The sequence below is a fragment of the Nocardioides sp. JS614 genome (assembly GCF_000015265.1).
GTDB lineage: Bacteria > Actinomycetota > Actinomycetes > Propionibacteriales > Nocardioidaceae > Nocardioides.
Genome location: NC_008699.1, coordinates 1,584,909 through 1,641,205 on the forward strand (window position 1 = coordinate 1,584,909; position 56,297 = coordinate 1,641,205).

Below are 56,297 nucleotides of genomic sequence, written 5' to 3' on the forward strand. Positions count from 1 at the left end.
TCGAGCTCGCCTCGGCGGTCAAGGCCGGCTACGACCGGAGCTGGATCGAGCCCAACGCGCGCACGGCCGTCCTCGAGGCCGTGCGGTACGGCGTCCGCCACGTGCTGGCGTTCGCGGACGTGGACCCCAAGGCGCGACTGGAGGGCGTGATCCCGCTGCTGGCGCTGCGCGAGGAGTTCCGCGGCGTCGTCGACCTCCAGGTCGTCGCCTTCCCGCAGGACGGACTCCTCCGCGACCCGGGTGCCGAGGAGCTGGTGCGCGAGGCCGTCGAGCTCGGCGCCGACGTGGTCGGCGGCATCCCCTGGATCGAGCACACCGACGCCGATGCCCGGGAGCACGTGCAGCGGATGTGCGCCCTCGCCGCGACCCACGACCGCCGGGTCGCGATGCTCGTCGACGACGCCGGCGACGCCGGCCTGCGCACCACCGAGATGCTCGCCGTCGCGATGATCGAGCACGGCCTGGTCGGCCGCGGCGTCGCCAACCACGCCCGGGCCGTCGGCCTCTACGCGCGCCCGTCCCTCGAGCGGCTCGCCGGGCTCGCCCGCCGCGCCGGTCTCGGCTTCGTCAGCGACCCGCACACCGGGCCGTTGCACCTGCCGGTCCGTGAGCTGACGGCGATGGGCGTCCCGGTCGCCCTCGGCCAGGACGACATCGAGGACGCCTACTACCCGTTCGGTCGGCACAACATGGGCGAGATCGCGTTCCTCGCGGCGCACGCCCTCGAGGCGGTCGACAGCGCCGGCATCGACCTGGTGTACGACGGCGTGACCACCACCGCGGCCCGGGTCCTCGGCGTGATCGGGCACCGGCTCGAGGTGGGCGGCAACGCGGACCTGGTCGTCCACCACCACCCGACGCTGCGCGAGGTCGTCGGCCACCACGCGGCCCCGGCGTACGTCCTCGCCTCGGGCCGGTTGGTCGCCAGCTCGAGCGCCACCACCACGTTCCACCTGGACAACCTGGACAACCTGGAAGGGAACCAGCCATGACCCGGAGCATCCGGATCGGCATCGACACCGGGGGCACGTTCACCGACGTTGTCGCGTTCGACGAGGACTCGGGGGAGCTGGTCACCACCAAGACCCCGTCCACCCCGAGCAACCCGGCGGACGGCTTCCTGGCCGGCATCGACAAGGTGCTCGCCGTGCTCGGCGCGAGCGGCGCCGACATCGACGCCGTCAGCCACGGCACCACCGTCGCCACCAACCAGCTGCTCGAGGGCAAGGTGGACCGCCTGGGCTTCATCACCACCGCCGGCTACGAGGCGATGCTCGAGATCGCTCGCCAGTCGGTGCCCGACGGCTACGGCAACTCCTACTTCTGGGTCAAGCCGGACCGGATCGTCCCGCGTGACCGGGTCAAGGGCGTCGGGGGCCGGCTCGACTTCACCGGGGCGGAGGTGCGGCCCTTCGACGAGGACGCCGCCCGCGCCGCGGCGCGGTGGTTCCGCGCCCAGGGGATCAACACCCTCGGCGTCTGCTTCCTGCACGCCTACGCCAACCCCGAGCACGAGGAGCGGATGCGGGCCGTGCTCGCCGAGGAGCACCCCGACGCGGTGGTCTCCCTGTCGAGCGAGGTGCTGCGCGAGTACCGCGAGTACGAGCGCGCGATGACCACGCTGGTCGACGCGGCCGTCAAGCCGCGGCTCTCGGCGTACGTCTCCAACATCAAGGCGCGCCTCGCGGGCTACGTCCCGGCGGGTGCTTCTGGCGGAGCCCCCCGTGTTGTCCCGTTCTACGTGATGAAGTCCAACGGCGGCGTGCTCTCGGCCGACGAGGTCGTGCACCAGCCGATCACCACCGTGCTCAGCGGCCCCGCCGCCGGCGCCCTCGGCGCCGCGCTGATCGCGAAGGTGGCCGGGTTCGACAAGGTCCTCACCTCCGACGGCGGCGGTACGTCGACCGACGTCAGCGTGGTGATCGACGGCGAGCCGACGCTGACCACCGAGGGCTCGGTGGGGGCGTTCCCGTCCAAGATCCCGATGATCGACGTGGTCACCGTGGGCGCCGGCGGCGGCTCGATCGCCTGGCTCTCGCCCGAGGGCACCCTCAAGGTCGGCCCGCAGTCGGCGGGCGCCGACCCGGGGCCGCTGTGCTACGGCAAGGGCGGAACCGAGGTGACGATCACCGACGCCCACGTGGTCCTCGGCCGGATCCCCCCGCACCTGCTCGGCGGCGAGATCCCCCTGGACGTCGACGCGGCACGCGCCGGCGTCGAGCAGCTCGCCGCGAAGCTCGGCCTCACGCCGGAGGCCTGCGCCACCGGCATCCTCGAGATCTCCGCCTGGAACCAGGCCAACGCGCTGCGCCAGGTGACCGTCAAGCGCGGCCTGGACGTCCGCGACTTCACGCTGACCACGTTCGGCGGCTCGGGCTCCCTGCTGCTGTGCCGGCTGATGGACGTCCTCGGGATCCCGACCGTGCTGGTCCCGCCCAACCCGGGCAACGTCTCGGCGTTCGGCCTGCTCACCGTCGACGTCAAGAACGACTACGTGCAGACCCACGTGACCCTCGACGACCACCTCGACCCGGCAGCGGTCACCGGCATCTACGACGAGCTCACCGCGCGCGCCGCCGAGGCGCTCGCGAAGGAGGGCTTCGAGCCGGCGGAGCACCAGTTCGTGCGCACGGCCGACCTGCGCTACTTCGGCCAGGCCTTCGAGGTGCGGGTACCGGTCGCCGCCGGCGCGCTCGACCCGCAGGCGGTGGCCGACGCGTTCCACGCCGAGCACAAGGCGCTCTACGGCTACGACTTCTCCGGCGACTCCAGCCAGCAGGTCGAGTGGGTCAACCTCCGGGTCTCCGGGATCGGCCCGATCAAGCGGCCGGCAATCACCCGCCACCCCGTCGAGTCGGGAGTTCTGGCGACCGACTCTCCCGACTCGACCGTCACCACTCCCGACTCGACGGTCCGGGCGGTGTGCTTCGACGCGGCCGAGGGGTACGTCGACACGCCGGTGCTCTGGCGTCCCGACCTCGCGCCGGGGACGGTCCTGGACGGACCCGCGATCATCGAGGAGTTCGGCTCCACGGTGCCGCTCCACCCGGGCTTCACGGCCCGCATCGACGAGTACCTCAACATCATCGTGACGAGGAGCCAGGCATGAGCGAGCGCAGCGAGCGAATCATCCAACTCAGCGCAGCGTGTGCCTCATGCGCGCACGGAGCGAAGCGAGTACGTGCATGAGCCGCCGCGCACCCACCCAGTTCCCGTTCGGCCACCTGACCGCCGACGCGGGCGCGAGCGCCGACCCCGTGCTGGTCGAGATCGTCCAGGGCTCCCTGGCGAGTGTGGAGATGGAGGTCGAGACCGCCATCGGCCGCACCAGCCGGAGCCCGATGATCCGCGACGCGCACGACTTCCGCGCCGGCATCCACGACCGGCTCCTGCGCAAGCTCACCGGCCGGTCCTACTCCGCGCTGGTGCACCCGGTCGCCCGCGACTTCCCGATCGAGGAGATGCGCGAGGGGGACGTCTTCTTCCACAACGACGTCTACCGCTCCGAGGGCGGGATCGGGCACCTGCCGGACCTGTGCGTGACGGTCCCCGTGTTCGCCAAGGACGCAGGGGCCTCCGGGGGGTCCACGGGGGGCGGAGCCCCCCGTGTGGTGGCGTTCGTGCAGGCCTTCGGCCACCACGACGACATCGGCGGCGCGGTCCCCGGCTCGATGCCCTCCCACGCGACCAGCGTGTTCGAGGAGGGGCTGATGGTCCCGCCGATCCGGCTCTGGGACGCCGGCGTCCCGAACCGCTCGGCGCTGGCGATCATGACCCGCAACTCCCGGATGCCCGAGTCCCTCGCGGCCGACCTGGACGCCGAGTGCTCGGCCTGCCTGATGGGTGCCCGCCGGCTCGGCGAGCTCTTCGACCGGTACGGCCTCGACGCGGTCGAGTCCTGCTTCGACGCGATCATCAACCGCACCACCGAGACCTACCGCCGCGAGATCCTCGGCAAGATCCCGGTCGGCTCCTGGGTCTGGGAGGACTACGCCGAGCACGACGGCGTCGACGAGCCGCAGCTGCACACCCAGCGGATCACGCTCACCCGGACGCCCGCGGACGACCCCGAGGGCGAGCGGCTGATCCTCGACTTCGACGGCACCTCGCCGCAGGCCAAGGGCCCGATCAACCACTGCGGCGACTACAGCGACGGCGTCTTCCTCAAGAAGTGGCTGGCGCCGATCCTGCGCAACCTCGCCGACACCCCCGAGCGGATGGCCGAGCTCGACGTCAACGAGGGCATCGTGCCGCTCATCGAGATGCGCTTCCCCGAGCCCGGCACCCTGCTCACGCCGGTGTTCCCGGCGCCCACCAACGCGCGCACCTTCGTGATCCTGCGGCTCCTGGGCGTGCTCGCCGGCGTGGTCGCCAAGGCCGTCGACGGCCGGATGCCGGCCGACCAGGAGACGATCCGCTACACCGGCGTGTACGGCGAGGACCTCGAGGGCCGTCCGTACCTCATGCGCGAGGTGCTCGGCGGCGGCTCCGGCGGCCGCTACTACGCGGACGGCGAGGACACCATCCACGTGGTGCCGGACTCCCGGAACCTGCCGACCGAGTTCACCGAGGCCCGGTTCCCGTTCCGGGTCGAGTCGCTCTCGCTCGCCGTGGACAGCGGCGGCGCCGGGCAGTACCGCGGCGGCCTGGGCTACGAGAAGCACCTGCGGATGCTCAAGGACGGCCACTTCATGTCGATCGCCGACCGCTCGATCCTCGCCTGCTGGGGCGTCAAGGGCGGCCGGGCCGGCCAGCCGTTCCAGGTCACCATCGACCCCGGCGGGCCCAACGAGCGTGAGGTCGACGCCCTCGCCGACGCCGAGCCGGTGGCCGCCGGCGAGGTGATCCGGATCCGGACCACCGGCGGCGGAGGCTGGGGCGACCCGTTGCGGCGCGACCCCGCCCTCGTGGTCCGCGACGTCGTGTGGCGCAAGGTCTCACCCGAGGCCGCGCTGGGCGACTACGGCGTGGTGCTGACCGGCTCCCTCGACGACGACTCGCTGGGGTACGACGAGGCCGCGACCGCCGCCGAGCGGGCCGCCCGGCCCGCGGCGAGCGAGGCGTTCTTCGACCGCGGGCCCGGCTACGCCACGCTGGCCGCGGGCGCGCCGTACGCCGCGGTCGACCTGGTCTGACCGGCGCCGACGAGCGCCCGCCGGTTCTCATCCCGGTGGCCTTGTCCGCCGCACCCTGCGGGCGCACCATGGAAGGGACGGCACCCCGAAGAGGTGAGGCCGATGGGCACGACCGATGTCCTCAGCAGATCACTGGACCACACGCACTCCCGGCTGGCCGAGCGGCTCGAGGCCGCGCGTGCCATGGCGGCTCCGCCGGGGGAGCCGCGTCGCGACCGGCAGCGCATCGACGCGTTCCTGGGCGAGACCAGCAAGCACCTGCACGCGGTGGACGCCGTGCTGGTGCCCGAGGCGCGCCGCGCGCTCGGGGACGGCGGGCCACGGGTGCACGACTACGTGCACGCCGTGAAGGAGCTCGAGGTGGTCCTCGCGCACGTCAAGGCCCACGAGTACGGCTCGGTGTACGAGAGCTCGTTCGCCTGGCCGGCGGTATGGGCCGACGTCGACGAGGCCCTGGCCGAGCAGGCCCGGCGCGAGCACGACCTCGGCGAGCGCCTCACCGACGCCCTCGGCGACGACGACCTGGGCCGACTGGCCGAGCGGCTCCGCAGCGCGGAGCAGGCGGCCCCGAGCAGACCGCATCCCTACACTCCCCACACCGGTCTGCTCGGGCTCGTCGCCCGCCGCGTGATGCACGTGGCGGACCGCTTCTGGGACGCGGTCGAGGGCCGGATGGTGCCCGAGCCGGAGCGGGCGCCCAAGCCGCCGCCCGGGCGGGTCGCGCAGTACTTCCTGGCCGACCCGCACTTCGATCCGCGCTTCGAGCAGGAGCGGCGCGCCGGGCGGCGAAGCCGCTAGGGCCATGCCCGACTAGGGTCCCGGGCATGACCCGGATCGCGCTGCTCGGTGGACACGGCAAGACCGGCCGGGCGGTGGCGGCGGCGCTGGCCGCGCGCGGCGCCGAGCCGGTGGCACTGGGCCGCGCCGACTGGCCCGACCTGACCGGGGCGGTCGCCGGGTGCGCCGCGGCCTACGTGGTCGCGCCCAACCTGCACCCCGACGAGCCGGGGTACGTCGCCGCGGCCCTGGACGCCCTGCACGCCGCCGGCGTGCCGCGGATCGGCTACCACTCCGTGGCCTCGCCGTACTGTCCGGAGCTGCCGCACCACCTCGGCAAGGCCGTCTCCGAGGACCTGGTCCGACGCTCCGGGCTCGCGTGGACGATCCTCCAGCCGGGCGCCTACCTGCAGAACCTCGACCTCTCCGGGCCGGTGCGGGTGCCGTACGACGTGCACGCCGTCTTCGGGTTCGCCGACCTGGCCGACGTGGGTGCGGCGGCCGCGACCGTGCTGCTCGAGGACGGCCACGCCGGCGCCACCTACGAGCTCGCCACGCGGGTCACCACGGTGGCCGAGCTGGCCGCCGAGGCGGGGGTCACCGCGGAGCGGGTCGAGGATCCGGGCACCCACCCGTGGCTGAGCGCGATGTTCGCGTACTACGACGCCCACGGCCTGCCGGTGGGCACCCTGCCGCTGCGGGCACTGCTCGGACGCGTCTGAGTGTGCCCCGCAGCCTGGGTGGGTCGTGTGCCTGAGCACGCGCCATAGCGCGTTCTCAGGCACACGACCCGGGAGCCGTCAGGAGAACAGGCTGTCCCCGCCGCTCTTCTGGGTGGGCAGCTTCGGCACCAACCAGCCGAGGAAGGCGTCCTGGCTGCGGGTCTGGAGGTAGATCCGGCCGGGACCGGTGAGGTCGCAGACCAGGCCCTCGCCGGAGAAGAACGTCGACTTCCAGTTGCCGACCTTGCGCACGTTGTACTGGACGCCGTCGGTCCAGGCGACCATGTGGCCGGTGTCGACCGTGTAGGTCTGGCCGGCCTGCAGGTCGATCGCGTGGATCGCGCCGTAGCTGGACAGCACCAGCTCGCCCTGGCCCTCGATGCGCAGCATGAACAGGCCCTCGCTGGAGAAGAACGTCTTGCCGCCGCCCCATTTGGTGTCGACCTGGATGTTCGACGAGGCGGCCAGGAACGACCCGGACTGCACGTAGAGCACGCCGTTGAGCGGCCACGCGACGACGTCGCCGGGCAGCGCGGGCGCGACGTACAGCTCGGCGCCGTCGACCTGTGCGGTGAAGGTGTTCATGAAGAAGGACTCGCCGCCGAGGACCGAGCGCTTGAGGCCCTTCAGCACCCCGCCCTGCGTCGAGGTCTCCATCGCGATGCCGGGCGACATCGCGAGCATCGCGCCGGACTCGGCGCGGACGGCCTCGCCGGCGGCGAGGGTGAGCTTGGCGGTCGCGTAGGCGGGGCTGTACATGACTTCGGATTGCATCGGTCTACTTCCTCTACGGTCCCGAGCCGGGTCGACATCTCGGGTCGAGAGTAGTGGCCGTCGCGCCGCTGTGAACCGCGTTCGCCAGGCACGCGGCAGGATGGTCGCATGCGCCCTCCGCTCGCCGAGACGCTCGACCTCCAGCCGCATCCCGAGGGCGGCTGGTACCGCCAGACCTGGTCCGCCCCGGAGACCGTGACCCTCCCGGACGGCCGGGTGCGGCCGACGGCGACGCTGATCTACTTCCTGCTGCCGGCGGGGGAGTCGTCCGCGTGGCACCGGGTCGCGTCCGACGAGCTGTGGCTCGCGCACCGGGGCGCGGTGGCCCTCGAGCTCGGCGGCGTCGGGCCGGCGCCGGTGCTGGAGTCGACGGCGGTGGTCGACGTCGAGCGCCCGCAGGCCCTGGTGCCCGCCGGGACCTGGCAGCGGACCGTCCCCGCGGAGGCGGACGCGCTCGTCAGCTGCCTGGTCTCCCCGGGCTTCGACTTCGACGACTTCGAGCTGGCGTGACCGCGGCGCCGACCCCGGTCACGCTGATCACCGGCGGCACCCGCGGGATCGGCGCGGCCACGGCGCTCCGGCTCGCCAGGGACGGCCACGACCTGGTGCTCGGCTACGCCCGCGACGTCCGCGCCGCCGAGGAGGCGCGCCTCGCGGCCGAGGACGCGGGGGCCCGCTGCGTCGTGGTGCGCGCCGACCTCACCGCGCCGGACGGCGTCGCGGAGCTGTTCGCCCGGGCCGCCCAGCACGGCCGGCTGACCGGCGTCGTCAACAATGCCGGCGCCACCCTGCACCTCGGCCCGCTGGCCGAGACCCCGGTGGAGGTCGTGCAGGCGACCGTCGACCTCAACCTCACCGCCGCTCTCCTCGTGGCGCGCGCCGCCGTCCGCGCGCTGGGAACGTCGTACGGCGGTGCCGGCGGCGTGCTCGTCAACGTCAGCTCGGGTGCGGCGACGCTCGGCGCGCCCGGCGAGTACGTGCAGTACGCCGCGGCCAAGGCCGGGGTCGACGCGCTGACCGTCGGGCTGGCGCAGGAGGTCGCGGGCGAGGGGATCCGCGTCGTCGGGGTGGCGCCGGGCATCGTGCGGACCCGGATCCACGCCGACGCGGGCGAGCCCGATCGGGTCGACCGGGTCGGGCGGCTGGTGCCGCTCGGTCGCGCCGGCGAGCCGGGGGAGGTGGCCGACGCGGTCGCCTGGCTGATGAGCGCAGAGGCGACGTACGTCACCGGCACGACGCTGCGGGTGGCCGGCGGCCGCTGACCGCCGGAGCCGTGCGCCGAGAACCCTTGTCGTTTGGTCACCAACGACACGTCTCGGGCCGGTCTTGTTGTCGTTTGGTCACCAACCGAGTGAGCTTGCGGCCGTCGCGGCCGTCGCGGCCGCGGCGGCGGATGAGTCAGGGTCGATCAGGCCGGCCCGGATCGCGTAGCGGGTCAGCTGGGTGCGATCGCGCATGCCGAGCTTGGCCAGGATGTTGGCCCGGTGCCGCTCGACGGTCTTGATGCTGATCGTGAGCGCGGTGGCGATGTCCTTCGACGAGCTGCCCTCCGCGATCAGCTTGAGGACCTCGTCCTCGCGCTCGGTCAGGACGGTCTCGGGCACCCGCTGGCGCTCGCCTTCGTCGCGTTCGCCGTCGCCGGCGTGGTCGGCGCCAGCGGGCTGATGGCGATCTACGTCGCCGGCCTGACCCTCGGCAACACCCGGCTGCCGCACCGGTCCGCGACCGCGAGCTTCGTCGAGGGCCTGGCCTGGCTCTCGCAGATCGGGCTGTTCGTGATGCTCGGGCTCCTGGTCAGTCCGGGCCGGCTCCTGGACGCGCGGCCCTACGCGCTCGTCCAGGGCCCCACGCTGCCCTGGGTGACGCGGCGCCTCGGCGCCACCGTCGACAACCAGCCCCAGCCGGTCGCCATCGAGTCCGCTCCGCTGGAGAAGCTCGACGCGACGCTGCTCCAGCTCACCGTCGGGCCGGGGTCGAGGCTCGCCGGCGTGGAGGTCTCCGAGCTCCGGCTCCCGCAGCCGGCGGCCGTCTCCCTGGTCCTGCGCGGGGACCAGATCTTCGCGCCGACCGGCCACCGTGCTGCGCGTCGGCGACCACGTCCTGCTCGCCGTCGGCCGGGCGGAGCACGCCGCGGTCGAGCGCCGCCTGCACGACGTCAGTGACCGCGGCCGGCTCGCGGGCTGGTACTCCCGTCTCCCGGAGGGCTCCGCCTCGTGACCAGCCCCGTGACCGGCGAAGGCGAGGCACCCGGTCGGCTTCTGGCGGTTCACCCGCTCCGGCCCGGTGGTGACCGCCGTGACGCCGGGCGTGGGCCCGGTCCGACGTGTGGATGCGGTCCTGCGCGCTGATGTGAGCCCGGTCGGCTGGCAACTGTTGCCAGCGATCGGGGCCGGTCCTCGTCGCCGCCCACGGTGCCCGACGCCGACCGGGTCACTAGGTTCGACGCCATGAGGGTCCTGCTCGCACTCGGTGGCAACGCCATGACGAACGCCGACGGCCGGGCCCGTCCCGAGGACCAGATCGCGGCCGCGAGGGTCGCCATGGACGCGGTCGCCGACCTGCTCGGGGCCGACGTCGAGGTCGTCATCACCCACGGCAACGGGCCCCAGGTCGGCAACCTGCTGGTCAAGAACGAGCTCGCCGCGGGCGTGGTCCCGCCGGTCCCGCTGGACTGGTGTGGTGCGCAGACCCAGGCGACGCTCGGGTTCGTGCTCATGAACGCGCTGGAGGCCGCGCTCGCGGAGCGAGGGGTCGAGCGGCGTACGGCGACGCTGGTGACCCGCGCGCTCGTCGACGCGGACGACGCCGGCTTCACGAACCCGACCAAGCCGATCGGCCGGTTCCTGCCCGCCGACGAGGCCGCCGTGCTCATCGAGCACGGCGAGACCTGGGAGGACCGCGGCGCGAAGGGCTGGCGGCGCGTGGTCGCCTCGCCCGAGCCGATCGAGATCCTCGACGCTCCGGCGGTCGCGGCGCTGGTCGCGGCCGGGTTCGTCGTGGTCGCCAACGGCGGCGGCGGCATCCCCACGGTGCGGGAGCCCGACGGCACGCTGCGCGGCGTCGAGGCCGTGATCGACAAGGACCTGGGCGCGGCCCTGCTCGCCGGCACCGTGGCCGCGGACGTGCTGGTGATCGGCACCGACGTACCCAACGCGGTGCTGCGGTACGGCGCCCCCGACGCCGAGCCGCTCGGCAGGGTGACCGTGTCCGAGCTGCGGGCCCACGCCGCCGCGGGGCACTTCGCCAGCGGCTCGATGGGGCCGAAGGTGGACGCCGCCTGCCGGTTCGTCGAGGCCGGCGGCTCCCGGGCCGTGATCACCGACCTGACCCACATCACCCAGGCCATCACCGGCGACGCGGGAACCGTCGTCGTACCCAACTAGTGCCGGACCAACCCAGGAGGACACACCACATGCCCGACGCCATCGAGGTACGCAAGGTCCCGATCCACTCCGTCGCCGATGCGAGCGAGCTCGCGAAGCTCATCGACGACGGCGTGATGCAGGCCGAGCGGGTGATCGCGATCATCGGCAAGACCGAGGGCAACGGCGGGGTGAACGACTACACCCGGATCATCGCCGACCGCGCCTTCCGCGAGGTGCTCGTCGAGAAGGGCGCCCCGGCCGAGCAGGTCAAGCAGGTCCCGATCGTGTGGTCCGGCGGCACCGACGGCGTGATCAGCCCGCACGCGACGATCTTCGCGACCGTTCCGCCGGAAGACCTGACCGGCGCCCTGGCGCCCTCCGACGAGCAGCGGCTGACCGTCGGCTTCGCGATGAGCGAGCGGCTGGCCCCCGAGGACATCGGGCGCACCGCGATGATCACCAAGGTCGCGGACGCGGTGAAGGTCGCGATGGAGCGGGCCGGCATCAGCGACCCGGCCGACGTCCACTACGTGCAGACCAAGACCCCGCTGCTCACCATCCACACCATCCGCGACGCCAAGTCGCGCGGCAAGACCGTGTGGACCGAGCACACCCACGAGTCGATGGACCTCTCCAACGGCTGCACGGCGCTCGGCATCGCGGTGGCGCTCGGCGAGATCGAGATGCCGAGCGATGAGGACGTCATGCACGACCGCTCGCTGTACTCCTCGGTGGCCTCGTGCTCCTCGGGCGTCGAGCTCGACCAGGCCCAGGTGGTCGTGGTCGGCAACGCCCCCGGCGTGGGCGGCCGCTACCGGATCGGCCACTCGGTGATGAAGGACGCGCTGGACCAGGACGGCATCTGGGAGGCCATCAAGGACGCCGGGCTCGACCTGCCCGAGCGGCCCCGCACCTCCGACCTCGACGGCCGGCTGGTCAACGTGTTCCTCAAGTGCGAGGCCTCCCAGGACGGCCTGGTCCGCGGCCGCCGCAACGCGATGCTCGACGACTCCGACGTGCACTGGCACCGCCAGATCAAGTCGTGCGTCGGCGGCGTCACCGCGGCCGTCACCGGCGACCCGGCCGTGTTCGTCTCCGTGTCCGCGGCCCACCAGGGCCCCGACGGCGGCGGCCCGGTCGCCGCGATCGTCGACCTGGGCTGAGGCCTCTGGCGGGCGGGTCGGTTTCCCCGGTTCACCGGGGAAACCGGAACTGTTGGCCCGAAGTTTCGGCCCAACAGTTCCAGAATTGCCCCCGAGGTCGCCGGCACGGCGGTCGAGTGGCGACTCGCCGTACGACGGCGCCGGCTGGGGCCCGCCCGCCCGCATTCAGCTCACGAGTCGAGCCACTCCCGGATCGAGGCGTCGTGCTGGCCCAGCGTGGGCGGCGCCAGGTGGGTGGACCGGCCACCGGACCACGGGTCGTCGTCGAAGCGGATCGGCGACCCGGGCAGCTTCAGCTCGCCCTGGGTGGCGTGCTCGACGGCGAGCAGCAGGCCCTGCGACAGGGTCTGCTCCCAGGAGTACACGTCGTCCATCGAGCGCACCTTGCCCGACGGCACGCCGGCGTCGGCGAGCGCCGCCAGCCAGTGCTCGGCGGGCTCGGTGGCGAACAGGTCCTCGATCCGCGCGGTCAGCGCGTCGCGGTTGGCGACCCGCTCGGGGTTGGTGGCGAAGCCCGGCTCCGCGGCGTCCCAGCCGAACGCCGTGCACAGCGCGCGCCACAGGTTCTCCGACCCGCACGCGATCTGCACGGGCGCGGTCGCGGTCGCGAACATGCCGTACGGCGCGATCGAGGGGTGGTGGTCACCGGCCAGCCCGGGCACCTCGCCGGCGACCGTCCACCGGGTGCCCTGGAACGCGTGCACGCCGACCATCCCGGCGAGCAGCGAGGTCCGGACCACCCGGCCGCGGCCGGTGCGGGTGCGCTCGTGCAGGGCGGCCAGCACGCCGAAGGCGCCGTTCATGCCGGCGATCAGGTCCGCGATCGGGACGCCCACCTTGGTGGGCTGGGTGGTGCCGGTGATCGACATCAGCCCGCCCTCGCCCTGCGCGATCTGGTCGTAGCCCGCCCGCGTGGCCTCCGGCCCGTCGTGCCCGAAGCCGGTGATGCTCAGCACCACCAGCCCGGGGTTGAGCTCGTGCAGCCGCGAGACCGGGAAGCCCAGGCGGTCCAGCACGCCGACGCGGTAGTTCTCCATCAGCACGTCGGCCCGCTCGACCAGCCGCGCCAGCACGTCCTTGTCGTCCTCGGACTTCAGGTCGAGGACGATCGACTCCTTGTTGCGGTTCGCCGAGAGGAAGTACGTCGACTCGCGCTCGTCGTCCGCGCCGACGAACGGCGGACCCCAGCCGCGGGTGTCGTCGCCGGCGGGCGGCTCGATCTTGATCACCCGCGCGCCCATGTCGCCGAGCATCATCGCGGCGTGCGGGCCCGCGAGGGCGCGGGTCAGGTCGAGCACGACCAGGTCGGAGAGGGGGCCTTCAGTCATGGCAGGACGCTATCGACCGCCCGTGGGAACGCCTACGGCCAGAGGTGACAACCGGCCCCGGGCCGGGCCAGTCACGATTGCCACATCCACTCCATCTCGCTTACGACGAGGTCGCGGGTGACCTGGCCGGCCAGCAGCTGCACGGCGTGCAGCGAGAGGTCGACACCGGCGGAGACACCGGCCGAGGTGAGGATCGTCTCGGTGCTGCGCACGAACCGCTGGCCGCGCACGACCTGGGTGGTGGGGGAGAGCGCCGCGAGCTCGTCGTACGCATCGTGGTGCGTGGTCGCCGGCCGCCGCTCCAGCAGCCCCGCCGCGCCGAGCAGCAGCGCCCCGGTGCACACCGACAGCAGCAGCTCGACCTCGGCCGCGCGCTCGCGCACCCACGCGAGCAGCCGCTCGTCATGCAGGAGCGGCCGGGTGCCCGCGCCGCCGGGCACCACGAGCAGGTCGGGCGGCGGCGCGTCGTCGAGGGAGTACGCCGGCAGGACGGTGAACCCGCCCCGCCCGACGGCCGGGGCGCCGGTCAGGCCGACCGAGAACACCGAGAACGGCGCGCCCTCGCCCAGCTCGCCGGCGACGTTGAACACCTCGTACGGGCCGGCGTAGTCGAGCACCTCCATGTCGTCGAAGGCCAGGATCGCCACGGTTCGCTGACTCACCGGCCCATTGTCGGGCCGTTGACGGACGCTGTCGGCGGCGGATGGTCGAATGGCCACATGCCGACCACCGCGACGACGTACCGCCTCCAGCGGCCGGAGGCGACGGTGCGCGTTCCCGAGCTCGACGAGCACCAGCGCCGGGTGGTCGACCATCCCGGCGGGCCGCTGCTGGTGCTGGCCGGCCCCGGCACCGGCAAGACCACGACCCTGGTCGAGGCGATCGTCGACCGCATCGAGTCCCGCGGTGCCAAGCCCGACGAGGTCCTGGCGCTGACGTTCTCCCGCAAGGCCGCCGAGCAGCTGCGCGACCGGGTCACCGCCCGGCTGGGACGCACCATGTCGACCACGATGAGCTCGACCTTCCACTCCTTCGCCTACGCGCTGATCCGGCGCTACTCCCCGGCCGAGCTCTACGAGGCGCCGTTGCGGCTGCTGTCGGCCCCCGAGCAGGACGTCGTGCTCCGCGAGCTCCTCACCGACCATCCCGAGTCGGTCGTCTGGCCGGACTCGCTGGCCCGCGCCCTCGGCACCCGCGGCTTCGCCCGCGAGGTCCACTCCGTGCTGTCCCGCGCGCGCGAGAAGGGCCTCGACGGGGTCGCCCTGCAGGCGCTCGGCGAGGCCGAGGGCCTGCCGGAGTACGTCGCCGCGGGGCTCTTCCTCGACCAGTACCTCACCAACCTCGACTCCCAGGGCGCCACCGACTACGCCGACCTGATCCGCCGCGCGACCATCGAGGCCGAGACCCACCGCGACGAGCTCCGAGCACGGATCGGTGCGGTGTTCGTCGACGAGTACCAGGACACCGACCCCGGCCAGGTCGCGCTGCTCCGCGCGCTGGCGGGCGACGGTCGCGACCTCGTCGTCGTGGGTGACCCGCACCAGTCGATCTACGGGTTCCGGGGCGCGGAGGTGCGCGGCATCCTCGAGTTCCCCACTGCGTTCCCCCGCACCGACGGCGCGCCGGCCGACGTGGTCGCGCTGCGCACCACCCGCCGGTTCGGGCCCCGGCTGCTGATCGCCTCGCAGCGGGTCGCGGGGCGGTTGGCGCTGCCGGGCAGCATCCCCGAGGAGGCGCGCTCGGCGTTCCTCGCGCCCGAGGCGCAGCCCAACCCGCTCGGCGACGGGCGGGTGCTGGTCCGCACCTTCGACACCGAGCGTGCCGAGGCCGAGCACCTCGCCGACCTGCTCCGCCGGGCCCACCTGGAGGACGACGTCCCGTGGGACCAGATGGCGGTGCTGGTCCGCTCGGGCCGTACGTCGATCCCGCCGCTGCGCCGAGCGCTCGGCGCCGCCGGGGTGCCGGTCGAGGTGGCCAGCGACGAGGTGCCGCTGGTCCGCGACCCGGCGGTGCTGCCGCTGCTCGACGCCCTGCGTGCCGTGGTCGACCTCGACACTCGGCCGGACGAGGGCGAGGTGGAGCACGTCGCCCCGGAGAACGGGTGGAGTCTCGACCCCGCGCGCGCCGAGGGCTTGCTGCTCGGCCCGCTCGGCGGGCTCGACGCGGGTGACCTGCGCCGCCTCGCGCGCCGGCTGCGGACCCGCGAGAAGGAGCAGGGCAAGGCCGAGGCCCGCACCCCGCGCACCTCCCGCGACCTGGTCCGCCGGGTGGTCGTCGAGCCGGGCTTCCTCGACGGGCTGGACGGCCCCGAGGTGGTCCGCGCCCGGGCGCTCGCCCAGCTCCTGCTCGACGCCCGCGAGGCGCTGCGCGTCGGCGCCTCGGCCGAGGAGCTGCTCTGGACGCTGTGGTCCCGCACCGGCTGGCCGGCCCGGCTGCGCCGGTCGGTCGACCTCGGCGGTGGGGCGGCCCGCCGGGCCCACCGTGACCTCGACTCGGTGTGCGCGCTGTTCGACGTCGCCGCCCGCGCGGACGAGCAGCGCGACCACGTCGGGGTCCGAGCCTTCCTCGCGACGCTCGTGCAGCAGCAGATCCCGGCCGACACGCTCGCCGAACGGGGCGCCCGCGGCGCCGCCGTACGCCTCCTGACCGCCCACCGCGCCAAGGGCCTGGAGTGGCGACTGGTCGTCGTCGCCCACGTCCAGCAGGACGGCTGGCCGGACCTGCGGCGCCGCTCGACGCTGCTGCAGGCCGACCGGATCGGTGAGCACGGCGTGGTGCCGCCGGTGTCGACCCGCGAGCTGCTGATGGAGGAGCGGCGGCTCTTCTACGTCGCCTGCACCCGCGCCCGGCAGCGGCTGGTCGTCACCGCGGTCGCGTCGCCCGACGACGAGGGCGAGCAGCCGTCCCGGTTCCTCGACGAGCTCGGGGTGGGCGTCGAGCGCGTCGTCGGCCGGCCGCCGCGGCCGCTCTCGCTCCCCGGGCTGGTCGCCGAGCTGCGCCGTACGCTCGCCGACCCCGAGACCTCCGAGCCGCTCCGCGAGGCCGCCGCCCGCCGGCTCGCGCGGTTGGCGCCCGAGGTCCGGATCGCCGATCCGTCGAGCTGGTGGGGCACCCGCGCCGCCACCCGCTCGGTCGAGCCGATCCGCGACCCCGGCCAGCCGGTGCCGGTCTCGGCGAGCGTGCTCGAGGCGGTCGCGGTCTGCCCGACCCAGTGGTTCCTCGAGCGCGAGGCCGGCGGCAGCGCGCGCGCCCACCAGTCCGCGAACCTCGGCGAGCTGCTCCACGCACTCGCCCAGCGGGTCGCGGCCGGTGAGCTCGAGCCCGCGGTCGAGGTCCTCATGGAGCACGTCGACGCGGTGTGGGACCGGCTCGACTTCCGCACGCCCTGGTCGAGGGCGCGCGAGCACGACCGGGTCCGCGCGGCGATCGGCCGGTTCCTCCAGTGGCACCTCGCCAACCCGCGCGAGCTGATCGCCACCGAGGCGCCGTTCACCACCGTCGTGGCGCTCGAGGGCGGCGAGCAGGTCAAGATCAGCGGCTACGCCGACCGGGTCGAGCTCGACGCGGACGGCCACGTCGTCGTGGTCGACCTCAAGTCCGGGCGCACCAAGCCCAGCAACAGGGCGGTCGAGGGCCACGTCCAGCTCGGCCTCTACCAGTACGCCGTCGACCACGGCGCCCTCGCCGACCTCGCACCCGGCGCCCATGCCGGCGGCGCGGAGCTCGTCCAGCTCGGCCTGACCGACGGCGGCGAGGCCGCTGTCGTCCAGGCGCAGGACGCCCAGCCCGAGGACGGCCCGGCGCGCGACGACCTCCGCCGGCGGCTCGACCATGCCGCCGCCCTGCTGCGCGCCGAGACGTTCCCGGCGGTCGCCGGCCAGCACTGCCGCGACTGCAGCTTCGTCGCGATCTGCCCGATCAAGAGTGCCGGGTCGGTGACCGCCCAATGAGCCGCCGGATCAGCACGCCCGAGGAGCTCGCGGCCGTGATGCGCACGCCGTACGCCCCCAGCGACCAGCAGTGGGCCGCGATCTCCGCCCCGCTCGCGCCGGCCGTCGTCATCGCCGGCGCCGGGTCCGGCAAGACCACGTTGATGGCCGCGCGCGTCGTCTACCTCGTCGTCACCGGGCAGGTGCGCCCCGACGAGGTGCTCGGCCTGACGTTCACGACCAAGGCCGCGAGCGAGCTGCGCCAGCGGATCCGCCAGGCACTGAAGGCCGCCGGCGCCCTGGAGGAACCGGAAGAGGCCCCTGGTGACGGGCAGAGCGACGTCCTCGAGCCGACGGTCGCGACCTACAACGCGTACGCCGCGGGCCTGCTGACCGACCACGGCCTGCGGATCGGCCACGAGCCGGACACGCGCGTCATCACCGACGCCGCCCGCTACCAGCTGGGAGCTCGCGCGGTCGACCGCTACACCGGCGACGTGCGCTACCTCTCCGACCACCCCGAGACGGTGATCCAGAACCTCCTCGCCCTCGACAGCGCGATGAGCGAGCACCTCGTCGGCCCCGACGCCGTGCGCGAGATCGACACCGAGGCGTGCCGGGGCTTCGAGGCCGCGCTCGCCGAGGAGGTCGCCGGCAAGAACCGCGTCACCTACCGCGAGGCGATCGAGAAGGCCATCTCGGCGATCGACCGGCGGGGCGAGCTGCTCGGCCTGGTCGAGGCGTACCGACGGCTCAAGCGCGACCTCGGTCTGATGGACTTCTCCGACCAGATCGAGCTCGGCGCCCGGCTGGCCAGCGAGCAGCCGGACGTGGGGGAGCTCGAGCGGTCCCGGTTCAAGGTGGTGCTGCTCGACGAGTACCAGGACACCTCGGTCGCCCAGGCCGTGATGCTGTCCCGGCTCTTCTCCGGCGGCCATCCGGTGACCGCGGTCGGCGACCCGAACCAGGCGATCTACGGCTGGCGTGGCGCCTCGGTCTCGAACATCCTCAACTTCGCCGACACCTTCCCGGCCGCGGGCTCACGAGCCGTCCCGACGTACCCCCTCACGGTCAACCGGCGCTCGGACGCCCGCATCCTCGAGGTCGCCAACCGGCTGGCCGCGCCGCTGTACGAGAAGTACGGCCAGGTCGAGCCCCTGGTCGCCAAGCCCGAGGCCGAGACCGGCACGGTCACCACGCAGGTGTTCGAGACGCACGCCGACGAGCTGGCCTGGCTGGTCGGCGCGGTGAAGGAGGCCCACGAGGGGCTGCCCGCCGACGGGGGCTGGGCGCAGATCGGCGTGCTGACCCGCGACAACGCACACGCCGAGGACGTCTTCGACGCGCTGACCAGCGCCGGCGTCCCCGTCGAGATCGTCGGCCTCTCCGGCCTGCTCCGGCTGCCCGAGGTCGCCGAGATCGTCGCCACCCTGACCCTGCTGCACGACGTCACGGCGAACGCCGCGCTGCTCACCCTGCTCACCGGGCCGCGCTGGGCGATCGGCCCGCGCGACCTGCGGCTGCTCGGCCGGCGCGCGCTCGAGATCGCCGGCCGGCATGGTCGCGGTGCCGACGCCGCGTCGATCACCGACCAGCTCCTCGAGATCGCCGACGGCATCGACCCCGCCGAGCTCCCGTCGCTGGACGACGCGCTCGCCGACCCGGGGGAGCACGCCTACTCGCCCGAGGCGCTGGAGCGCTTCGGGCTGCTGTCCGCCGAGCTCCGCATGCTGCGCACGTACGTCGGGGAACCCCTGCTCGACATCGTCCGCCGGATCATCGACACCAGCGGCACCGACGTCGAGCTCGGCTCGGCGGTCAGCCCGGCGGCCGCGGCCCGCCGCGACAACCTCGACCTGTTCGTGAAGGCGGTCGCCGAGTTCCAGGCCGTCGACGGGGACGTGACGCTGCCCGCGCTGCTCGCCTACCTGACCGCCGAGGACGACCAGGGCAACGGCCTCGACGTCGCGACCCCGACCGAGGCCGACTCGGTCAAGCTGCTCACCGTGCACCGGGCCAAGGGCCTGGAGTGGGACTCGGTCTTCCTCGTCGGCGTCTGCGAGACCCGGTTCCCGTCCAACCGGTCCCGCACGCTGTGGACCTCCTCGCCGGCGATCCTGCCGGCACCGCTGCGAGGCGACGCCGGCGACCTGCCGCAGCTGGCCGGTCACGACAAGGCCGCGCTCGACGCCTACCGCGCCGCCACCCGCGACCACGACGCCGAGGAGGAGCTCCGGCTCGGGTACGTCGCCTTCACCCGGGCCGCCCGCCGGCTGTCGGTCACGTCGTACCTCTGGAGCCCGCGGGCCACGCCGTTCGGCCCGTCCGCCTACCAGCAGGTGGTCCGCGACCAGCTCCACGACTGGGCGGAGCCGCCCACCTGGCTGGCCAGGCCCGAGAAGGGTGACCCGAACCCCTACGACGCCGTCGATCCGTCGCGGCCGTGGCCGGCGACCGGCACCGGCCGCGAGGCGGCGCTGCGGATCGAGGCGGCCCGCCGGGTCCGCGAGGTCGACGCTGCGGCCGTCGACGCGGGCCTCGACATGATCGAGACCGCGCGGGTGGCCGAGTGGGACGCCGAGCTCGAGCGGCTGCTCGCCGAGGCCCGGCGCGACCGCAGCACCGACCTCGCCGTCCCGCTGCCCCCCAGCCTGTCCGCCACCGCCCTCGCTCGGCTCCGCGAGGACCCCGAGACGTTCGCCCGCGAGCTGGCCCGGCCGATGCCCCGGCCGCCGTCGTCTGCGGCGCGGTTCGGCACCCGCTTCCACGCCTGGGTGGAGGCACGGTTCGGCCAGCAGGACCTGTTCGACTACGGCGACCTGCCCGGCCGGGCCGACGCCGGCATCGACGACGACTCCGACCTCAAGGAGCTGATCGCGACCTTCGAGGCCGGCCCCTTCGCGACCCGGACGCCGCACCAGGTGGAGGCGCCGTTCGCGCTCGTGCTCCGTCATCCGGGTGGGCCCGGCCAGGTGGTGCGCGGTCGGATCGACGCGGTGTACGCCGAGTCGACGCCCGAGGGCGACGGGTTCCTCGTCGTGGACTGGAAGACCAACCGCGCCGCGACCGCCGACCCGCTCCAGCTCGCGCTGTACCGACTCGCCTGGGCCGAGCTCCACGACCTGCCGCTCGAGCGGGTCCGCGCGGCGTTCTACTACGTCCGCACCGGCGAGGTGGTCGAGCCGCCGGACCTGCCGGACCGGGCTGCGCTGGAAGCGCTGCTGGACGGCACCTCCTGACCCTGCGCGGCCGGATCTCCACAGGTGACGGTGCGGCGGTTTCGCTGTGCGTCCGGAGGGGGAATGATCGTCGCCGTGACCCGGTCTCGGACGGTCGTCGCCGCTCTGTGTGTCGTGTCGGTGCTCGCGCTCGGCGCCTGCTCCGGCGACGACCCCCAGCCCAGGTTCGCCCCGCCGTCCTCCTCGGCACCCACCTCGCCGTCCACCACCGCGGTGTCGGGGCCGGTGGAGCCGACCATGCCGGCCGCCGCGCGGGGGAGCGACGCGGCCGCGGCTGAGGCGTTCGTGCGGTTCTACTGGGAGATGGTCAACTACGCCGAACAAACCGGCGACCTGGTTGGACTGAAGCGCATTGCGAGGTCTGAATGCGCCGCCTGCACGCGAGGCATTGGCTACCTCCAAGATGTGTTTGCGGCGGATGGCGAGATCACTGGTGGGATCCAGACCGTCTCTCACGCCAGGACCACGTTCGCTGCCGACAATGGAGTGCACGAGGCAACGGTTGAGTTCAAACTCACCAGCACTCGTCAGCGGGTTGACTACCCAGGCCCCGCCAAGGACAAGATCTTCGAGCCTGGAACCGTCCGGCTGCGGGCAGTCCTAGTGCTGTCGACCGACGACGAATGGCGCATGGTCTATTGGGGTGAGCGTTGATGCGCGCTCCCGTCTATATGCTCGTCATCTGGCTCGTGGTCCTGCCTTGGGCGTCGCACGCGGACAGTCACCATGTGACGCCCAATCAGACGGGTTTCACCCTTACCGGCATGGATGAGTCGGAGCCGAGCCTTACTTCCGGTGGCGGACCGACTCCGGCCGGCGCCATACCCGGAGCTTGGCACCATGAGACGCAATGTGCGGTCGGTCTCGGTGGCTTGGACACGTGCGCTGAGCCGGCTAGATGTCACGACGGCACACTCATGACCTACACCTGGTTCGAAACGCCAGACGGCACTCGTTCGAGCTACGAGAGCAGTTGTCCCGAAGATGCCGCGGTCGCCGCGTCGCCGGCGGTGACGCCGGGGTTGGTGTTGCGCGCCTTCCGGCGGGTCCCGTTGCCGGCCTCGGAGCTGGTGGTGCAGCCGCCGGGTGGGCGGACGCTGGTGAACTTCGAGACGAACTTCTACACCGAGCGCGGTGAGCTGACCCGGGTGGTGCGGTTGTTGGGGCGCCGGGTGGAGCTGCGGATCTGGCCCGAGGCGTTCACCTGGCAGTACGGGGACGGGGTCAGTGAGCGGACCAGGGGTGCGGGGTCGCCGTACCCGGACCTGGAGATCACCCACCGCTACCTGCGGCGGGGTCGGGTGGTGGTGCGGGTGGACACGACGTATGCGGCCGACTTCCGGGTCGGTGCCGGCGGGTGGCGGCACGTGGACGGGACGGTGACGATCCCCGGTGCGGCCGAGGGGCTGCGGGTCGTGACGGCACGGCCGGTGCTGGTCGGCGGCTGAGTGGAGTCGGTGACGTGCCTGGTACGTCACAGACTCCAGCTTGTCGGGCGCGTGCGGTCAGGCGGTCGAGACGTCCCCGGCGACCCGCGCGCGATCCAGCCAGGCGGCGACGCCGCGGGCGGCGGCCCGGCCGGCGCGGTTGGCGCCGATCGTGCTCGCCGACGGCCCGTAGCCGACCAGCTGGACCCGCGCGTCGGCGAGCGCCGTCGTACCGGCGTGGTCGAGCTGGATCCCGCCGTGGGTCGAGCGCAGCCGCAGCGGCGCGAGGTGCCCGATCGCCGCCCGGAAGCCGGTCGCCCAGACGATCGCGTCGGCGGCCCACAGGGTGCCGTCGGGCATCCGGACGCCGTCCGGCTCGATCCGGACGAACATCGGGTGCCGCTCGTAGGCGCCGAGCCGCTCCGCCTCGCGCTCCTGCTCCCGCAGCACCAGACCCGTCACCCCGACGACGCTGGTCGGTGGCAGGCCGCGCCGCACCCGGTCCTCGACCAGTGCGACGGCCTCGCGGCCGCGGTCCGGGGTGAAGTCGTCGGTGCGCCAGACCGGCTCGCGCCGGGTGACCCAGAGCGTGTCGGAGGCCACCGGTGCGACCTCGCCCAGCAGCTGGACGGCCGAGGCTCCACCACCCACGACGACCACCCGCCGGCCCCGGAAGTGCGCCGGACCGGGGTAGCCCCGCGTGTGCAGCTGCTCGCCACGGAAGTCGCCGATGCCCGGGTAGTACGGCAGGTGCGGCTGGGTCCAGGTGCCCGTGGCGTTGACGATCGTGCGGGCGGTCCGGCTGCGGTCCCCGGCGTGCACCACGAGCAGGTCGCCCACGGACTCCACCCGGTCGACCCGCACGGGCCGCAGGATCGGCAACCGGTGCTCGCGCTCATAGGCGTCGAAGTACGCCGGCACCACGGCGTTGGCCCGGCCGGCCCCGTCGGCAGGGGCGTCCGAGTCGGGCAGGGCCGCCACCCCGTGCACGTCGGCCATCGTCAGCGAGTCCCAGCGGTGCTGCCAGGCACCGCCCGGCGCCGGGGCCGCGTCGAGGACCACGTGGTCGATCCCGCGGCGGGTGAGGTGGTACGACGCGGACAGGCCGGCCTGGCCCGCACCGATCACCACCGCGTCGAGGATCTCCATGTCCTCTGAACGCACCGACCCGGCTGGTTAGTCCTGGGGCGCCACGGCCTGGGCGAGCCCGGCGGCGAGCGCGATCTCCACCATCGTCCCGAACGTCTGCTCGCGCTCCTGCGCGGACGTCTCCTCGCCGGTGACGACGTGGTCGCTGACCGTGCAGATCGTGAGTGCCCGCCGGCCGTGCTTGGCGGCCAGCGTGTAGAGCGCGCTCGCCTCCATCTCGACCGCCAGTACGCCGAAGTCGACCATGCGTGCGGCCAGCTCGGGCCTGGCGGGGTAGAACGAGTCGCTGCTGAAGATCAGCCCGACGTGCACCCCCTCGGCGAGCTGCTTCGCCGTGGCCGCGTCGTGGGCGGCGCGGAGCAGGCCGAAGTCGGCGACCGGCGCGTAGTCCAGCCCCTCGAACCGGATCCGGTTCATCGAGGAGTCGGTGCAGGCGCCCGAGGCGATCACGATGTCGCGTACGGCGAGCCGCTCGCTCAGCGCGCCGCACGAGCCGACCCGGATGATCGACTGCACGTCGTACTCCCGGAACAGCTCGTTGGCGTAGATCGCCAGCGACGGCTGGCCCATCCCGGAGCCCTGCACCGAGACGCGCTGACCCTGCCAGCTGCCGGTGTAGCCGTACATGCCGCGCACCTCGGTGTAGCAGCGCGCGTCGTCCAGGAACGTGTCTGCGATCCACCGGGCGCGCAGCGGGTCTCCGGGCATGAGGACGAGGGGGGCGATGTCGCCCGGCCGGGCGCCGATGTGGGTGCTCACGTAGGGCAAGGCTAGGGCTAACCTCGCCCGGGTGACGTATCCGCACCAGCAGCTCGCGGCCAACCCCCACGACCGCACCGCGCTGCACCGCGGCGACGACGAGTGGCTCGACCAGCGGTGGGCCGACCCCGAGTCGCGGGTGCTCGTCGTCTCCGGCACCCGGATCCGGCCCCGCGACGGCCAGGTCGAGTGGGTCTCGCCCGCGGAGGCGCCGGAGGGCCTTCGCGTGCTGCTGGGCGAGCGCGACGGGCGGGCGTGGTTCGCGGTGGTGACCGATGCGGCGCTCTCGAAGACCGGCGAACCGGGCGAGTGGACGCCACTGCGAGGCCTGCTGCCCCGGCTGGTCGAGGGCGCGGTCGACGACGCGGTCACCGGCGCCCCGCTGGTGTTCCACGCCCTCGGCCTGGCCGAGTGGCTCTTCGTGACCCGGTTCTGCCCGCGCTGCGGTGAGCCGCTGCGACCCCGGTCCTCGGGCCACGAGCTGGTCTGCGACAACGGGCACACCCAGTTCCCGCGCACCGACCCGGCCGTGATCATGCTCGTGACGTCGGGCGAGCCCGGGGTCGAGGACGAGCGCTGCCTCCTCGGCCGGCAGGCGGTCTGGCCCGAGGGGCGCTACTCGACCCTCGCCGGCTTCTGCGAGCCGGGCGAGACGCTCGAGGACGCCGTACGCCGGGAGGTCCTCGAGGAGGTCGGCATCCGGGTGGGCGATGTGGAGTACTTCGGCAACCAGCCCTGGCCGCTGCCCGCCAGCCTGATGCTGGGCTTCGTGGGCCGGGCGCTGACCACCGAGGTGCGCGTGGACGAGCACGAGATCGAGGACGCCCGCTGGTTCACCCGCGCCGAGATGAGGGCGCTGGCCGAGGCCGGCACCCTGGTCCTCCCCGGCGGCGTCTCGATCAGCCGGTCCCTGGTCGAGCACTGGTACGGCGGCCCGCTCCCCGGCCACTGGTAGCCGCGTCTCGCGGGATCGGACTCGTGGTCGGTCGTCCGACGACGTGGTTACGGTCGGCGCGGACGCCGAAGACCCCAACCCGCCGCCGGCGGGTCGATCACACGGAGAGCGCGGCGAGCTTCTCCTTGACCTGGGCCACGGACGGGTTGGTCTGGGCGGTGCCGTCGGGGTAGACGAGGGTGGGGACGGTCTGGTTGCCGTTGTTGGCGGACTCGACGATCTTGGCCGCCTCGGGGCTCTGCTCGATGTCGACGATCTCGTAGGCGATGTCCTCACGGTCGAGCTGGCTCTTGAGCCGGTGGCAGTAGCCGCACCACGGGGTCGTGTACATCGTGAAGGAGCTCATCTGGGACTGTCGCCTCCGGCGTCTAGGGTTTGACTGCACCCGGTCCAACGCCCCGTCCCTAGGAGATGTTCCCCCGAATGGCCACGCCCGCCGACCTGCTGACCGCGCTCGATCCCGAGCAGCGCCAGGTCGCGGAGGCACTGCGCGGGCCGGTCCGGGTGCTCGCCGGCGCGGGCACCGGCAAGACCCGCGCGATCACGCACCGGATCGCGTACGGCGTGGCCTCCGGGGTCTACGCGCCCACCGAGGTGCTCGCGGTCACGTTCACCACGCGAGCGGCCGGCGAGATGCGCAGTCGGCTGCGCGCCCTGGGCGCCGGCCCGGTCCAGGCCCGCACCTTCCACTCGGCCGCGCTGCGCCAGCTGCGCTACTTCTGGCCGACCTCCTATGGCACCGAGCTGCCCACGCTCATCGAGTCCAAGATCGGCCTGCTGGCCACGGCCGCCCGGCGCCAGCGGCTCAACGCCGACCAGGCGCTGCTGCGTGACCTGGCCTCGGAGGTCGAGTGGGCCAAGGTCAGCAACGTCCACCCGGACGAGTACCCCATCGTCGCCGCCCAGCGGGGCCGCAGCGTCTCGGGCCACGACCCCGACACCGTCGCCCGGGTCTTCGGGAGCTACGAGGAGGTCAAGCGCGGCCAGGGCCGGATGGACATGGAGGACGTCCTGCTGCTGACCGCCGGGCTGCTCGCCGAGGACGAGCGGGTCGCGGCCCAGGTGCGCCGCCAGTACAAGTGGTTCGTCGTCGACGAGTTCCAGGACGTCTCGCCGATCCAGTCCGCGCTCCTCGACCTGTGGCTCGGCGGCCGCGACGAGCTGTGCGTGGTCGGCGACCCGGCGCAGACCATCTACTCCTTCGCCGGGGCGAACGCCGCCTACCTGCGCGACTTCCCGACCCGCCACCCCGGCACGACCTCCATCGAGCTGGTCCGCAACTACCGCTCCACCCCCGAGGTCGTCGGGGCCGCCAACGCGCTGCTCGGCGGGTCCGCGAGCGCCGGCGTCCAGCTCCGGGCACAGCGGCCCTCGGGGCCGCCGGTCACCTACACGCCGCGGCCCGACGAGGTCGCCGAGGCCGAGTCGGTCGCCGCGCAGGTGCTCCGGCTGCGCGATGCCGGCCGCTCGCTCGGTGAGGTGGCCGTGCTGTTCCGCATCAACGCCCAGTCCGAGGCGTTCGAGGAGGCCCTGGCCGCGCGCGGCCTCCCGTACGTCGTGCGCGGCGCCGCTCGGTTCTTCGACCGGCCGGAGGTCCGCGAGGCGGTCACCCGGCTGCGTGGCGCGGCCCGATCCGGCGAGGCCGCCCGAGCCGCCGAGAGCGGCGACGGCGACTGGGTCGACGTGGTGCGGGCGATCCTGGCCGGCATGGGCTGGAGCCCGGAGGCACCCACGACCCGCGGCCAGACCCGCGACCGGTGGGAGTCCTGGCAGGCACTGGTGGACCAGGCCGCCCAGTTCGCCGCCGAGTCGGCACGCGACGGCGAGGCCGCCGACCTCGACGCGTTCGTCGACCACCTCGACCGGCGCGCCGCCGAGCAGCACGCCCCGGTCGCCGACGGGGTCACCCTCGCGACCTTCCACGCCGCCAAGGGCCTGGAGTGGGACTCGGTGTTCCTCTGTGGCCTCCAGGACGGCACCCTGCCCATAACCTACGCCGACACCCCGGCCGCGGTCGAGGAGGAGCGCCGGCTCCTCTACGTCGGCATCACCCGGGCCCGCGTCGACCTCACGCTGTCCTGGGCGCTCTCGCGCAACCCCGGCGGCCGCGCCTCCCGCAAGCCCTCGCGCTTCCTCGAGCCGCTGCTGCCTGACGACGCGCGCGCCACGCGCGAGCGGCCGCGCGGCCGCAAGGTCGCCAACTGTCGCGAGTGCGGGCGTCCGCTCGCCACCGGCCAGGAGCTCAAGCGCGGCCGCTGCGCGGACTGCCCGGCGTCGTACGACGAGGAGCTCTTCGAGCGACTGCGCGAGTGGCGCCGCGAGCGCGCCGGGGAGGAGAGCGTCCCCGCGTTCGTGGTCTTCACCGACGCCACCCTCCAGCTGATCGCCGAGCACAAGCCGCGCACACCGGAAGCGCTGCTGCGGATCAACGGGATCGGCCGGTCCAAGCTCGAGCGGTACGGCGACGAGGTGCTCACGGTCGTCGGCTGAGGTGCCCCGCCGAGACGCCTGCCGAGACGTCGGTCGAGGCGTCGAAGGCCCCCTCGGCGGCAACTCCTCCAGAAATTTCGCGAAATACCCACTAAATGGTTTGCCCATTACAGCGGGGAGACGATACGTTTCCTCAGAACCAACCGCACGCGCACACGGTCCTGGCAAGATCGGCGCCCGACGCACCGAAGGAGGTGGCCTCGTGAACAGCATCAAGCTCCGGAAGACGGCTCAGACCCCGTCGCCCTTCGGCATGCCCATTTCCGGCCACGCCTTCGGCGTGACCACGCGTGCCACCGATCGCTGCGCCGCCGCCACGCTCGTCGTGCGCGACCGCGAGGCCGTCATCGGCAGCACCACGGGCACCGCTGAGGACGCGGGTCTCACCCAGTCCTACTTCCCGGGAACCCCTGCCTGGAGACCACCGACCTGTTGACACCCAACAGCCATCGGCAGCCTCCAGGCCGCGGACCCGAACCCCGGGATCCGCGGCCTTCTTGTTTCTCAAGACGGAACAAGAGTCCGGCCAGCACCGCACACCCAACGCGATCAGGTCAGAAGAAGGAGGTGAAACATGACCATCAGTGAACTCGTCCGCACCGATGGGGCTGCCGAGGTGACCCTGGGCCAGCTGCACGACCAGGCCCTCCAGGTCGACGACGAGCTGCTCCCGTGCCGGGCCAACAACCCCGAGCTCTGGTTCGCCGAGTCGCCCAGCGACGTGGAGCACGCCAAGACGCTGTGCCAGGACTGCCCGGTCCGGGCCATGTGCCTTGACGGCGCGCTCGAACGCCGCGAGCCCTGGGGAGTCTGGGGAGGCCAGCTCTTCCTCCAGGGAGTGGTGATCCCCCGCAAGCGGCCCCGGGGCCGGCCTCGCAAGAACGAGGTCGCGGCCTGACCCACGCCGACCGACGCACCACCGCTGCACCCGCAGCACCGATCGTCCATCTTCGACAACGACGTCAAAGGAAACCGACATGATCCACAGCCACGACCTCCTGGCACGAGCGCACGTAGCCGCTCGCTTGGGTGAGGCGCAGCAGTGCCGACCGGGCCGCCAGCTGACCCGCGTGGTCCACTCGGGCCGCAGGGCCGAGCAGCTCGCTCAGCAGGCCCGTCTCGCCATCGCCCGCACGCTCTGAGCGTGCTGCCACCGAACACGAAAGCCCGACTTTCCCATGAAGAACACCCAGACCACTGACCCGAACGGAACCATCGAGATGAATCTCCTCCACGAAAACCTGGCCAGAGCGCAAATGTCCGAGCGCCTGGGAGAGGCGCGGCAGCTCCGGCGCGGCCACCAGCTGGCCCGTGCCCGTCGGCTCAGCCGCAAGGCCGAGCAGGCAGCGCAGCAGGCTCGGCTGGCCCTCGCCCGCGCGCTGTAGTACCAGTCCGGACTCACCCCTTCCCTGATCGCGGGTGCTGAGAAGAGAGCCGGGTACGACGACCGTCGTACCCGGCTCTCGCCATGTCCGGGGCTACCCTGGCGGGGTGATGACCTGCGACTTCTGCGGGCGTCAGGAGGCCGACGAGGCCAAGACGCTGACCTGGAGCACCGCGGTCGAGAACGGCCGCAGGCGGGTGTACTGCGAGGAGTGCTCCCGGGCCAACCTGCGCGCCATGGAGGGCAAGCTCGACAGCGAGTACTGGTGAGGCGGCAACGACCTGCGCGGTGCCGCGCTCGGCTCACCCCACCAGCCCCTGCGCCCAGGAGCAACCGCAGTGCGGGTGCCGGCTCCAGGCGTGCCGCACGGGCTCGAGGTCGAGCCCCACGGTGACCGTCGCCGACCAGGTCGTCGGCGAGCCCCCCGCGAGGTAGCAGAGCACGTCGCGCACCGCCCAGGCCGCGGCGATCGTCCGCAACGCCGGGTCGTCCGGACCGCCCGGCCGCCCGCCGAGCTGCTCGACGACGACCGCCCGCCGCGGGTCGTGCTCGCCGCGGTGGGCGTCGACACAGCGCAGGCACGCCGTCGCCCCCGGCACCACGAACGGACCGATGGTGTAGCCGAGCGCGGACCCGGTGACCACCAGGTGCGGCCGGCCGTCCCGGACCTGGGCGTCGACGTCGCCGCGCCGGGCCTCGCCGTCGGCCAGCAGCAGCGCCACCGCCCCGTCGTCCCCGGCCCCCGGGCACCCGGCCGCGCGCAGCATCCGGCGGGCCTCCGTGGCCGCCGGGCCGCTGCCGTGCACGGCCACGGCCGCCTGCGGCGCCGGCGCGGCCGCGTCCACCAGCATGCCGGCGCGCGTGAGGGCGAGCAGGACCCGGTGGGCCTCGGGGCTCTGCGGTGTCGGCGGCCGACCGGCCAGGAGGTCGTCGAGGAGGCGCTGCACGTCCGGCCGGTCGGGGACCACCAGGCGCCAGGGCGGGTCGACGCCGATCTGCAGGTGCTGGTCGTCACGACGTACGACGTGGAGGCCGGGGCGCAGGAGGCTCATGACTCCCGTCTACCCGCTCCGGTCGGATCCGGCGCACTGCCTCCACAGGCGCGGAGCCGGCAGGACGGCGACGGCGGCGCCGCCCGGTCTCGAGGACCGGGGCGACGCCGCCGTCGTCAGAAAATCGGGGCGCTACGCGCGGAAGTGTCGCGTCACGCCTTGCCGAGGATGCGGTTGAGGTTGGTGCCGCACACCGGGCAGACGGCCTTCGCCATCCGGGTGCCCTTGTCGTTCACCTTGACCTCGCCCTCGGCCTCGCGCTTCTCCTTGCACTTCACGCAGTAGAACTCGCCGCTCCAGGTCTCCGCCATGACGGCCTCCTTGCCTATGTATAACTGGTCGTCGCGACGGGGCAGAGGGGAAGACCCGCCGGAAGTCCGGCGACGGGTGCCGCCGAACCGACACAGACCCTACGGCACCAGCGGTGAGATGCGTGTCAGGCGCACCGTGAGCGGTGAATCGGGTCACGGCGCGTCGCGGCGGCGATCAGTACGTTGGGCCCCATGCCTGAGCCCACGACCGCGTCCGCGACCGCCCCGACGCCCACCCCACCGGACCTCACCGACCTGCGCCTCGAGCGGCCCTCCGACGGGGTCGCCGTGCTCACCCTCGACAACCCCGACCAGCGCAACGCGATGTCGGATGCGATGACCTCCTCATGGGTCCGGGCGATCGACGCCCTGGCCGCCGACTCGTCGGTGCGGGTCGTGGTGGTCACCGGCGGGGGCTCGGCGTTCTGCTCCGGCGGCAACACCTCGTGGATCGCGAGCGAGCCGGACGCGACCGTCGACGAGCTGCGCACCCGGATGGTCGCGTTCTACCGGGCCTGGCTGTCGATCCGGCGCCTCGAGGTGCCGACGATCGCGGCCGTCAACGGCCCCGCGATCGGCGCGGGCCTGTGCCTGGCCCTCGCCTGCGACGTGCGGTACGCCGCCGCCGGCGCGCGGCTCGGCGCTCCGTTCGTCAAGCTCGGCATGCACGCCGGCATGGCCGGGACCTACCTGCTGCCGAACGTCGTGGGGGAGGCACACGCCCGCGACCTCCTGCTGACCGGGCGGGTCGTCGACGCCGACGAGGCACTGCGCCTGGGCCTGGTCTCCCGGGTGATCGAGCCGGAGTCCTTCCGCGACGAGGTCCTGGCGACCGCCGCGGGGATCGCGGCCACCGCCCCGATCGCCAGCCGACTCACCAAGCTGGCGCTCGCCGACGGCGGCCACGCGGACTTCGAGAGCTGCCTGCAGTGGGAGGCGCTCGCCCAGCCCGTCACGCTGGCCACCGCGGACCTCCAGGAGGGCATCCGGGCCGCGCAGGAGAAGCGGGCGGCGGTCTTCACCGGCCGTTGACGTGAGCAGGGACGTGAGGAGGCCCCCGGCCGCATCTGGACACTTGCCTTCCCCTTGCGAGTGTCCGTCCGCGGCCGAGGGCCTCATCTGCGCCCCACGCTAGGAGGCGCACCGGACGAGGGTCAACGCGGCGCCACCCCACCCTGTGGACAAGCCTGTGGACAAAGCTGTGGAGGAGCGGCCGTGCCGGTGGAGGAGGCCGGATCGATCCTGGAACAGGCTGTGGACAGCTCGGCTCGGGGACACCGGCGCTCCCGTCGTACTCGGCGCTGACCAGGGAGAATGGCTGTCCACCGGGTGTGGACGAAAGAAAACTGGGCCAACCAGCGGGAGAACCGACGCGAGAGAGAGGTCAGCGGCGTGCCGGACCAGACAGCGGGCGACGAGTACGGCGCCGGGCCGGTCGCCGCCCTGCGCCGGATCGCGTTCCTGCTCGAGCGCGGCCGGGAGGACACCTACAAGGTCAAGGCGTTCCGCGGTGCCGCTGCCGCGATCCTGCCGCTGACGGCCGAGCAGGTCGCCGCGGCGGTCGAGGACGGCAGCCTGACGTCGCTGCCGGGTGTCGGTGCGAGCACGGCCCGGGTCATCGCCGATGCCGTGCGCGGGGTGCTGCCGACCCGGCTGGCCGAGCTCGAGCGCGAGCACGGCGGTGACCTGGCGAGCGGCGGCCAGGGGCTCCGCGCCGCCCTGCGCGGCGACCTGCACTCCCACTCCGACTGGTCCGACGGCGGCTCGCCGATCGAGGAGATGGCGTTCACGGCCATCGAGCTCGGCCACGACTACCTGGTGCTCACCGACCACTCGCCGCGGCTGACCGTCGCGCACGGCCTCAGCGCCGAGCGGTTGACCCGCCAGCTGGGCGTGGTCGACGCGGTCAACCGGCACCTCTCCGGGGTCGACGACTCCTTCACGCTGCTCAAGGGGATCGAGGTCGACATCCTCGACGACGGCTCGCTGGACCAGGACGACGACCTGCTGGCGCAGCTCGACGTCCGGGTCGCGAGCGTGCACTCCAAGCTCAAGATGGAGCCGGCGGACATGACCCGGCGGATGATCGGCGCGATCCGCAACCCGCGCACCAACGTCCTCGGTCACTGCACCGGCCGGCTGGTGACCGGCAACCGCGGCACCCGCCCGGGCTCCCGTTTCGACGCGGGTGCGGTGTTCGAGGCCTGCGCGGAGCACGACGTCGCGGTCGAGATCAACTCCCGGCCCGAGCGGCGGGACCCGCCGACGGCGCTGCTGGAGCTGGCCCGGGACGCCGGCTGCGTGTTCTCCATCGACAGCGACGCCCACGCCCCCGGGCAGCTGGACTTCCTGGTCTACGGCTGCGAGCGGGCCGAGGCGGCCGGCATCGACCCGGACCGGATCGTCAACACCTGGCCGCGGGAGCGGTTGCTGGCCTGGGCGAGGAAGTAGCGTTCGGCCATGGGACGTCCCGAGGTGGAGGTGCGGCGCTCGAAGCGGCGTCGCCGTACCGTCTCGGCCTACCGCGACGGTGACCGCGTCGTCGTGATGATCCCGGCCTCGCTCTCGCGCCGCGAGGAGGCGGAGTGGGTGGAGAAGATGCTCACCCGGCTGGAGCGGTCCGAGAGCCGGCGCCGGCCCAGCGACGGCGACCTGATGCGCCGGGCCCGCGACCTCAGCGACAGCTACCTCGGCGGGCTGGCGACCCCGGAGTCCGTGCGCTGGGTCGACAACCAGCAGACCCGGTGGGGCTCGTGCACCCCCGGCGACCGCACCATCCGGCTCTCGGCGCGGTTGCAGGGGATGCCGTCGTGGGTGGTCGACTACGTGCTCGTCCACGAGCTCGCGCACCTGCTCGAGCCCGGGCACGACGCGAACTTCTGGGCCTGGGTGGACCGCTATCCGCGCGCCGAGCGCGCCAAGGGCTACCTGGTCGGCTGGTCGACCGCCGCCCGGCTCGATCCGCCGCCCGGCGAGGAGATCGACTAGGGCGCTACCCGGGCCCGCGCCAGCTCGACCAGCTCCACCAGGTCGGCCTCCGGGTCGGGCAGCGCGTCGAGGGGCCACCAGCGCAGGTCGAGCGACTCCTCGCTGATCGCGTGCACGGCGTCCGGGGGAGCGACCGCGACGAACCGCACGTCGAGGTGGTGCACCGGCCGGCCCGGCCCGTTGGAGCCGCAGAAGGGTACGGCGTGCTCGCTGAGCTGCACCGGCACCGGGTCGAGCCGCAGCCCGGCCAGCCCGGACTCCTCGGCCGCCTCCCGCAGCGCGGCCCCGGCCAGCGTGGCGTCGCCGGGCTCGCAGTGCCCGCCGAGCTGGAACCAGGCGTGCGCCTTGGCGTGCAGGGTGAGCAGGGCGGTGCTGTGGTCCGCGGCCAGCACCAGCGTGCTCGCGGTGAGGTGGTCGGGCCGGCAGGCCCGGTCCAGCCCGTCGGCATGGGCGAGCAGGTGCTCGACGTACCGCTGGCGGAGCGCCTCCTGGGCGTGCCCGGGGGCCCGCCAGCCGGTCAGCACCGCCAGCGCGTCGGCGTGCAGGTCGAGGGGGAGCGTCACTCGTCGGGAGAGTCGAGCAGCTTCTTCAGCTCGGCGTCGAAGTCCTCGTCGCTGAGCTCGGGCAGCGCCGTGGCGTCCTCGCGGAAGCCGAGCGGGTCGTCGAGATCGGCCGCGGTGGGGAGGAGGTCCGGGTGCATCCAGACACCGTCGCGGGCCTCGACGCCCTGCCGGGTCCGCAGCGAGCCCCACAGCGTCGACGCGTCTCGCAGCCGGCGGGGGCGCAGCTCCAGCCCGACGAGGTTCGCGAACGTCTCCTCGGCCGGCCCGCCCGCGGCGCGGCGCCGGCGGAACGCCTCCTGCAGCTTGGCCGCCGCCGGCATCCGCTCGGCGGTGGCCTGGCCGACGACCTCGTCGACCCAGCCCTCGACCAGCGCCAGGGTCACCTCGAGGCGCTGCAGCGCGGCCTCCTGCGCCGGCGAGCGCGGGATGTCGAACATGCCGCCCTCGAGGAGCTGCTGCATCGACTCCGGGTTGGTCGGGTCGATCCCGCGCATCTGCTCCTCGATCCGCGACTGGATGCCTGCGGCGTTGATCTCGATGCCGCGGGCGTAGTCGGCGACCGCGCCGATCAGGTGGTCGCGCAGCCACGGCACATGGGCGAACAGCCGCTGGTGGGCGGCCTCGCGCAGCGCGAGGTAGAGGAGGACGTCGTCCTGGCTCACGTCCAGGCCGTCGGCGAACGTCGCGACGTTGGCCGGCACCAGCGCGGCCTTGCCCGGTGCGGCCAGCGGCAGCCCGATGTCGGAGACGCTGAGCACCTCCGCGGCCAAGGCGCCGAGGCCGGAGCCGACCTGGGAGGCGAGCATGCCGCCGACGGCCTGGCCGAGGATGCCGAGCAGCGGACCGGACATGGCGCGGGCCTCCTCGGGCAGCGCGCCGCCGAGCGCCTGCACCGACGACTCCGCGATCGGCTCGACGAGCACCTTCCACACGTCGGTGGTGCCGACCACCCACTCCGCGCGGCTCCAGGCCGCGGTGGAGGTGACGCCGGAGGGGAAGGTGGTGGTGTCGTCGAGCCAGTGGTCGGCGAGCCGGACGGAGTCCGCGACCGCGTCCCGCTGCTTCTGGCTCGGCGTCGGGTCGGGGGACTGGGCCACGGTCTTGCGGGCGATGTCCAGCGCGAAGTCCCAGTTGACCGGGCCCTCGTGCGGCTGCATGAGGAACTGGATCTGGCTGAAGAGCTGGCCCAGGTCGGGGAGCCCGGCCGCACCGGCACCGCCGGCTGCGCCGCCGAGGGCGCCGAAGAGCTGTTCGAAGGGCGTGCCCTTGAACGGGTTCTGGCCGCGCTCGGGACCCGGGTCGCTGCCCTCGTCGGGCGTCTCGCCCGGCTTGTCGTTCATGGCTCCACGGTACGCGGCCCCCGGTCACCTCGGGGCCGCTGTGTTCTATGGTCACGTCGTGAGCTCTGCCGTTCGTCTCGTGGCCCTGCGCGAGTCCCCGCTCGACGTCGCCGAGGTGGTCGCCGCGCTCGACGACGACGCCTCCGGCGGCCTGACCCTGTTCGTCGGCCGGGTCCGGGACCACGACGGCGGCAAGGACGTCGACGGCCTCGAGTACTCCGCCCACCCGACGGCGCTCGACCGGCTGCGCGAGGTGTGCGAACGGGTGGCGGAGGAGTACGACGTGCACGGGGTCGCGGCCGTGCACCGCACCGGCACCCTCGGGATCGGCGACATCGCGGTCGTCGTCGCCACCACCGCCGCCCACCGCGGCGAGGCGTTCGTGGCCTCGAAGGCGCTGATCGACACGCTCAAGGCCGAGGTGCCGATCTGGAAGCACCAGCGGTTCGGCGACGGCACCGACGAGTGGGTCGGCACCCCCTAGCCGCGTCTCGCGCGTCGACTTCGTCGCCGCGTGGGCCGCGGGTCGCTCTCGGGTCGGCCGCCACGCGGTGTGGTGACGGTCGGCGCGTCGGCTGCGGGCCACCGGCTGCGCGCCTAGCCTGTGAGCGTGGAGATCCTGCTCTGGCTGGTGCCCTCGGTCCTCGTCACGGTCGTGGCGATGCTCTGGGTCGCCTGGCTCGGCCGCGAGGGTCGCGGCGAGGTCGACCGGGAGGTCGCCGTACGCCGGCTGGCCGCGGCGCTGGAGCCCGATCCGCGCCGACGGCGCCGGCCCACGCCCGGGTACGCCGCGCCACCGCCGGCGGTCGACCGCTCCACCGGCATCGCCGTACGCCCCTCCCGCCGCGTGGGCTAGGCGGTATCTGACAGGCTTGCGCCATGACGCAGCGCACCCTGGCCGGGCTCCTCGCCGTGCCGCTGCTGATCGGGCTGTGGGTGACGGCTGCGCTCAAGCCGCTGCCGTTCGTCACCTACGAGCCGGGGCTCACCCTGGACGTGCTGGGGACCAACCAGGAGGGCAAGGAGATCATCGAGGTCAGCGGGCACCCGGTCTACCGCGACGCGGGCGAGCTCCGGATGACCACGGTGTACGTGTCCCAGCCGGAGCCGAAGGGCAGCAACAGCCTGTTCGAGCTGATGCGGGACTGGCTCAGCGACGAGGATGCCGTCTATCCCTACGACGCTGTCTACCACGAGGGCGAGACCGTCGAGCAGAACCGGCAGGAGGGCGCCCAGGAGATGACCAGCTCCCAGGACGCCGCTACCGCGGTCGCCCTGGAGGAGCTGGGCTACCACGTGACCGAGGCGGTCGTCGCCGGCGTCGCGAAGGGTACGCCGGCCGACGGGGCCCTCGAGACCGGCGACGTGCTGCTGCGGGTGGACGACACCCCGGTCTCGACCGCCGCCGACGTCGTGGACTCGGTGGGCGGGCTGCGAGAGGGCCAGCCGGTCCGCCTGGAGATCAGGCGGGACGGCGAGCGCCGCACGATCTCGATCACCCCGGAGCTGACCGACGGACGGCCGCAGCTCGGCATCCAGATCGGCACCCAGGCCAAGGCCGACCTGCCGGTCGAGGTCGACATCGCCATCGACCCGAGCATCGGCGGGCCGAGCGCTGGGCTGATGTTCTCCCTGGCCATCTACGACACCCTGACCCCCGGCTCGCTGACCGGCGGGGCCACGGTCGCCGGCACCGGCACCATCGACGCCGCGGGCAAGGTGGGCCCGATCGGCGGCATCCAGCAGAAGATCGTCGGCGCCCGCGACGCCGGCGCCGAGCTCTTCATGGTGCCGCCGGACAACTGCGAGGAGGCGCTGGGCGCCCCCAACGGCGACCTGCGGCTGGTGCGCGCCGACACGATGCACGACGCCCGCGTGGCCATCGCCGCCTGGGTCAAGGACCACGACGCGGACCTGCCGAGCTGCGAGGAGAGCCAGAAGTGACGGACTTCGACCCCGAGTTCAGCAAGGACCTCACGAACGACCTGGACGCCGACCCCGCCCTCGCCTCGGCGGTCCTCGAGATCGAGAGCCACATCGCCGCCGACGGCTGGGACCAGCCGGCCCGGCTCTACGCGCTGGTCGACACCGCCGCGCTCGTCGAGCGGGAGCCGGCGCTGGCCGCCGCCATGGGCCTGGACGCGGCCTCGGCGCAGGGCTCGCTGACGCCGATCGAGCAGGACCAGCTCCGCCCCGACCAGCCGCTCGAGGTCGCCCTCGAGTCGATCGTGTGGCCGCCCGAGGTCACCGGTTGCGCGGCGGTCGTGGAGCGGCTGGTGCTGCCACCGGACGCGGACCCCCTCATCCCGGCGGACCCGGCCTCGGCGGAGGAGTTCGCGCGCGAGCACCCCGACCGCCAGGACGTGCGCATCGTCGCGGGTGTCACGCGCGCGGGAGCGACGTACTGTGCGTTGCGACTGCGCGCTCACGACGACGACCAGTCCGTCGTCGGCGGCGCCGACCTCGTGCCGGGGTTGCTGCAGCTGCTCGGGGTGACGTTGGAGGATCCCGGGGACGGCCCCGGGGACGGCCCGGGTACTAAGGAGTGAAGCAGGGATGAGCGAGCTGTTCGACGAGGCCCCTCGGGACCCCGGACCCCCGGCGCGGTCCGGTTCGCGCCGGTCCCGTGCCCTGATCGTCACGGCCGTGGTGCTGGTGATCGGCTTCCTGGGGCTGAGCACGTTCGCGGGCATCTACACCGACCGGCTCTGGTACGTCTCGGGCGGGTACGGCGCGGTCTTCACCACGCTGTTCTGGACCAAGACCGTGCTGTTCTTCCTCTTCGGCGCGGGCATGGCGCTGGTGGTCGGCGTGAACATCTACCTGGCCTACCGGTTCCGGCCGTTCTTCCGCCCGAACTCACCGGAGCAGAACGGGCTGGACCGCTACCGCGAGGCCATCAACCCGATCCGGACCTGGCTGCTGGTGGGCGTCGCGCTCGTGCTCGGCGCGTTCGCCGGCAGCTCGGCGATCGGCGAGTGGCGCGACTACCTGCTGTGGCGCAACGGCACGTCGTTCGGCAGCGAGGACGCCTACTTCCAGAAGGACATCGGCTTCTACGTCTTCGACCTCCCGTGGCTGCACTACCTGGTCGACTACGCGATGGCCGTCCTGGTCGTCGCGCTGATCGCCGCCGCGGTCGTGCACTACCTGTACGGCGGGATCCGGCTGCAGACGCCCCGCGACCGGCTCTCCGGGGCCGCCCAGGCGCAGATCTCGGTGCTGCTCGGGTTCTTCGTGCTCGCGAAGGCCGCCGACTACTGGCTGGACCGCTTCGACCTGGTCAGCCAGGGCGGCGGCGTGATCACCGGCATGACCTACACCGACGACCACGCGGTGCTGCCGGCCAAGAACATCCTCCTCGGCATCTCGATCATCTGCGCCGTGCTCTTCTTCGTGAACGTGTGGCGCCGCACCTGGCTGCTGCCCTCGGTCGGCCTGGCCCTGCTCGCCGTCTCGGCGATCCTGCTGGGGCTGATCTGGCCGGGCATCGTGCAGCAGTTCCAGGTCAAGCCCTCCGAGGCGGACAAGGAGGCGCCGTACATCGAGAAGAACATCGAGGCGACCCGCACCGCCTACGACGTCGCCAACGTCGACGTGGAGAAGTACGACCCGGCGACCGCGCTCGGCGCCGGCTCCGCGAGCATGGTCGAGGAGGAGACCTCCTCGGTGCCGCTGGTCGACCCGCAGCTGGTCCGGGACGCCTTCGAGCAGAACCAGCAGGTGCGGGCCTACTACTCGGTCGCCCAGGTCCTCGACGTGGACCGCTACGACATCGACGGCAACGACCGGGCGCTCGTGCTCGGGGTCCGGGAGCTCGACCAGAGCGGCATGAACGCCGGCGACCGCAACTGGACCAACCTGCACACCGTCTACACCCACGGCAACGGCATCATCGCGGCGTTCGCCAACCAGCGCAGCGAGGACAACAAGACCCAGATCGACAACGCGGACAACACCGGTGACCAGGCCGGCATCGTGTGGGCCCAGGGCACCAACGCCGGGCAGGACGCCCTCGCTCGTGCCACCGGCGGCTTCGAGGACCGGATCTACTACGGAGAGCAGAGCCCGCAGTACTCCGTGGTCGGCAAGGCGACGCCGGACTCCACCGACGTCGAGCTGAACCTGCAGACGGCCGGGTCCGACGAGGGCTCGACGACGACGTACGACGGCAACGGCGACGCCAGCGTCGGCGGGTTCTTCAACCAGCTGATGTTCGCCACCAAGTTCGGCGAGCCGAACTTCCTGCTCTCGGGGCGCGTGAACCCCAACAGCAAGGTGCTGTTCAACCGCAACCCGGCCGACCGGGTCGAGAAGGTGGCGCCCTGGCTGACCGTGGACAGCGACCCCTACCCGGCCGTGGTCGACGGCCGGATCCTGTGGATCATCGACGGCTACACCACCACCGACCGCTACCCGCTGTCGGAGAAGGAGTCGTTCCAGACGATGATCGACGACTCCCTGCAGGAGGAGACCGGGCTGCGCACCCTGCCGACCGACGAGATCAACTACATGCGCAACGCCGTGAAGGCCACCGTCGACGCCTACACCGGTGACGTCACGCTCTACGCCTGGGACGAGGAGGACCCGATCCTGCAGGCCTGGCGCAGCGCGTTCCCCGGCACCGTCGAGGACAAGTCGGAGATCTCCGACGATCTGCTCGACCACCTGCGCTACCCCGAGGACCTGTTCCAGGTGCAGCGCTACCAGTTCGCCCGCTACCACGTGACCGAGCCGATCGACTTCTACCAGGGCAACAACCGCTGGCAGGTGCCCGAGGATCCCTATTCAAAGGGCAAGTTCCAGCCGCCCTACCGGCTCTTCGTCGACAGCAACGGCGGCACCGACCAGGTGTTCGCACTGACCTCGGTCTACGTCCCCTACAACAAGAACAACCTCGCGTCGTTCGTCTCGGTGAACGCGGATGCGACCAGCGACCAGTACGGCCAGATGCAGGTGCTCGAGCTGCCCAACGAGCAGACGCCGGGCCCCGGCCAGGTCGCCAACCAGTTCGCCACCGACCCGGAGGTCGCCAACGAGCTGGCCCAGTTCAACCGCAGTGGCGCGCGGCCGGTGTACGGCAACCTGCTGACGCTGCCGATCAACGACGGGCTGATGTACGTCCAGCCGGTGTATGCGACCCAGGCCCTCTCGGACTCGAGCTTCCCGATCCTGCGCTACGTGCTGGTGAAGTACGGCAACGACATCGGCTTCGGCTCGACGCTGCGCGACGCCCTGGAGAACCTCCTCGGCGTCAGCACCGGCCCCGGCACCCAGCCCCCGGACACCGGCCAGCCCGGCGACAACGAGAACCCGCCGCCCGCCACCGGCACCGTCGCCGCGCAGATCCGCGCCCTCCTCGCCCAGGCCCAGGACGCCTTCGACGCCGCCGACGCGGCGCTGGCCGACGGGAACCTCGCCGAGTACCAGCGCCAGATCGGCATCGCCCAGGCCAACGTCGAGGCCGCCATGGAGCTCGGCCAGAAGCGCGGCTCGGCCGGTCAGCCGTCGGGCTCGCCCTCGGGGTCCGCGTCGTCCTCCCCCTCGGAGTCGCCGAGCCCGTCCTCCTGAGCCGGGCCCGCTGCTCGGGTGCGGTGGTCGAGCCTGGCCGGCCACCGCACCCGCCCGAGCCCGGTGATCGGGCTCGTCGAGATCCCCGCACCCCCGCAGGGCGTTGCCCCGACACCATCGCCGGGGCAGTTCGCGCCCGGTCGCCCAGCCGTCCGCGCGCGCAGGTCCGGGTGTCCCCGAACTGCCCCGAGTTGTGGCCACCTGTCCAGAGTGGGTCGGCTGCCGAGGGCCGATTTGGCCAGCCCGTCGCCGGTCTGTAAGGTTGTGCTCACCGACGCGGGGTGGAGCAGCTCGGTAGCTCGCTGGGCTCATAACCCAGAGGTCGCAGGTTCAAATCCTGCCCCCGCTACAAAGTGTAAATGCGCAGGTCAGAGGCGGTTTTCGGAGAGATCCGGAGGCCGCCTCTGATGCTTCTCCGGGACCGAATGTCAGCAGGATGTCAGCAGACGCTGCACCCTTCGGGCCCCTCGCTCGCCGATGTGAGGCACTTCGCCGCCCGCTGTGAGGCGCTAGGGGCACCCCGTGTGAGCCCGTCGGTGAGCCCGTGCAGCGAGGCGCCGTCGGTCGTCGATGCGCCACTTCTTACCGCCAATTTCAGTACCAACTCCTCGCCGGCGCCGCTGGGTCCGAGGCTGCTGGCACCCCGGCGGGATGCTCGGCTCAGGAGCAGCCGGCGAGCACCAGCATGGGATGCGGTAGAAATCGCAACCAGTCCGCGTCGCATGTCAGGGCCATTTCGCTTGGTCAGTTTGTGGAGTTCAGGCAGCTGATTCCGGTGGAGCGCTGGGACTCGTCACCTTCGCGTGCTGGGCCCAGCCCCACAGCGCTAGGTCGTAGCCGCCCTTGACGGTGCCGGCGACGACCAGCGGCAGGCCGAGGGCAACGCCCTGCAGGGCACCGCCGAGCAGCGGTCCGGCGGGCCGAACCGTGTAGCGGGCGGCGTTGGTGACCGCGGCTGCGGCAGTCCTTTCGCTGGGGTCGACGACACTCATCACGAGTGCCTGCCGGGTCGGCACGTCCATCTGCGACAGCGCAGTTCGGGCCAGCACGAGGATGATCGCGACCGGCAGCGTGGGGGCGAACGCGATCGCCGCGAGCAGCATGTTGCTGGGCAGGTGCGTGAAGACCATCGTCGGGACCAGGCCGATCCGGTCCGCCAGTCGCGGCGCGACCCAGACGGAGGCGGCCTGGAGCAGGGAGGTGGCGAAGAACAGGACGCCGAGAGTCGAGGGTGAGGCGTCGTAGCGCAGCGCGAGGTAGTAGGCCAGGAAGCTGGTGGTGACCAGGCCACCGCCACCGGCATCGACTGCGAACAGGGCCGCCAGCTGTCGCACCTTGCGTCGACCGTCCGACAACTCGTCGGATGCGAAGATGCTGCGCGGCTCGGCTTCGACGTGGGGGCTGAGGCCGAGCGCGAGGCCTAGCCCGAGGAGGCCGAGGGGTACGAGCACCGCGAACGGCTTTGGATCCGCCGGGTCGAACCCGACCCTGGTGGGAAGCCCGGCGGCGAGGGCGCCGAGGGCACCCGCGATCGAGGCAACGGCGTTGTAGAGCCCGTAAACACGTGCTCCGGAACGGCCGGCCGCTGCGGAGTCTTCACCGGCGAGCATCACCTGCTCCAGCGTGGTCGCCGGTCCGTTGTCGACGACGTCGGTGGACAGCCCGCCGGCTAACGCGAGGATGACGATCAGCCACAGCGGCGGCCCGAACGCCATCACCAACCCGGCGAGAGCGACGCCGAGGTAGATGGCGGCGTACCAGCGCCGCCGACCCACCCGGTCGGCAACGCGGCCCAACAGGAGGGATCCCCAGGCCGTGCCCGCGACGACGCTCGCGAGGACGAGCCCGGTGGTCAGCGGCGAATAGTGGCGGGCTGCGAGCAGGCTGCCGAGCAGGACGGCGGTGCAGCCATAGCCGGCGGCGCGCAGGGCCTGTGCGGCGACTATCCGCTGCGCGTCGACGCTGACCCTGCGCACCGCCGACGCCTCAGAACGCCAGGGTCGCGATCAGGCCGAGGACGGCGCACACGCCGAGGGTGCGCATGGTCGACCAGCCGAGCTTGAAGATCAGCACGATCGCGACCGCGGTGATCGCCCACGCGGTCGGGCTCCACGACGAGAGGACGGGGACGTCGAGGTGCACCGGACCCCAGACGTGGGCGACCGACTTGGTGAACAGGTTGTGCAGCGCGAAGAACACCGCGAGGTTCGCGATCACGCCGACGACTGCCGCGGTGATGCCCGTCAGGGCTGAGGACAGCGTCTGGTTCTGGCGCAGTCGCTCTACGTAGGGGGCGCCGAGGAAGATGAACAGGAAGCACGGCACGAAGGTGACCCAGGTGACCAGGAACGAGGCCAGGAACGCCGCGACCCAGGGGTCGAGTGAGCCGGGGTGGCGGTAGGCGCCGACGAAGGCGACGAACTGGACCACCATGATCAGGGGACCGGGGGTGGTCTCGGCGAGTGCGAGGCCGCGGACCATCTCGCCCGGCGCGAGCCAGTGGAAGACGTTGACGGCCTGCGCGGCGACGTAGGATAGGACCGCGTAGGCGCCACCGAAGGTGACGACCGCGGCCCCGGAGAAGAACAGGCCCTGGTCGACGAAGACGCTGTCGCGGCCCCAGATCAGGGCGGCCAGGGCGACCGGGGTGAACCACAGGGTGAGCCCGAGCAGCAGGATCGCGGCGCCGCGCTTGAGCGAGGGCGGGTCCGAGTGCAGCGCGTCGTCCGGGATCAACGGGGCCGGACCGTCGGCCGATCCGTGCGAGGGTGCCTTGCGCAGGCCCGGGATCCACTTCGCGAGCAGCCAGCCGAGCAGGGCGGCGGCGAGGATGACGAGCGGGAACGGGACCTTGAACACTGTCAGCGCCAGGAACGACGCCACGGCCATGGCCACCAGGACCGGGTGGAACAGGGCCTTCTTGCCGACTCGCTGGACTGCGTGGACCACGATCGCGATCACCGCGGGCGCGAGGCCGGCGAACAGCCCCGTGACCAGCGTGGTCGAGCCTGCGCCGACGTACAGAGCCGAAAGCGCGAGTAGGGCGATGACGCCGGGCAGGACGAACAGGGTGCCGGCGATCAGGCCGCCGGCGTAGCCGTTGAGCAGCCAGCCAATGTAGATGGCGAGCTGCTGGGCCTCGGGGCCGGGCAGCAGCATGCAGTAGTTCAGCGCGTGTAGGAACCGCTGTTGGCCGATCCAGCGCTTCTCATCGACCAGCTTGTGCTGCATCACCGCGATCTGGCCGGCCGGTCCCCCGAAGGTCTGCAGGCAGATCGCGAACCACGTGCGGGTGGCCTCCCGTAGCGGGATGAGGTCACCGTCGCGGGTGGTGGGCGTCGTCATGGGACTCCGTTCGGTTGTCGCTGTTCAGGGGTTTCCGTCGATGACGGAGCGACGCAGGTAGCCGTAGACCGCGTCGAAGATCGGTTTCGTGATGGCCAGGACGTCGGCGTCCGGATGGCTGATCGAGAGGGCTCGCAGGATCAGGTCGAAGCCGGGTGCCTCGGGGGCGTCGTAGGCCTCGTCCTCGATGTCGGCCTCGTGCACGATCGCCGCGATCCGCCACAGCACCGGGTCGGTCAGGTCGTAGCGGCGCAGGATCGTCTCGAAGGTGCAGTCGCTGCCCTGGTGGCCCAGGTCGACGCCGCGCATGTCGAACGGTGTCGCGTCCGCCGGTACGTCGTCGGGGTCGGTGACGAAGGCGAACTCGGCCTCGGGGTCGACGTATCGCCGGATCAGCCAGGCGCAGGCGGCCCGGTCGATGTGGACGCCGGCGCGGGTCGCCCACCTCACGGCGACACCTCGGTGTCGACCGTGGTCACGGCGTCCGCCGTGGCGACCGAGGCCGCCAACTCGTCCAGCAGACGTCGCGCCGTCTCGCGCTGGGCCGGCCGGAAGAAGTCGCGCCGCCGGATCCGGCGGTTCTCCTCACGCAGTCGCCGCAGCGCCCGGGTGCGTTCGACGTCGGGGCGCTGCAGGGCTTCTCGGGCATCGGCGATGACCACGTCGTACTCCGCGGCGCGGGCAGTGTTCATGGACTCCTTGATCTCGCGCTCCTGGGCCCGGGTCGCCGGCTGGGCCAGCCACACCCCGGCGCGGCCACCGTTGCCGACCACCTCGTCGGCGGCCCACTCCAACTGCTCGCGCGTGCGCGAGTCCGCCGGCAGGGCCACCAGGCCGTCGGCGAGCTGGGCCACCCCGAGCCGCTTCAGTCGACGCCACAGCGCCAACCTGGGAGCGGACGGGTTCCGAGGCAGTGCATAGGTGAGGAACACCCACTCGCCGACCTTGCCCGAACCAGTCACACGGGTACTGTAACCATGGTTACAAACCATTCCCGGAAGGTCTCACGATGCGTGCCCCACGCCGCCGAACCCGCCTCATCGGCTTGGCGGTCGTCGCCCTGCTCGTCACGCTCGCGGGAGGCGGTCTCGCCATCTGGTGGAAGCAGCGCGGGCCCTCCACCCTGGACCTACCGATCACCCAGGCCCGAGTGATACCGCTGACCGGCGACAGCTCACGCTTCGACTACGAGGACCTCGACGCCGAACGAGGGCTGTTGTTCATCGCCCACATGGGAGCAGGTCAGGTCATCGAGGTCGACGTACGCACAGGCAAGGTCGTGCGCACCATCGACGGGCTCGACGACGTCCACGGCGTGATCGTCGTGCCGCAGCTTCAGCGGGTCTTCGCCACGGCCACCGGGACCAACGAGCTCGTCTCGCTCGACGAGGACACCGGCCGTGAACGCGGGCGTGCGCCGACCGACGCGTACCCCGACGGCCTGGCCTACAACCCGGACACGAACACCGTCTGGACCACCAACGAGGACGCCGGCACCGAGACCGTCGTGGATGCCAAGACCCTCGACGTGCGCGGCAGCGTCGAACTCGGCGACAGCGTCGGCAACGTCGCCTACGACCCCGGCAGCCACACCATGATGGTCGGCGTCCAGTCCGACAACGTCCTCGCCGTCATCGACCCCAGCACCCTGCGCGTCGAACGACGCGTCGACCTGCCCGGCTGCGACACCAGCCACAGCCTGCGCATCGACGCCGTCCGGCGCCTCGCGTTCGTCGGATGCGAGGACAACGACCGCCTGCTCACATTGGACCTGAACAGCTGGATGATCACCGGCAACGAGGAGGTCGGCGATTTCCCTGACGTGCTGAGCTACGACCAGGCAGACGGGCGACTCTGGGGTGCTGCCGAGAGCGGCTGGGTAACGATCCTCGAACTCGACGGCCGTGCAATCCAGGTCGTCGGCCGCGACTTCCTGACCGACGGCGCACACGTCGTCGCCGTCGACCCGACCAACCACCACGCATACCTCCCCGTCCCTGATGGCGGCGACCGACAGCCCGCGGTGCTCGACGAAGCGCCCGACGGCGGTTGAGAGTCCGAGGCGTGTCGCCGACGGGGCTGTCCACGACTCGTGTCCACTCGGCTCCGTCGACGCGCTTGAAGGAGGTCCCGGAGCCGAGGAGATGGAGATGGAGAACGTCCTGCTGAAGATCACCGACGTCATGGAGCGCCTGTCTGTCGGGCAGACGAAGGTGTACGAGCTGATGTCCAGCGGTGAGCTGCGGTCGGTGAAGGTCGGCCGCGCCCGTCGCGTGCCGAGCGACGAGCTCGAGCGCTTCATGGCCGAACTCGATGACACTCGCCCCAACCTCCGCCTCCCGATGCCGAGAGGCTCCACAGCCCGCGCTTCCTGACGCTTCGTCCACAGGTGAAGGCTGAGCGGGTGCCGCGGGCGGTCTCGGAGATCACGCTGAGTTCCGTGTCCATTCGCGCACCTTCGTGCGCTTGAAGAGTCGGAACCGAGAGGAGGCGGATCGCGGTGTGTCGCATGTGGCTGGGGATGGAGCCTGTCGGAGCGGGCTGCGACGGGCGTATCGTCGATGACTCAACATCGCCACGTGCCAACTCGGAAGGGCCTGGAATGTTGCGGCGGAGAATCGTGCTCGCGACCTTCCTGGTGGTGACTTGCGCTGCCTGTAGCGACGGCGGGGCCTCTCCGGCCCCAACTGACAGCCCTTCGTCGACCTCGTCGGCGCCCACGGCGCCGACGTCTTCTGTGCCACCAGAGCTCGCCGGTTACAGCGAGCAGGAGCGCGCGGCGTACGAGACCGCGGTGACCGAGTACGACGCATTCACCCGGCGGAACGACGAGTTCTACGCCACCGGCGAGACGACCGGTGCCGCGAAGCGCTTCTACCAGCGGTACGCCGTCGACTGGTCGACCGCGTGGGGCAACCTCGCGCAGATCGCGAACAACAACGTCACCGTCACCGGCTCGACGAAGACGGTCTGGACGAAGCCGAAGTCGATCGAGCTGGGCGGACCAAAGGGAGACATGGTCGTCCTCCGCAGGTGCCTCGACGAGTCCGGCCGCGTCGTGAAGCAGAACGGCCAGAAGGTCAACCAGCCCCAGCTCAAGGACCCTCACGTCTACACCGTCCGGCTCGACAAGCGTCGCGGTGAGGACCGGTGGCGCGCAGGGATCGCGGAGCAGGGCTCGACATGTTGACCCGGGCCCTCGGCACGCTGGTGGCGGCGCTGTTGCTGCCACTGGTCGTCGCGGCGCCGAGGGCAGCCGCCGAGGGTGACTCGCCCTGCCCTCCGGGCACCAATCCGGTGAGCGTCGGATCGGGCGTCATCTGCGTTGTCGTCACCGACCCCGGACAGCCGGGAGAGCCGGGTGACCCGGGAGATCCAGGAGACGGCGGACAGGCTCCGGCCGGGTGCTACAAGGACGACGGCACGCAGGTGCCCTGCCAGACCAGCGACGGCTACTGGTGGTCGGGCTATCAGTGCTACGCGTCGCCGTACGACGCTCCACCCGGCACGCCCGCCTGGCAGGGTCACAACGACGGATCGCTGTGGCAGTGCACGATCTGCAAGGACTCGGGGACGGCGACGAACTGCAGCGTCCAGATCATCTGGACGGCGCCGGGCGAAGAGCCGGGGCCGCCGACGCCAGAGCAACTTGCCTCGACTGCCTTGGACCAACTTCCGCTGGAGCAGGCCGAGGTGCACACCGCTCCCGCGCCACCAGAGGAGAGTTACGTCGGCGTCGAGAACTGGCTCTGGGTTCCAGGCGGACAGTGGCAAACGCTCAGCAAGTCCGTCAGCGCAGGCGCCACGACGGTGACCGTCACGGCCGCGCCCTCCCAGATCGTGTGGAACCTCGGGCCGTCGTCGATCACCTGCTACGACGCTGGGAAGCCGTGGGAGCTGGGCATGTCCGAAGCCGCGACCACGACCTGCGGCTACACCTACGAGTCCAGCTCCGTCGACCAACCGGACGGGAACTTCGGGATCTCGGCGACGATTCGCTACCAGGTGACCTGGGCCTGCACGGGGACCTGCCCGGCGGCCAGCGGAGACCTGGGGCTGGTCGACGCGCCCGCCGGCACCAGCACGATGCGCGTGCTCGAGCGACAGACGGTGGTGGTCCGATGACGACCGATACTGGCAGGCGTACGTCGGCAGATCAGCAGCCACGCGCCACCAAGCCTCGCCCGAAGTCCCTCGGCCACGACCTGCCTCGAGTTCCCCGCCGCTACGGGCAGTGGGCGGGAGCCGTGCTGTTCGTCGTCATGGCCGTCCTGCTGGCCGGGTGGTTCTGGCAGCAGAAGAGCGACCGGGAGGCCGTCCTCGCGATCGATCACTCGGTTCCGGCAGGAGCGGTCATCGCCAAGGACGACTTGAGGATCGTCGAGGTCGCCGGTGTCGACTCCACGATCAGCTCGGAAGATGCCCAGACCGTCATCGGGTCGACCGCCGCGGTCGGCCTCGTGGAAGGTCAGATCCTGACGCCCGACATGGTCACGTCCAAGCCGCTGCCGGGACCGGGCGAGCGCGTCGTCGGCCTGCAACTGGACGCCACGCGGGCGCCGACGGGCCTGCTTCCCGGGGATGTGGTCGTCGTGATCGCCGTGCCACCTGCCGGAGATCCGAGCTCGCCCGCCGAACTGGACGACCCGACAGTCCTGGCACCGCAAGCCACCGTCGCATCGGCCGATGTCGTCGAGGGAGCCGGGACGCGCCTGACGCTCGTCGTGCCGGAGGCGGTTGCCGAGCGGGTCACGGCGTACGTCGCCGCGGGACGTGTGGCGCTGGTCCAGGCGCCGATCGGGGGTGACGGCTGATGTTGATCGCGCTGTGCGGCGACAAGGGCGCCCCCGGAGTCACGACGACGGCGCTCGCGATCGGGTCGGCATGGCCCGAGCCAGCGGCCGTCGTCGAGGCGAGCCCCACCGGCGGTGATCTCGCGATCCGGCTCCGACCGAAGGGGTCGGTCCTGCCCGAGACTCCGACCGTCCTGTCTGTGGTGACCGCGGCCCGTGGCCACGATGGAACGGACGCCGTGGCCAGCCACAGTTACGTCCTCAACTCGACGACGACCGTCGTACCCGGGCCAGCACTGGCGGAGCAGTTCACGAACATCGGTGACTGGTCGCCCCTTGCCGACGCACTCGGGCACAGCCTTGCGCCGGTGTTCGCCGACCTGGGGCACCTTCACGCGGCATCCCCGACGCTCGCGGTCGCTGCCCGTGCTCACCTCGTGGTCGTTGTGTCGCGACCCGACATGGCGTCGGTGGTTCGGGTGCGTGAGCGGCTGATTCGTTTGTCTACCGACCTCGCCCGGATGGGCGGAGCGCCGCCACGGCTGTTCCCACTGCTGATCTCGACCATCCGACACGGGCAGGCGGACGTCGCCGACCTTCTCGCGGTGCTCTCCGAGACGCCTGCCAGACCCTTCATCGTCGACGCCGGCTTCCTCGCGCATGATCCTGCCGCCGTACGGCGCCTCCAGAGTGGCGAGGAACCGGCCGGCCGACTCGCGCGAACGGCCCTCATGCGCTCGGCGCGCACAGTCGTAAGCCAGATCGAGCGCCTCGCGAAAGCGCCGGTGCGCAAGGCGGCAGCTCCCGCATCGGGGGCGCGATCATGACCGACCTCGACTACGCACTGATCAAGCGGCTGCAAGGCGAACTCGGTCGGCTCCGACAGGAGGAGATCCTGCGGCGGCGGAGCGCCAACCTCCCAGCGCTCACCGGTCCCGACGCGGTCCAGCACGGCAAGGCGCTGGTCCAAACGGTTGTCGGAGACTACGAGTCGAACCTCGTCGAGACAGGTTCCGAGCCCATCACGTGGGAAGCGCGGCAGGATCTCGTCGAAGCGCTGGAGTCCCGTCTCTTCGGAGCGGGCAGCCTGCAGGCACTACTCGACGACGCGAACGTCGAGAACATCGACATCAACGGCTTCCAACACGTGTACGTCGAGTACGCCGACGGCACTACCGCGAAGGTGCGACCGATCGCCGGATCGGACGAGGAGCTCGTCGAGACCGTCCAGACGCTCGCGGCACACGAGGGGCTCTCGGCTCGGGCCTTCGACGTCGCCAACGTTCGCGTGAATCTCCGGCTCCCGGATGGTTCGCGCCTCTATGCCGTCCAGTCGGTGACGAAGCAGCCGGTCGTCTCGATCCGACGCCACCGCCACCCTCGCGTGACTCTCAAGGACCTGATCGGCCTGGAGACGATCGACGAGGAGATGGCCGACTTCTTGGCAGCACTGGTCAGAGCCCGCAAGAACGTCATGGTCGCCGGGGCCACCAGCGCGGGGAAGACGACCATGCTCCGGGCACTTGCTTCCGAGATCGGTCCGGACGAACGCATCCTCACAGTCGAGCGTTCGCTCGAGCTCGGCCTCGACGAGGATCTGGAACACCACCCCAACGCGATCGCGTTCGAGGAGCGCCTGCCGAACGTCGAAGGGGCCGGCGCCGTCACGATGGCCGAGTTGGTCCGCGACACCCTTCGCATGAATCCCTCCCGCGTGATCGTCGGGGAGGTCCTCGGCGACGAGGTCGTCACGATGCTCAACGCGATGACCCAGGGCAACGACGGCTCGCTGTCCACGATCCACGCGAATTCGTCCTCCGACGTCGTCCACAAGATTGCGACGTACGCCATCCAGGCGCCCGAACGACTGCCTTGGGAGGCGACCGTACGGCTGGTCGCGACGGCGCTGGACTTCGTGGTGTTCATCCGTCGGGTGCGCGGCGAGGACGGGCAGCGACGGGTCGTCGAGTCGATCCGCGAGATCGCCGGGATCAGCGACGACGGCCAGCTCCAGACCAACGAGCTGTGGGCACCGGATTCGTTCGGCAACGTCGTACGACGCCACGGCGTCCAGGTGCGAGCCCACGACGACCTGGTGGCGGTGGGTTGGCAGCCGGAGCCGGGTGGGTGGTCGTGATGGCGATGCTCGGCTTCGTCCTCGCAGTCGCGGCGGCGGCTCTGGGGCTGCTTGTCATCCTGCGCCTGTCCCGCGGACTGAGTGCGATGCCCAGGATCGAGTTGCGGCCGTCACTCGACCGACACCAGACCCGGCAGGTCGGCGTCGCCCTCGCGGCCGGTCTCGTCGTGCTGCTCATCACCCGATGGGCGTTGGCCGCCCTCGCGGCCGGTGCCGTCGTCTACCTGTGGCCGCGACTGTTCGGCGGTGGCCGAGCCGGTCGGCGGCAACTGGAGAAGATCGAAGCGCTCGCAGCCTGGACGGAGAGTCTCCGGGACACGGCGACGGCTGCGGCGGGACTTGAGCAGGCGATTCCGGCGACAGTGGGCGCCGCTCACGCATTGCTGCGGGCACCGGTTCGCGATCTCGCGGCCCGGCTGGACGGACGCGTGCCGCTGCCCGAGGCGCTGGCGCGCTTCGCCGACGACGTCGACGACCCCGCCGCGGACATGGTGGTTGCCGCGCTGTCCCTCAACGCCAGGCAGCGCGCCGGAGGCCTCGAGCGGATCCTGACCTCACTCGCCGCCTCGTCTCGCACCGAACTCGAGATGCGCCGCAAGGTCGAGCACGAGCGTCGAGCCCTGCGGAGGCAGGCGCAGCGGATCGCGTTCGCCGTGCTCGGCTTCGTCGCGCTGCAGGCTGTGTTCGCTCGAGGCTGGGTCGAACCGTACTCGACACCACTCGGCCAACTCGTCCTCGCGATCCTCGCCGCGATCTTCGTCGGGTCGTTCGTGCGCATGAGGTCGCTCTCCAACGGCGAGGTCGAGGCCAAATTCTTGACCTCCCCGCGCGACATCACCGAGATCGCCTCCTACAAGCCGCACCCTGTGCGGATAGGAGGCCGCACGTGATCCCCTTCGTGCTGGCCGCCGGACTTGTCGCCGTCGCGCTGCTTCACGCCTATCGGCTGGCCGTCCCTCCGCGCGCGGACTTGGCGGGCGCCGTACGCCGATGGGATTCCGCTCGCGCCCGGCAGACCCGCATCCAAAGGATCGGCGCACCGCGGGCGACGACGGTCAGCGGCAGGATTCAGAGTTGGCTCTCCGACCAGGTCCTCCGCAGAACCAAAGACGTCAAGGGCCTTACCCAGGATCTCGCTGTCACCGGTGGAAGCGTCGAGCAGTACGTCGGCAAGACCACCACGCTCGCACTCTTGGGCTTCTTCGGCCCGCTCGTCATCCTCGGCTCCTTCAACGCCATCGGCCTCGGGATCCCGCTCGTCTTCGGCCCCGCGGCCGGCGCGCTGCTCGCCGCAGCGATGCTCGTAGTCACCCGGCAGGAGCTCATGGACAAGGCCAAGAAGCGGCGGGCCGAGTTCCGGCGGACGCTGTCGGTGTACCTCGACCTCGTCGCGATGTCGATGCAGGCGGGCCGCGGCCACTCGGAAGCGCTGCCAGCGTCCGCGGCCATCGGGACCGGGTGGGCGTTCACGCACCTACAGGACGCGATCGACGGAGCCCGATTCTCCGGCACCACCCCATGGCATGCGCTCGGCCAGCTCGGCGACCGCTTCGGCATCCGAGAGCTCACCGATCTGGACTCCGCCCTGACCCTGGCCAACGAGGACGGCGCCAAAGTGCGGGCAACCCTGGTCGCGCGCGCCGAGACGCTGCGGGCCGAGCGCATCGCTGACGCGGAGGCCGCGGCAGCCCAGGCGACCGAGTCGATGAGGTTCGCCCTCATCGTCATGGTCTTCGCCTTCCTCACCTACGAGCTCTATCCCTCGGTCGCCCGGCTCTTCGCCGGATGACCACGTCCAACGGGAGAACCACATGGAGGAAATCAGGATCCTGGTGATCTGGCTCAAGGCACACGTTGCCGAAGTGAAGCGCGACGAACGCGGCTTCACCGCCGTCGAGTGGCTGCTCATCGCGCTCGGCGTCATCGTCATCGCGGGCATCGCCGTGGCTGCGATCAAGGCCTACGTCACCGGGCAGACCAACAAGCTCGGACAGCCCTGAGCTGCTGGACCATGCGTGCGGTAAGGCGGGTCCCAGACGAGCGAGGAGCGCTCTCGATCGAGCTCCTCCTCGTGATGAGCGCGCTCATGCTCGTCTTCCTGGTGATGCTCCAGTACGCCATGCAGGCGTACGCGCACCGGGTCGCCCAAGCCGCCGCCGAGCAGGCACTCGCCGCCGCGTCGGCGTACGACGGCTCGGCTGCCTGGGGCGAGGAGACCGGCGAGCACTATCTCACCGACCTTGGAAACCTCTCGAACGGCAACGTCACCGTGACCCGGACCGGAGACACCGCCGTCGTCACGGTCACCGGCGACGGCCAGCAGGTCTTGCCGTTCGTGCCCGTCCACGTCTCGGTTCACTTGGAGGGCCCGATCGAACAATTCGTGGAGTCGCCATGAAGCGCGACGAACGAGGCGCGATGGCGATCGAGGTCGTGATCCTCACCCCGGCCCTGGTCGCCGCGATCATGGTGATCGCCGGTGGGGCGCGCTACGTGGATGCGCGGGGACAGGTCAACGGCGCCGCGTACGCCGCGGCCCGTGCCGCGTCGCTGACCACCAATCAGGAGGCAGCCGTCCAGGCCGGGACCAAGGCCGCGGAGCAGTCTATGAGCCGGCGTGGACTGGCCTGCGCGAGCCTCTTGGTGTCCGTCGACGCGGGCGACTTCAACCCCGGCGGTGACGTCAGCGCGACCGTCACCTGCGTGGCGGATCTCTCGGATGTGGCGGGCGTGGGCGCGATCCCGGGGTCGAAGACGTTCAGATTCACGGCGGTTGTCCCGCTTGAAGAACACCGGGACTTCCCGTGAGGCGCGACGAGCGCGGCAGCGCATCCATCTGGGCGATCCTGGTGATCGCCGGCGCGTTCACGGTCCTCCTCGGGCTTGTCGTGGACGGCGGCCGAGTCATCGACGCGCGGGTCGCGTCCTCGCGGGCCGCCGCCCAAGCCGCTCGCGCGGGTGCCGACGCACTCTCGGAGTCCGGCGTCCGCAACGGAAACGACGCGATCGATGCCGAGGCGGCTCGGGCACGCGCGCAGCTCTACCTGCGGGACGCGGGACTGACCGGGACAGTCAGCGTCTCCGGCGACACCGTCACGGTGACTGTCAGGGGCGAGTCGACGAACCAGATCCTCGGCGTCATCGGGGTCTCGTCCTTCGCGATCGAGGAGACCGAATCAGCCCGCGCCATCACCGAGGAGGACACGCCGTGACCGTGATTCGCCGTGCCGGGATCGTCCTTCGCGGCCTGCTCGCCGCGGTCGTCCTCCTGGTCCTGGTCGTGGGAGTTCCGGCCGCGCTGGCAGTCACCGTCGGCAACCCAGTTCCTGAAGGCTGGGCCTGGGGCCCACCGCTCACGAATTCGGCTCTGCTCGGCATCCTGGCCTGCGTTGCCTGGGTGCTCTGGGTACAGCTCTTGGTCTGCGTCATCGTCGAGACAGTCGCCGAGATCAGGCTCGCAGCAGGGCACTCGGCGGAATGGCTCGCGCGGGTTCCAGGCACCTTCGGCGTTCAGCAGTCGCTGGCCCGCGCTCTCGTCCAGGCGGTAGTCGCGATCGGTGCGACGACCACCGCCGCCTCCGTCATTGCGACGCCCTGGATCTTGCACGCCGATGCCTCGACCTCCAGCCCGGCGCCGGCATCAGATCCCGCCGTGGCCGATCCCCCCGCTGTGGCGCCGACGCCGCAACTGCCGGCCAAGCACAGATCGCAGCAGACGACCGAAGTCGTGGTCGCCCGCGGAGACACCCTGTGGTCGATCGCGGAACATCACCTTGGTGCGGGCGAGCGCTGGCGAGAGATCGCCGATCTGAACAGGGACCGCGAGATGGTCGACGGGTCGAGGTTCGACGACACTCGGACCATCCTGCCCGGCTGGACGTTGCTGGTCCCATCGGCGGACCCGTCGCACCATCCGGCCGTCACGGTTGCGCCGGGCGACACCTTGTGGGAGATCGCGACCGAGGAGTACGGCGACGGCTCCAAGTGGCCGCGGATCTACCGGGCCAACGACGACGAGATCGAGGACCCGGATCTGATCTACCCCGGACAGCGGCTCGACGTATCAGGATCGCGGACCGTCGAGCCGTCGAAGCCCCCGACGCAGCACGAGACTGATCCGCCTGCCGCCGACACCACAACACGTCCACAGGAGCCGGGGCCTTCGGATCACGCAGTGCCCTCGACCGAACCGACCCCCGAGTCCACGCCGACGGAACCGGCCAATGCGGCCGCCGAACCCGGGCGGGAACACGACGACGCCCCCGACGACTCGGAATTCCACGTCGACGGCGCCACGGTTGCTCGGGCACTGCTGAGCGGGGGCGGCTTCCTCGCCGCCGGAATGCTCGCGATCTACGTCGCCCGGCGGCGGACTCAGTCACGCAACCGCAAGTCCGGCAAGGCGGCGCCGCCCGTGGCAGCGCACCTGCGGGCCGAGGACAAGGCGCTACGGGCCATCGGCTCGTCGGCGAGCGAGCGCGCGGCGTACTTCGATGCGCTGCTGCGCGAGTTCCCCGCGCTCTGTGAGCAGGCGAAACTCGATCTGCCCGAGGCGGTCGCCGCCAGCCTCGGCAGCCACGCGCTCGAACTGCACCTGCGGATACCGTCGCCAACGGCGCCGCCTCCGTGGAAGGTGTCTCAGGGCGGGACCGTGTGGAGTGTGTCGACAGGGCGCCGACCCACGTTGACGGATCGCACGCCGGCGTACCCAGCGATGGTCACGGTCGGGGTGGACGACGAGGGCTGCACGCTGTTCATCGACATCGAGGGCGCGGGCGTCGTACAGATCGTCGGGGACGCCGCGGCCGCGGTCGAGCTGGCTCGGTTCATGGCTGCCGAACTGGCTCTGAACCCCTGGTCGGACTGCGAGTCGATCGAAGTGAGCGGAGGGGTCGAGGACGTCCTGCCGCTCAACTACGGGCGCCTGTACGCCTCACCGAAGGCCGAAGTCGAGCAGCTCGCGAAGTTCGCTCATCGAATGGCCGAGGGAGTCGAGTCGGCCGGGACGAGCGTCCTCGGGTCGCGGGTGACCGATCGGGACGCCTGCGTCCCGTCGCTCAGCATCTCCGCGTTGGCGAACGAGGATCTGTCAACGGGGCGGGAGCACACAGCCGCCCTGCTCGACGAGATGGAGCGAGCGCCGGGTCGGACGTCGGCCGGGTTGGTCGTCGCTGCGGCCGACGTCGTGGATCCGCGTGCCACCACGCTCGAGTTCAGATCAGACGGCGATCTCGTCACGCCGTGGGGTGTCGTCCGACCGAACCGGCTGAGGACGGAGGAGGCCGCCGTTCTGGCGCAGCTGTTCGAGGACGCGGAAACCGAAGGTGACGTCGACGTACCGGCCGCCGTTGATGCACACGGTGAGACGACCAACACGGACCAAGCCGGGGCGATTGCACAGGAGCTCACCGAGGCACGTTGCGGCACCGGCGATCCCGAGTCGACGCTTCCCCGCCCGGATCGGGCGTACGTCGAATCCGCGGCCACCACATTCGAGGACCTCGCCGTACTCGCACCAGCTGTGCCCAAGAGTGAGGAAGCAGCCGCCCTCGCATCCGACCCCACGCTCGACCAGGACCTTGCCGACTGGGCCGACCCGGG

58 protein-coding genes and 1 tRNA gene (2 of these 59 cut by a window edge) are annotated in these 56,297 nt (G+C 72.0%); 44 read left to right on the forward strand and 15 right to left on the reverse strand.

Annotated elements, in window-relative coordinates:
* From NOCA_RS08975 to NOCA_RS08995, 5 genes are all read left to right on the forward strand, one after another.
* Positions 1–992: the 3' portion of an amidohydrolase family protein gene (locus NOCA_RS08975; RefSeq protein WP_011754957.1), read on the forward strand. It extends 280 nt beyond the left edge of the window; 992 of the gene's 1,272 nt are visible here — the last part of the coding sequence; its start codon lies beyond the left edge, outside the window; its stop codon occupies positions 990–992.
* Positions 989–3,109, forward strand: coding sequence for a hydantoinase/oxoprolinase family protein (locus NOCA_RS08980; protein ID WP_011754958.1), 2,121 nt, complete (start codon positions 989–991; stop codon positions 3,107–3,109). The genes NOCA_RS08975 and NOCA_RS08980 overlap by 4 nt, the downstream gene beginning before the upstream one ends.
* 76 nt (positions 3,110–3,185) lie before the next feature.
* A complete protein-coding gene (locus tag NOCA_RS08985; RefSeq protein ID WP_041546412.1) occupies positions 3,186–5,135 on the forward strand; it encodes a hydantoinase B/oxoprolinase family protein in 1,950 nt (649 codons plus the stop codon).
* A gap of 102 nt (positions 5,136–5,237) precedes the next feature.
* The gene (locus tag NOCA_RS25665) at positions 5,238–5,933 is read left to right on the forward strand and encodes a hypothetical protein (protein ID WP_011754960.1); all 696 of its coding nucleotides are present in this window, start codon (positions 5,238–5,240) and stop codon (positions 5,931–5,933) included.
* A 26-nt stretch (positions 5,934–5,959) separates the two neighbouring features.
* Positions 5,960–6,634, forward strand: a complete 675-nt coding sequence (locus tag NOCA_RS08995) for an SDR family oxidoreductase (protein WP_011754961.1) — start codon at positions 5,960–5,962, stop codon at positions 6,632–6,634.
* Positions 6,635–6,712: 78 nt separating this feature from the next.
* Here the strand turns inward: NOCA_RS08995 and NOCA_RS09000 are convergent, their stop codons facing one another.
* The gene (locus NOCA_RS09000) at positions 6,713–7,408 is read right to left on the reverse strand and encodes a TIGR00266 family protein (protein WP_011754962.1); all 696 of its coding nucleotides are present in this window, start codon (positions 7,406–7,408) and stop codon (positions 6,713–6,715) included.
* A gap of 108 nt (positions 7,409–7,516) precedes the next feature.
* Between NOCA_RS09000 and NOCA_RS09005 the strand changes: the two genes are divergently transcribed.
* Together NOCA_RS09005 and NOCA_RS09010 are read left to right on the forward strand one after the other, a co-directional pair.
* Positions 7,517–7,918 carry a cupin domain-containing protein gene (locus tag NOCA_RS09005; protein WP_011754963.1) on the forward strand — a complete coding sequence of 134 codons (402 nt, stop codon included), beginning with the start codon at positions 7,517–7,519 and terminating at the stop codon, positions 7,916–7,918.
* Complete coding sequence (locus NOCA_RS09010; RefSeq protein ID WP_011754964.1) at positions 7,915–8,670, forward strand: SDR family oxidoreductase; 756 nt, start codon at positions 7,915–7,917, stop codon at positions 8,668–8,670. The genes NOCA_RS09005 and NOCA_RS09010 overlap by 4 nt, the downstream gene beginning before the upstream one ends.
* Positions 8,671–8,748: 78 nt before the next feature.
* On the opposite strand, the gene NOCA_RS09015 is transcribed toward NOCA_RS09010, so the two are convergent.
* Positions 8,749–9,012 (reverse strand): helix-turn-helix domain-containing protein, encoded by a 264-nt coding sequence (locus tag NOCA_RS09015; protein ID WP_238383440.1) that lies wholly within the window; start codon positions 9,010–9,012, stop codon positions 8,749–8,751.
* Between the two features lie 39 nt (positions 9,013–9,051).
* On the opposite strand from NOCA_RS09015, the gene NOCA_RS09020 reads away from it, so the two are divergent.
* The 3 genes from NOCA_RS09020 (at position 9,052) to NOCA_RS09030 (ending at position 11,936) form a co-directional block, all read left to right on the forward strand.
* Positions 9,052–9,570, forward strand: coding sequence for a hypothetical protein (locus NOCA_RS09020; protein WP_041546413.1), 519 nt, complete (start codon positions 9,052–9,054; stop codon positions 9,568–9,570).
* A gap of 285 nt (positions 9,571–9,855) precedes the next feature.
* Positions 9,856–10,791 carry a carbamate kinase gene (locus NOCA_RS09025; RefSeq protein ID WP_041546414.1) on the forward strand — a complete coding sequence of 312 codons (936 nt, stop codon included), beginning with the start codon at positions 9,856–9,858 and terminating at the stop codon, positions 10,789–10,791.
* Between the two features lie 29 nt (positions 10,792–10,820).
* A complete protein-coding gene (locus NOCA_RS09030; protein WP_011754967.1) occupies positions 10,821–11,936 on the forward strand; it encodes a ring-opening amidohydrolase in 1,116 nt (371 codons plus the stop codon).
* A 170-nt stretch (positions 11,937–12,106) separates the two neighbouring features.
* On the opposite strand, the gene NOCA_RS09035 is transcribed toward NOCA_RS09030, so the two are convergent.
* On the reverse strand, positions 12,107–13,264 hold the full coding sequence (locus NOCA_RS09035; protein ID WP_011754968.1) for a CaiB/BaiF CoA transferase family protein: 1,158 nt from the start codon (positions 13,262–13,264) through the stop codon (positions 12,107–12,109).
* Positions 13,265–13,335: 71 nt separating this feature from the next.
* Positions 13,336–13,926, reverse strand: a complete 591-nt coding sequence (locus NOCA_RS09040; RefSeq protein ID WP_041546415.1) for a DJ-1/PfpI family protein — start codon at positions 13,924–13,926, stop codon at positions 13,336–13,338.
* 57 nt (positions 13,927–13,983) lie between these two features.
* Here NOCA_RS09040 and NOCA_RS09045 point away from each other — a divergent pair, with 57 nt between their 5' ends.
* From NOCA_RS09045 to NOCA_RS27490, 4 genes are all read left to right on the forward strand, one after another.
* A complete protein-coding gene (locus NOCA_RS09045; RefSeq protein WP_041546416.1) occupies positions 13,984–17,214 on the forward strand; it encodes an ATP-dependent helicase in 3,231 nt (1,076 codons plus the stop codon).
* Entirely contained in the window at positions 17,211–20,432 is a 3,222-nt protein-coding gene (locus NOCA_RS09050; protein WP_011754971.1) for an ATP-dependent DNA helicase, read from the forward strand. Before NOCA_RS09045 ends, NOCA_RS09050 begins: the two co-directional genes overlap by 4 nt.
* 63 nt (positions 20,433–20,495) lie before the next feature.
* Positions 20,496–21,086, forward strand: a complete 591-nt coding sequence (locus NOCA_RS09055; protein WP_011754972.1) for a DUF6318 family protein — start codon at positions 20,496–20,498, stop codon at positions 21,084–21,086.
* Positions 21,087–21,457: 371 nt separating this feature from the next.
* Complete coding sequence (locus NOCA_RS27490; protein ID WP_158305649.1) at positions 21,458–21,880, forward strand: hypothetical protein; 423 nt, start codon at positions 21,458–21,460, stop codon at positions 21,878–21,880.
* 57 nt (positions 21,881–21,937) lie between these two features.
* Here NOCA_RS27490 and NOCA_RS09065 read toward each other — a convergent pair whose 3' ends face one another.
* The gene (locus NOCA_RS09065) at positions 21,938–23,008 is read right to left on the reverse strand and encodes an FAD-dependent oxidoreductase (RefSeq protein WP_011754974.1); all 1,071 of its coding nucleotides are present in this window, start codon (positions 23,006–23,008) and stop codon (positions 21,938–21,940) included.
* A gap of 27 nt (positions 23,009–23,035) precedes the next feature.
* Positions 23,036–23,767 carry a purine-nucleoside phosphorylase gene (deoD, locus tag NOCA_RS09070; RefSeq protein ID WP_011754975.1) on the reverse strand — a complete coding sequence of 244 codons (732 nt, stop codon included), beginning with the start codon at positions 23,765–23,767 and terminating at the stop codon, positions 23,036–23,038.
* A gap of 31 nt (positions 23,768–23,798) precedes the next feature.
* Here deoD and nudC point away from each other — a divergent pair, with 31 nt between their 5' ends.
* Positions 23,799–24,722: an NAD(+) diphosphatase gene (gene nudC, locus NOCA_RS09075; protein ID WP_011754976.1), complete on the forward strand. Its 924-nt coding sequence runs from the start codon at positions 23,799–23,801 to the stop codon at positions 24,720–24,722.
* 97 nt (positions 24,723–24,819) lie between these two features.
* Here nudC and NOCA_RS09080 read toward each other — a convergent pair whose 3' ends face one another.
* Positions 24,820–25,068: a mycoredoxin gene (locus NOCA_RS09080; protein WP_011754977.1), complete on the reverse strand. Its 249-nt coding sequence runs from the start codon at positions 25,066–25,068 to the stop codon at positions 24,820–24,822.
* 77 nt (positions 25,069–25,145) lie between these two features.
* Here NOCA_RS09080 and NOCA_RS09085 point away from each other — a divergent pair, with 77 nt between their 5' ends.
* From NOCA_RS09085 to NOCA_RS27495, 6 genes are all read left to right on the forward strand, one after another.
* On the forward strand, positions 25,146–27,212 hold the full coding sequence (locus NOCA_RS09085; protein WP_011754978.1) for an ATP-dependent DNA helicase UvrD2: 2,067 nt from the start codon (positions 25,146–25,148) through the stop codon (positions 27,210–27,212).
* 202 nt (positions 27,213–27,414) lie between these two features.
* The gene (locus tag NOCA_RS09090) at positions 27,415–27,648 is read left to right on the forward strand and encodes a hypothetical protein (RefSeq protein WP_041546418.1); all 234 of its coding nucleotides are present in this window, start codon (positions 27,415–27,417) and stop codon (positions 27,646–27,648) included.
* Positions 27,649–27,786: 138 nt separating this feature from the next.
* The gene (locus NOCA_RS09095) at positions 27,787–28,110 is read left to right on the forward strand and encodes a WhiB family transcriptional regulator (protein ID WP_011754979.1); all 324 of its coding nucleotides are present in this window, start codon (positions 27,787–27,789) and stop codon (positions 28,108–28,110) included.
* A 79-nt stretch (positions 28,111–28,189) separates the two neighbouring features.
* The gene (locus NOCA_RS27795; protein ID WP_172419897.1) at positions 28,190–28,354 is read left to right on the forward strand and encodes a hypothetical protein; all 165 of its coding nucleotides are present in this window, start codon (positions 28,190–28,192) and stop codon (positions 28,352–28,354) included.
* 36 nt (positions 28,355–28,390) lie between these two features.
* A complete protein-coding gene (locus NOCA_RS09100) occupies positions 28,391–28,597 on the forward strand; it encodes a hypothetical protein (protein ID WP_041546419.1) in 207 nt (68 codons plus the stop codon).
* Positions 28,598–28,703: 106 nt separating this feature from the next.
* Entirely contained in the window at positions 28,704–28,865 is a 162-nt protein-coding gene (locus NOCA_RS27495; RefSeq protein ID WP_158305650.1) for a hypothetical protein, read from the forward strand.
* Between the two features lie 33 nt (positions 28,866–28,898).
* Here NOCA_RS27495 and NOCA_RS09105 read toward each other — a convergent pair whose 3' ends face one another.
* The gene (locus NOCA_RS09105; RefSeq protein WP_011754981.1) at positions 28,899–29,648 is read right to left on the reverse strand and encodes a hypothetical protein; all 750 of its coding nucleotides are present in this window, start codon (positions 29,646–29,648) and stop codon (positions 28,899–28,901) included.
* A gap of 152 nt (positions 29,649–29,800) precedes the next feature.
* Positions 29,801–29,959, reverse strand: coding sequence for a DUF5679 domain-containing protein (locus NOCA_RS27800; protein ID WP_011754982.1), 159 nt, complete (start codon positions 29,957–29,959; stop codon positions 29,801–29,803).
* A 192-nt stretch (positions 29,960–30,151) separates the two neighbouring features.
* Between NOCA_RS27800 and NOCA_RS09110 the strand changes: the two genes are divergently transcribed.
* The 3 genes from NOCA_RS09110 (at position 30,152) to NOCA_RS09120 (ending at position 32,947) form a co-directional block, all read left to right on the forward strand.
* A complete protein-coding gene (locus NOCA_RS09110) occupies positions 30,152–30,991 on the forward strand; it encodes an enoyl-CoA hydratase/isomerase family protein (RefSeq protein ID WP_011754983.1) in 840 nt (279 codons plus the stop codon).
* 360 nt (positions 30,992–31,351) lie between these two features.
* On the forward strand, positions 31,352–32,410 hold the full coding sequence (locus NOCA_RS09115) for a PHP domain-containing protein (protein ID WP_238383441.1): 1,059 nt from the start codon (positions 31,352–31,354) through the stop codon (positions 32,408–32,410).
* Positions 32,411–32,419: 9 nt separating this feature from the next.
* A complete protein-coding gene (locus NOCA_RS09120) occupies positions 32,420–32,947 on the forward strand; it encodes a M48 metallopeptidase family protein (RefSeq protein WP_041546420.1) in 528 nt (175 codons plus the stop codon).
* On the opposite strand, the gene NOCA_RS09125 is transcribed toward NOCA_RS09120, so the two are convergent.
* Positions 32,944–33,510, reverse strand: coding sequence for an NUDIX hydrolase (locus NOCA_RS09125; RefSeq protein ID WP_011754986.1), 567 nt, complete (start codon positions 33,508–33,510; stop codon positions 32,944–32,946). The two genes, NOCA_RS09120 and NOCA_RS09125, sit on opposite strands and share 4 nt — an antisense overlap.
* The gene (locus tag NOCA_RS09130) at positions 33,507–34,850 is read right to left on the reverse strand and encodes a zinc-dependent metalloprotease (protein ID WP_011754987.1); all 1,344 of its coding nucleotides are present in this window, start codon (positions 34,848–34,850) and stop codon (positions 33,507–33,509) included. The genes NOCA_RS09125 and NOCA_RS09130 overlap by 4 nt, the downstream gene beginning before the upstream one ends.
* A 58-nt stretch (positions 34,851–34,908) precedes the next feature.
* Between NOCA_RS09130 and NOCA_RS09135 the strand changes: the two genes are divergently transcribed.
* The 6 genes from NOCA_RS09135 (at position 34,909) to NOCA_RS09160 (ending at position 40,770) form a co-directional block, all read left to right on the forward strand.
* Complete coding sequence (locus NOCA_RS09135) at positions 34,909–35,334, forward strand: molybdenum cofactor biosynthesis protein MoaE (protein WP_011754988.1); 426 nt, start codon at positions 34,909–34,911, stop codon at positions 35,332–35,334.
* A gap of 126 nt (positions 35,335–35,460) precedes the next feature.
* The gene (locus NOCA_RS09140; protein WP_041546422.1) at positions 35,461–35,706 is read left to right on the forward strand and encodes a hypothetical protein; all 246 of its coding nucleotides are present in this window, start codon (positions 35,461–35,463) and stop codon (positions 35,704–35,706) included.
* Between the two features lie 23 nt (positions 35,707–35,729).
* Positions 35,730–36,794, forward strand: a complete 1,065-nt coding sequence (locus tag NOCA_RS09145) for a YlbL family protein (RefSeq protein WP_011754990.1) — start codon at positions 35,730–35,732, stop codon at positions 36,792–36,794.
* Positions 36,791–37,399: a PPA1309 family protein gene (locus tag NOCA_RS09150; RefSeq protein ID WP_011754991.1), complete on the forward strand. Its 609-nt coding sequence runs from the start codon at positions 36,791–36,793 to the stop codon at positions 37,397–37,399. Before NOCA_RS09145 ends, NOCA_RS09150 begins: the two co-directional genes overlap by 4 nt.
* A 7-nt stretch (positions 37,400–37,406) precedes the next feature.
* Positions 37,407–40,421: a UPF0182 family membrane protein gene (locus NOCA_RS09155; RefSeq protein ID WP_011754992.1), complete on the forward strand. Its 3,015-nt coding sequence runs from the start codon at positions 37,407–37,409 to the stop codon at positions 40,419–40,421.
* Positions 40,422–40,696: 275 nt separating this feature from the next.
* Positions 40,697–40,770: transfer RNA gene (locus NOCA_RS09160), tRNA-Met, on the forward strand.
* Positions 40,771–41,179: 409 nt separating this feature from the next.
* Here the strand turns inward: NOCA_RS09160 and NOCA_RS09165 are convergent.
* Genes NOCA_RS09165 through NOCA_RS09180 form a run of 4 tightly spaced genes read right to left on the reverse strand, consistent with a single transcriptional unit; the run spans position 41,180 to position 44,728 of the window.
* Positions 41,180–42,397: an MFS transporter gene (locus NOCA_RS09165; protein WP_011754993.1), complete on the reverse strand. Its 1,218-nt coding sequence runs from the start codon at positions 42,395–42,397 to the stop codon at positions 41,180–41,182.
* Positions 42,398–42,407: 10 nt separating this feature from the next.
* Positions 42,408–43,766, reverse strand: coding sequence for a chromate efflux transporter (gene chrA, locus NOCA_RS09170; protein ID WP_011754994.1), 1,359 nt, complete (start codon positions 43,764–43,766; stop codon positions 42,408–42,410).
* A 24-nt stretch (positions 43,767–43,790) separates the two neighbouring features.
* Positions 43,791–44,216: a chromate resistance protein ChrB domain-containing protein gene (locus tag NOCA_RS09175; RefSeq protein WP_011754995.1), complete on the reverse strand. Its 426-nt coding sequence runs from the start codon at positions 44,214–44,216 to the stop codon at positions 43,791–43,793.
* Positions 44,213–44,728 carry a Chromate resistance protein ChrB gene (locus NOCA_RS09180; protein WP_238383442.1) on the reverse strand — a complete coding sequence of 172 codons (516 nt, stop codon included), beginning with the start codon at positions 44,726–44,728 and terminating at the stop codon, positions 44,213–44,215. The genes NOCA_RS09175 and NOCA_RS09180 overlap by 4 nt, the downstream gene beginning before the upstream one ends.
* A gap of 47 nt (positions 44,729–44,775) precedes the next feature.
* On the opposite strand from NOCA_RS09180, the gene NOCA_RS09185 reads away from it, so the two are divergent.
* From NOCA_RS09185 to NOCA_RS09245, 14 genes are all read left to right on the forward strand, one after another.
* Positions 44,776–45,819 carry a YncE family protein gene (locus NOCA_RS09185; protein ID WP_011754997.1) on the forward strand — a complete coding sequence of 348 codons (1,044 nt, stop codon included), beginning with the start codon at positions 44,776–44,778 and terminating at the stop codon, positions 45,817–45,819.
* Positions 45,820–45,916: 97 nt separating this feature from the next.
* Entirely contained in the window at positions 45,917–46,141 is a 225-nt protein-coding gene (locus NOCA_RS09190) for a helix-turn-helix domain-containing protein (protein ID WP_049774547.1), read from the forward strand.
* A 362-nt stretch (positions 46,142–46,503) separates the two neighbouring features.
* Positions 46,504–46,956, forward strand: a complete 453-nt coding sequence (locus NOCA_RS09195; protein WP_041546423.1) for a hypothetical protein — start codon at positions 46,504–46,506, stop codon at positions 46,954–46,956.
* Positions 46,950–47,891, forward strand: coding sequence for a hypothetical protein (locus NOCA_RS09200; RefSeq protein WP_011755000.1), 942 nt, complete (start codon positions 46,950–46,952; stop codon positions 47,889–47,891). The genes NOCA_RS09195 and NOCA_RS09200 overlap by 7 nt, the downstream gene beginning before the upstream one ends.
* Positions 47,892–48,013: 122 nt before the next feature.
* Positions 48,014–48,580, forward strand: coding sequence for an SAF domain-containing protein (locus tag NOCA_RS09205; protein WP_041546424.1), 567 nt, complete (start codon positions 48,014–48,016; stop codon positions 48,578–48,580).
* On the forward strand, positions 48,580–49,386 hold the full coding sequence (locus NOCA_RS09210; RefSeq protein WP_011755002.1) for a hypothetical protein: 807 nt from the start codon (positions 48,580–48,582) through the stop codon (positions 49,384–49,386). The genes NOCA_RS09205 and NOCA_RS09210 overlap by 1 nt, the downstream gene beginning before the upstream one ends.
* Entirely contained in the window at positions 49,383–50,696 is a 1,314-nt protein-coding gene (locus NOCA_RS09215) for a CpaF family protein (RefSeq protein ID WP_011755003.1), read from the forward strand. The genes NOCA_RS09210 and NOCA_RS09215 overlap by 4 nt, the downstream gene beginning before the upstream one ends.
* The gene (locus tag NOCA_RS09220; protein WP_140404104.1) at positions 50,696–51,586 is read left to right on the forward strand and encodes a type II secretion system F family protein; all 891 of its coding nucleotides are present in this window, start codon (positions 50,696–50,698) and stop codon (positions 51,584–51,586) included. The genes NOCA_RS09215 and NOCA_RS09220 overlap by 1 nt, the downstream gene beginning before the upstream one ends.
* Entirely contained in the window at positions 51,583–52,485 is a 903-nt protein-coding gene (locus NOCA_RS09225; protein ID WP_011755005.1) for a hypothetical protein, read from the forward strand. The genes NOCA_RS09220 and NOCA_RS09225 overlap by 4 nt, the downstream gene beginning before the upstream one ends.
* A gap of 43 nt (positions 52,486–52,528) precedes the next feature.
* Positions 52,529–52,696, forward strand: coding sequence for a hypothetical protein (locus tag NOCA_RS27500; protein WP_158305651.1), 168 nt, complete (start codon positions 52,529–52,531; stop codon positions 52,694–52,696).
* Between the two features lie 11 nt (positions 52,697–52,707).
* Entirely contained in the window at positions 52,708–53,094 is a 387-nt protein-coding gene (locus NOCA_RS27505; protein WP_011755007.1) for a TadE/TadG family type IV pilus assembly protein, read from the forward strand.
* Positions 53,095–53,114: 20 nt separating this feature from the next.
* Entirely contained in the window at positions 53,115–53,504 is a 390-nt protein-coding gene (locus NOCA_RS09235) for a TadE/TadG family type IV pilus assembly protein (protein ID WP_041546425.1), read from the forward strand.
* Entirely contained in the window at positions 53,501–53,908 is a 408-nt protein-coding gene (locus tag NOCA_RS27510) for a pilus assembly protein TadG-related protein (protein WP_011755009.1), read from the forward strand. Before NOCA_RS09235 ends, NOCA_RS27510 begins: the two co-directional genes overlap by 4 nt.
* On the forward strand, positions 53,905–56,297 hold the 5' portion of the coding sequence (locus tag NOCA_RS09245; RefSeq protein WP_011755010.1) for a LysM peptidoglycan-binding domain-containing protein. It continues 763 nt past the right edge of the window; only the first 2,393 of its 3,156 coding nucleotides appear in the window; its start codon is at positions 53,905–53,907; its stop codon lies off the right edge, out of view. The genes NOCA_RS27510 and NOCA_RS09245 overlap by 4 nt, the downstream gene beginning before the upstream one ends.

Coding starts and splice junctions, on each gene's coding strand:
- NOCA_RS08980 (WP_011754958.1), top strand. CDS start 989: ATGACCCGGAGCATCCGGATCGGCATCGACACCGGGGGCACGTTCACC.
- NOCA_RS08985 (WP_041546412.1), top strand. CDS start 3,186: ATGAGCCGCCGCGCACCCACCCAGTTCCCGTTCGGCCACCTGACCGCC.
- NOCA_RS25665 (WP_011754960.1), top strand. CDS start 5,238: ATGGGCACGACCGATGTCCTCAGCAGATCACTGGACCACACGCACTCC.
- NOCA_RS08995 (WP_011754961.1), top strand. CDS start 5,960: ATGACCCGGATCGCGCTGCTCGGTGGACACGGCAAGACCGGCCGGGCG.
- NOCA_RS09000 (WP_011754962.1), bottom strand. CDS start 7,408: ATGCAATCCGAAGTCATGTACAGCCCCGCCTACGCGACCGCCAAGCTC.
- NOCA_RS09005 (WP_011754963.1), top strand. CDS start 7,517: ATGCGCCCTCCGCTCGCCGAGACGCTCGACCTCCAGCCGCATCCCGAG.
- NOCA_RS09025 (WP_041546414.1), top strand. CDS start 9,856: ATGAGGGTCCTGCTCGCACTCGGTGGCAACGCCATGACGAACGCCGAC.
- NOCA_RS09030 (WP_011754967.1), top strand. CDS start 10,821: ATGCCCGACGCCATCGAGGTACGCAAGGTCCCGATCCACTCCGTCGCC.
- NOCA_RS09035 (WP_011754968.1), bottom strand. CDS start 13,264: ATGACTGAAGGCCCCCTCTCCGACCTGGTCGTGCTCGACCTGACCCGC.
- NOCA_RS09045 (WP_041546416.1), top strand. CDS start 13,984: ATGCCGACCACCGCGACGACGTACCGCCTCCAGCGGCCGGAGGCGACG.
- NOCA_RS09050 (WP_011754971.1), top strand. CDS start 17,211: ATGAGCCGCCGGATCAGCACGCCCGAGGAGCTCGCGGCCGTGATGCGC.
- NOCA_RS09055 (WP_011754972.1), top strand. CDS start 20,496: ATGATCGTCGCCGTGACCCGGTCTCGGACGGTCGTCGCCGCTCTGTGT.
- NOCA_RS09065 (WP_011754974.1), bottom strand. CDS start 23,008: ATGGAGATCCTCGACGCGGTGGTGATCGGTGCGGGCCAGGCCGGCCTG.
- NOCA_RS09080 (WP_011754977.1), bottom strand. CDS start 25,068: ATGAGCTCCTTCACGATGTACACGACCCCGTGGTGCGGCTACTGCCAC.
- NOCA_RS09085 (WP_011754978.1), top strand. CDS start 25,146: ATGGCCACGCCCGCCGACCTGCTGACCGCGCTCGATCCCGAGCAGCGC.
- NOCA_RS09095 (WP_011754979.1), top strand. CDS start 27,787: ATGACCATCAGTGAACTCGTCCGCACCGATGGGGCTGCCGAGGTGACC.
- NOCA_RS27795 (WP_172419897.1), top strand. CDS start 28,190: ATGATCCACAGCCACGACCTCCTGGCACGAGCGCACGTAGCCGCTCGC.
- NOCA_RS09100 (WP_041546419.1), top strand. CDS start 28,391: ATGAAGAACACCCAGACCACTGACCCGAACGGAACCATCGAGATGAAT.
- NOCA_RS09105 (WP_011754981.1), bottom strand. CDS start 29,648: ATGAGCCTCCTGCGCCCCGGCCTCCACGTCGTACGTCGTGACGACCAG.
- NOCA_RS27800 (WP_011754982.1), bottom strand. CDS start 29,959: ATGGCGGAGACCTGGAGCGGCGAGTTCTACTGCGTGAAGTGCAAGGAG.
- NOCA_RS09110 (WP_011754983.1), top strand. CDS start 30,152: ATGCCTGAGCCCACGACCGCGTCCGCGACCGCCCCGACGCCCACCCCA.
- NOCA_RS09120 (WP_041546420.1), top strand. CDS start 32,420: ATGGGACGTCCCGAGGTGGAGGTGCGGCGCTCGAAGCGGCGTCGCCGT.
- NOCA_RS09130 (WP_011754987.1), bottom strand. CDS start 34,850: ATGAACGACAAGCCGGGCGAGACGCCCGACGAGGGCAGCGACCCGGGT.
- NOCA_RS09145 (WP_011754990.1), top strand. CDS start 35,730: ATGACGCAGCGCACCCTGGCCGGGCTCCTCGCCGTGCCGCTGCTGATC.
- NOCA_RS09155 (WP_011754992.1), top strand. CDS start 37,407: ATGAGCGAGCTGTTCGACGAGGCCCCTCGGGACCCCGGACCCCCGGCG.
- chrA (WP_011754994.1), bottom strand. CDS start 43,766: ATGACGACGCCCACCACCCGCGACGGTGACCTCATCCCGCTACGGGAG.
- NOCA_RS09185 (WP_011754997.1), top strand. CDS start 44,776: ATGCGTGCCCCACGCCGCCGAACCCGCCTCATCGGCTTGGCGGTCGTC.
- NOCA_RS09190 (WP_049774547.1), top strand. CDS start 45,917: ATGGAGAACGTCCTGCTGAAGATCACCGACGTCATGGAGCGCCTGTCT.
- NOCA_RS09200 (WP_011755000.1), top strand. CDS start 46,950: ATGTTGACCCGGGCCCTCGGCACGCTGGTGGCGGCGCTGTTGCTGCCA.
- NOCA_RS09210 (WP_011755002.1), top strand. CDS start 48,580: ATGTTGATCGCGCTGTGCGGCGACAAGGGCGCCCCCGGAGTCACGACG.
- NOCA_RS09215 (WP_011755003.1), top strand. CDS start 49,383: ATGACCGACCTCGACTACGCACTGATCAAGCGGCTGCAAGGCGAACTC.
- NOCA_RS09220 (WP_140404104.1), top strand. CDS start 50,696: ATGGCGATGCTCGGCTTCGTCCTCGCAGTCGCGGCGGCGGCTCTGGGG.
- NOCA_RS27505 (WP_011755007.1), top strand. CDS start 52,708: ATGCGTGCGGTAAGGCGGGTCCCAGACGAGCGAGGAGCGCTCTCGATC.
- NOCA_RS09235 (WP_041546425.1), top strand. CDS start 53,115: ATGGCGATCGAGGTCGTGATCCTCACCCCGGCCCTGGTCGCCGCGATC.